Annotated in this window: 55 protein-coding genes and 1 tRNA gene (1 of these 56 running past the window's edge); 13 read left to right on the forward strand and 43 right to left on the reverse strand. The window is 38.0% G+C overall.

The window, feature by feature from the left end:
- Positions 1–62: 62 nt before the first annotated feature.
- From AAOP42_RS04885 to AAOP42_RS04895, 3 genes are all read right to left on the reverse strand, one after another.
- Complete coding sequence (locus tag AAOP42_RS04885; RefSeq protein ID WP_349527341.1) at positions 63–2,243, reverse strand: N-6 DNA methylase; 2,181 nt, start codon at positions 2,241–2,243, stop codon at positions 63–65.
- A 264-nt stretch (positions 2,244–2,507) separates the two neighbouring features.
- Positions 2,508–2,876, reverse strand: a complete 369-nt coding sequence (locus AAOP42_RS04890) for a hypothetical protein (protein ID WP_349527342.1) — start codon at positions 2,874–2,876, stop codon at positions 2,508–2,510.
- On the reverse strand, positions 2,877–3,098 hold the full coding sequence (locus tag AAOP42_RS04895) for a BRO family protein (RefSeq protein WP_349527343.1): 222 nt from the start codon (positions 3,096–3,098) through the stop codon (positions 2,877–2,879).
- A 607-nt stretch (positions 3,099–3,705) separates the two neighbouring features.
- On the opposite strand from AAOP42_RS04895, the gene AAOP42_RS04900 reads away from it, so the two are divergent.
- Positions 3,706–3,858, forward strand: a complete 153-nt coding sequence (locus AAOP42_RS04900) for a hypothetical protein (RefSeq protein ID WP_349527344.1) — start codon at positions 3,706–3,708, stop codon at positions 3,856–3,858.
- Between the two features lie 76 nt (positions 3,859–3,934).
- A complete protein-coding gene (locus tag AAOP42_RS04905) occupies positions 3,935–4,855 on the forward strand; it encodes a sugar phosphate isomerase/epimerase family protein (protein ID WP_349527345.1) in 921 nt (306 codons plus the stop codon).
- A gap of 275 nt (positions 4,856–5,130) precedes the next feature.
- Here AAOP42_RS04905 and AAOP42_RS04910 read toward each other — a convergent pair whose 3' ends face one another.
- Positions 5,131–7,335 carry an outer membrane protein assembly factor BamB family protein gene (locus AAOP42_RS04910; protein WP_349527346.1) on the reverse strand — a complete coding sequence of 735 codons (2,205 nt, stop codon included), beginning with the start codon at positions 7,333–7,335 and terminating at the stop codon, positions 5,131–5,133.
- A 57-nt stretch (positions 7,336–7,392) separates the two neighbouring features.
- Complete coding sequence (locus AAOP42_RS04915) at positions 7,393–8,187, reverse strand: FkbM family methyltransferase (protein WP_349527347.1); 795 nt, start codon at positions 8,185–8,187, stop codon at positions 7,393–7,395.
- 195 nt (positions 8,188–8,382) lie between these two features.
- Here AAOP42_RS04915 and AAOP42_RS04920 point away from each other — a divergent pair, with 195 nt between their 5' ends.
- The 3 genes from AAOP42_RS04920 (at position 8,383) to AAOP42_RS04930 (ending at position 10,685) form a co-directional block, all read left to right on the forward strand.
- Positions 8,383–8,907: a D-glycero-alpha-D-manno-heptose-1,7-bisphosphate 7-phosphatase gene (locus AAOP42_RS04920; protein WP_349527348.1), complete on the forward strand. Its 525-nt coding sequence runs from the start codon at positions 8,383–8,385 to the stop codon at positions 8,905–8,907.
- Positions 8,908–8,995: 88 nt separating this feature from the next.
- A complete protein-coding gene (locus AAOP42_RS04925) occupies positions 8,996–9,892 on the forward strand; it encodes an ABC transporter ATP-binding protein (RefSeq protein WP_349527349.1) in 897 nt (298 codons plus the stop codon).
- Positions 9,885–10,685, forward strand: coding sequence for an ABC transporter permease (locus tag AAOP42_RS04930; protein WP_349527350.1), 801 nt, complete (start codon positions 9,885–9,887; stop codon positions 10,683–10,685). The genes AAOP42_RS04925 and AAOP42_RS04930 overlap by 8 nt, the downstream gene beginning before the upstream one ends.
- A gap of 19 nt (positions 10,686–10,704) precedes the next feature.
- On the opposite strand, the gene dctP is transcribed toward AAOP42_RS04930, so the two are convergent.
- The 14 genes from dctP to AAOP42_RS05000 form a co-directional block, all read right to left on the reverse strand.
- Positions 10,705–11,775 (reverse strand): TRAP transporter substrate-binding protein DctP, encoded by a 1,071-nt coding sequence (gene dctP / locus AAOP42_RS04935; RefSeq protein WP_349527351.1) that lies wholly within the window; start codon positions 11,773–11,775, stop codon positions 10,705–10,707.
- The gene (locus AAOP42_RS04940; RefSeq protein ID WP_349527352.1) at positions 11,747–12,796 is read right to left on the reverse strand and encodes an aldo/keto reductase; all 1,050 of its coding nucleotides are present in this window, start codon (positions 12,794–12,796) and stop codon (positions 11,747–11,749) included. Before AAOP42_RS04940 ends, dctP begins: the two co-directional genes overlap by 29 nt.
- 18 nt (positions 12,797–12,814) lie before the next feature.
- Positions 12,815–14,164 (reverse strand): TRAP transporter large permease, encoded by a 1,350-nt coding sequence (locus AAOP42_RS04945; protein ID WP_349527353.1) that lies wholly within the window; start codon positions 14,162–14,164, stop codon positions 12,815–12,817.
- Between the two features lie 2 nt (positions 14,165–14,166).
- Complete coding sequence (locus tag AAOP42_RS04950; protein WP_349527354.1) at positions 14,167–14,661, reverse strand: TRAP transporter small permease; 495 nt, start codon at positions 14,659–14,661, stop codon at positions 14,167–14,169.
- 44 nt (positions 14,662–14,705) lie between these two features.
- Positions 14,706–15,584, reverse strand: a complete 879-nt coding sequence (locus tag AAOP42_RS04955; protein WP_349527355.1) for a cysteine hydrolase family protein — start codon at positions 15,582–15,584, stop codon at positions 14,706–14,708.
- A gap of 175 nt (positions 15,585–15,759) precedes the next feature.
- On the reverse strand, positions 15,760–17,118 hold the full coding sequence (locus AAOP42_RS04960; RefSeq protein WP_349527356.1) for a Gfo/Idh/MocA family protein: 1,359 nt from the start codon (positions 17,116–17,118) through the stop codon (positions 15,760–15,762).
- Between the two features lies 1 nt (position 17,119).
- Complete coding sequence (locus AAOP42_RS04965; protein WP_349527357.1) at positions 17,120–18,757, reverse strand: ThuA domain-containing protein; 1,638 nt, start codon at positions 18,755–18,757, stop codon at positions 17,120–17,122.
- A gap of 185 nt (positions 18,758–18,942) precedes the next feature.
- A complete protein-coding gene (locus AAOP42_RS04970) occupies positions 18,943–19,944 on the reverse strand; it encodes a Gfo/Idh/MocA family protein (RefSeq protein WP_349527358.1) in 1,002 nt (333 codons plus the stop codon).
- A gap of 22 nt (positions 19,945–19,966) precedes the next feature.
- Complete coding sequence (gene fucU / locus AAOP42_RS04975; RefSeq protein WP_349527359.1) at positions 19,967–20,398, reverse strand: L-fucose mutarotase; 432 nt, start codon at positions 20,396–20,398, stop codon at positions 19,967–19,969.
- Between the two features lie 152 nt (positions 20,399–20,550).
- Positions 20,551–21,285, reverse strand: a complete 735-nt coding sequence (locus tag AAOP42_RS04980) for a FadR/GntR family transcriptional regulator (RefSeq protein WP_349527360.1) — start codon at positions 21,283–21,285, stop codon at positions 20,551–20,553.
- A 103-nt stretch (positions 21,286–21,388) separates the two neighbouring features.
- Positions 21,389–22,897, reverse strand: a complete 1,509-nt coding sequence (locus AAOP42_RS04985) for an NAD(P)-binding protein (protein ID WP_349527361.1) — start codon at positions 22,895–22,897, stop codon at positions 21,389–21,391.
- A 2-nt stretch (positions 22,898–22,899) separates the two neighbouring features.
- Positions 22,900–24,015: a hypothetical protein gene (locus tag AAOP42_RS04990; RefSeq protein ID WP_349527362.1), complete on the reverse strand. Its 1,116-nt coding sequence runs from the start codon at positions 24,013–24,015 to the stop codon at positions 22,900–22,902.
- 17 nt (positions 24,016–24,032) lie between these two features.
- Complete coding sequence (locus AAOP42_RS04995) at positions 24,033–25,349, reverse strand: spermine/spermidine synthase domain-containing protein (RefSeq protein WP_349527363.1); 1,317 nt, start codon at positions 25,347–25,349, stop codon at positions 24,033–24,035.
- Complete coding sequence (locus AAOP42_RS05000; protein WP_349527364.1) at positions 25,346–25,651, reverse strand: S-adenosylmethionine decarboxylase family protein; 306 nt, start codon at positions 25,649–25,651, stop codon at positions 25,346–25,348. The genes AAOP42_RS04995 and AAOP42_RS05000 overlap by 4 nt, the downstream gene beginning before the upstream one ends.
- Positions 25,652–25,952: 301 nt before the next feature.
- On the opposite strand from AAOP42_RS05000, the gene AAOP42_RS05005 reads away from it, so the two are divergent.
- Positions 25,953–27,302: a DNA recombination protein RmuC gene (locus tag AAOP42_RS05005; RefSeq protein WP_349527365.1), complete on the forward strand. Its 1,350-nt coding sequence runs from the start codon at positions 25,953–25,955 to the stop codon at positions 27,300–27,302.
- Between the two features lie 7 nt (positions 27,303–27,309).
- On the opposite strand, the gene AAOP42_RS05010 is transcribed toward AAOP42_RS05005, so the two are convergent.
- The 8 genes from AAOP42_RS05010 to AAOP42_RS05045 all read right to left on the reverse strand — a co-directional run bounded on the left by AAOP42_RS05010 (position 27,310) and on the right by AAOP42_RS05045 (position 33,746).
- Positions 27,310–28,494, reverse strand: coding sequence for an OmpA family protein (locus AAOP42_RS05010; RefSeq protein WP_349527366.1), 1,185 nt, complete (start codon positions 28,492–28,494; stop codon positions 27,310–27,312).
- A 50-nt stretch (positions 28,495–28,544) separates the two neighbouring features.
- Positions 28,545–29,132 (reverse strand): dephospho-CoA kinase, encoded by a 588-nt coding sequence (coaE, locus tag AAOP42_RS05015; protein ID WP_349527367.1) that lies wholly within the window; start codon positions 29,130–29,132, stop codon positions 28,545–28,547.
- A gap of 1 nt (position 29,133) precedes the next feature.
- Positions 29,134–30,084: a YbbR-like domain-containing protein gene (locus tag AAOP42_RS05020; RefSeq protein ID WP_349527368.1), complete on the reverse strand. Its 951-nt coding sequence runs from the start codon at positions 30,082–30,084 to the stop codon at positions 29,134–29,136.
- A gap of 28 nt (positions 30,085–30,112) precedes the next feature.
- Positions 30,113–30,427 (reverse strand): preprotein translocase subunit YajC, encoded by a 315-nt coding sequence (yajC, locus tag AAOP42_RS05025; RefSeq protein WP_349527369.1) that lies wholly within the window; start codon positions 30,425–30,427, stop codon positions 30,113–30,115.
- A gap of 32 nt (positions 30,428–30,459) precedes the next feature.
- Positions 30,460–30,990 (reverse strand): DUF1573 domain-containing protein, encoded by a 531-nt coding sequence (locus AAOP42_RS05030; protein WP_349527370.1) that lies wholly within the window; start codon positions 30,988–30,990, stop codon positions 30,460–30,462.
- Positions 30,991–31,139: 149 nt separating this feature from the next.
- Positions 31,140–31,445 (reverse strand): YtxH domain-containing protein, encoded by a 306-nt coding sequence (locus AAOP42_RS05035; protein ID WP_349527371.1) that lies wholly within the window; start codon positions 31,443–31,445, stop codon positions 31,140–31,142.
- A gap of 1 nt (position 31,446) precedes the next feature.
- Positions 31,447–32,589, reverse strand: a complete 1,143-nt coding sequence (nusB, locus tag AAOP42_RS05040) for a transcription antitermination factor NusB (protein WP_349527372.1) — start codon at positions 32,587–32,589, stop codon at positions 31,447–31,449.
- 50 nt (positions 32,590–32,639) lie between these two features.
- Positions 32,640–33,746 (reverse strand): Glu/Leu/Phe/Val family dehydrogenase, encoded by a 1,107-nt coding sequence (locus AAOP42_RS05045; protein ID WP_349527373.1) that lies wholly within the window; start codon positions 33,744–33,746, stop codon positions 32,640–32,642.
- Between the two features lie 218 nt (positions 33,747–33,964).
- Here AAOP42_RS05045 and AAOP42_RS05050 point away from each other — a divergent pair, with 218 nt between their 5' ends.
- A complete protein-coding gene (locus tag AAOP42_RS05050) occupies positions 33,965–35,755 on the forward strand; it encodes an ABC transporter ATP-binding protein (protein ID WP_349527374.1) in 1,791 nt (596 codons plus the stop codon).
- A 12-nt stretch (positions 35,756–35,767) separates the two neighbouring features.
- Here the strand turns inward: AAOP42_RS05050 and AAOP42_RS05055 are convergent, their stop codons facing one another.
- From AAOP42_RS05055 to AAOP42_RS05075, 5 genes are all read right to left on the reverse strand, one after another.
- On the reverse strand, positions 35,768–36,313 hold the full coding sequence (locus tag AAOP42_RS05055) for a hypothetical protein (protein ID WP_349527375.1): 546 nt from the start codon (positions 36,311–36,313) through the stop codon (positions 35,768–35,770).
- A gap of 84 nt (positions 36,314–36,397) precedes the next feature.
- A complete protein-coding gene (locus AAOP42_RS05060) occupies positions 36,398–38,629 on the reverse strand; it encodes a DUF7133 domain-containing protein (protein ID WP_349527376.1) in 2,232 nt (743 codons plus the stop codon).
- A 73-nt stretch (positions 38,630–38,702) separates the two neighbouring features.
- On the reverse strand, positions 38,703–39,929 hold the full coding sequence (locus tag AAOP42_RS05065) for an efflux RND transporter periplasmic adaptor subunit (RefSeq protein ID WP_349527377.1): 1,227 nt from the start codon (positions 39,927–39,929) through the stop codon (positions 38,703–38,705).
- Positions 39,930–39,939: 10 nt separating this feature from the next.
- Complete coding sequence (locus AAOP42_RS05070; protein WP_349527378.1) at positions 39,940–44,250, reverse strand: CusA/CzcA family heavy metal efflux RND transporter; 4,311 nt, start codon at positions 44,248–44,250, stop codon at positions 39,940–39,942.
- 206 nt (positions 44,251–44,456) lie between these two features.
- Positions 44,457–44,768 carry a DUF6660 family protein gene (locus tag AAOP42_RS05075; RefSeq protein WP_349527379.1) on the reverse strand — a complete coding sequence of 104 codons (312 nt, stop codon included), beginning with the start codon at positions 44,766–44,768 and terminating at the stop codon, positions 44,457–44,459.
- 75 nt (positions 44,769–44,843) lie between these two features.
- Here AAOP42_RS05075 and AAOP42_RS05080 point away from each other — a divergent pair, with 75 nt between their 5' ends.
- Genes AAOP42_RS05080 through AAOP42_RS23755 form a run of 3 tightly spaced genes read left to right on the forward strand, consistent with a single transcriptional unit; the run spans position 44,844 to position 45,959 of the window.
- Positions 44,844–45,341: a toll/interleukin-1 receptor domain-containing protein gene (locus AAOP42_RS05080; RefSeq protein WP_349527380.1), complete on the forward strand. Its 498-nt coding sequence runs from the start codon at positions 44,844–44,846 to the stop codon at positions 45,339–45,341.
- A 7-nt stretch (positions 45,342–45,348) separates the two neighbouring features.
- Entirely contained in the window at positions 45,349–45,672 is a 324-nt protein-coding gene (locus AAOP42_RS05085; RefSeq protein ID WP_349527381.1) for a hypothetical protein, read from the forward strand.
- Positions 45,663–45,959, forward strand: a complete 297-nt coding sequence (locus AAOP42_RS23755; protein ID WP_502947647.1) for a hypothetical protein — start codon at positions 45,663–45,665, stop codon at positions 45,957–45,959. The genes AAOP42_RS05085 and AAOP42_RS23755 overlap by 10 nt, the downstream gene beginning before the upstream one ends.
- 153 nt (positions 45,960–46,112) lie before the next feature.
- On the opposite strand, the gene AAOP42_RS05090 is transcribed toward AAOP42_RS23755, so the two are convergent.
- The 5 genes from AAOP42_RS05090 to AAOP42_RS05110 all read right to left on the reverse strand — a co-directional run bounded on the left by AAOP42_RS05090 (position 46,113) and on the right by AAOP42_RS05110 (position 49,603).
- Positions 46,113–46,370: a GIY-YIG nuclease family protein gene (locus AAOP42_RS05090; protein WP_349527382.1), complete on the reverse strand. Its 258-nt coding sequence runs from the start codon at positions 46,368–46,370 to the stop codon at positions 46,113–46,115.
- A 34-nt stretch (positions 46,371–46,404) separates the two neighbouring features.
- Positions 46,405–46,482: transfer RNA gene (locus AAOP42_RS05095), tRNA-Val, on the reverse strand.
- 62 nt (positions 46,483–46,544) lie between these two features.
- Positions 46,545–47,201 carry a DUF2461 domain-containing protein gene (locus AAOP42_RS05100; RefSeq protein ID WP_349527383.1) on the reverse strand — a complete coding sequence of 219 codons (657 nt, stop codon included), beginning with the start codon at positions 47,199–47,201 and terminating at the stop codon, positions 46,545–46,547.
- Entirely contained in the window at positions 47,192–48,478 is a 1,287-nt protein-coding gene (locus AAOP42_RS05105) for a UDP-N-acetylmuramoyl-tripeptide--D-alanyl-D-alanine ligase (RefSeq protein ID WP_349527384.1), read from the reverse strand. The genes AAOP42_RS05100 and AAOP42_RS05105 overlap by 10 nt, the downstream gene beginning before the upstream one ends.
- Positions 48,479–48,556: 78 nt before the next feature.
- Positions 48,557–49,603, reverse strand: a complete 1,047-nt coding sequence (locus tag AAOP42_RS05110) for a cytochrome-c peroxidase (protein ID WP_349527385.1) — start codon at positions 49,601–49,603, stop codon at positions 48,557–48,559.
- 74 nt (positions 49,604–49,677) lie between these two features.
- On the opposite strand from AAOP42_RS05110, the gene AAOP42_RS05115 reads away from it, so the two are divergent.
- Genes AAOP42_RS05115 through AAOP42_RS05125 form a run of 3 tightly spaced genes read left to right on the forward strand, consistent with a single transcriptional unit; the run spans position 49,678 to position 53,720 of the window.
- Positions 49,678–50,787, forward strand: a complete 1,110-nt coding sequence (locus AAOP42_RS05115) for a cytochrome-c peroxidase (RefSeq protein ID WP_349527386.1) — start codon at positions 49,678–49,680, stop codon at positions 50,785–50,787.
- Positions 50,762–51,520, forward strand: a complete 759-nt coding sequence (locus AAOP42_RS05120; RefSeq protein ID WP_349527387.1) for an MbnP family protein — start codon at positions 50,762–50,764, stop codon at positions 51,518–51,520. The genes AAOP42_RS05115 and AAOP42_RS05120 overlap by 26 nt, the downstream gene beginning before the upstream one ends.
- Before the next feature lie 16 nt (positions 51,521–51,536).
- Positions 51,537–53,720, forward strand: coding sequence for a T9SS type A sorting domain-containing protein (locus AAOP42_RS05125; protein WP_349527388.1), 2,184 nt, complete (start codon positions 51,537–51,539; stop codon positions 53,718–53,720).
- Here the strand turns inward: AAOP42_RS05125 and AAOP42_RS05130 are convergent.
- The 6 genes in view from AAOP42_RS05130 to AAOP42_RS05155 are tightly spaced (at most 13 nt apart) and all read right to left on the reverse strand, a layout consistent with a single transcriptional unit that may run on beyond the window.
- Positions 53,706–54,215 carry a YcxB family protein gene (locus tag AAOP42_RS05130; protein WP_349527389.1) on the reverse strand — a complete coding sequence of 170 codons (510 nt, stop codon included), beginning with the start codon at positions 54,213–54,215 and terminating at the stop codon, positions 53,706–53,708. The two genes, AAOP42_RS05125 and AAOP42_RS05130, sit on opposite strands and share 15 nt — an antisense overlap.
- 13 nt (positions 54,216–54,228) lie before the next feature.
- The gene (locus AAOP42_RS05135; RefSeq protein WP_349527390.1) at positions 54,229–55,023 is read right to left on the reverse strand and encodes an amidohydrolase; all 795 of its coding nucleotides are present in this window, start codon (positions 55,021–55,023) and stop codon (positions 54,229–54,231) included.
- Positions 55,011–56,147, reverse strand: coding sequence for a methionine aminotransferase (locus tag AAOP42_RS05140; RefSeq protein ID WP_349527391.1), 1,137 nt, complete (start codon positions 56,145–56,147; stop codon positions 55,011–55,013). Before AAOP42_RS05140 ends, AAOP42_RS05135 begins: the two co-directional genes overlap by 13 nt.
- Before the next feature lie 4 nt (positions 56,148–56,151).
- Positions 56,152–56,712: a peptide deformylase gene (gene def / locus AAOP42_RS05145; RefSeq protein WP_349527392.1), complete on the reverse strand. Its 561-nt coding sequence runs from the start codon at positions 56,710–56,712 to the stop codon at positions 56,152–56,154.
- Positions 56,709–57,122: a Holliday junction resolvase RuvX gene (gene ruvX / locus AAOP42_RS05150; RefSeq protein WP_349527393.1), complete on the reverse strand. Its 414-nt coding sequence runs from the start codon at positions 57,120–57,122 to the stop codon at positions 56,709–56,711. Before ruvX ends, def begins: the two co-directional genes overlap by 4 nt.
- Positions 57,123–57,124: 2 nt before the next feature.
- Positions 57,125–57,671, reverse strand: partial view of an iron-sulfur cluster repair di-iron protein gene (locus tag AAOP42_RS05155; protein WP_349527394.1) — the 3' portion only. 188 nt of this gene lie beyond the right edge of the window; 547 of the gene's 735 nt are visible here — the last part of the coding sequence; its start codon lies beyond the right edge, outside the window; the stop codon is at positions 57,125–57,127.

Raw genomic sequence — 57,671 nt, forward strand, 5'->3', positions numbered from 1 at the left:
TTGCCAAGTGATCTTCAGGTAGCCAATCGTTAAGGTCATGTGGCATAAAAGAAACTTGTTCTCTATCCGCTCCAATAAATGATATCATGCCCCAAGATATAAATAATTGGGTGGTTTATTAAGTCCGACAGACTCCTAGACCATTTAATAATCTCACCTAATTCTTTGTCTGTTGACTTCCTAACTGATTCGTAACAATGAATAAAAAATTTAACTTTTTTCACCAAGTCTTCTTTTTTCAGATCATATACCCATTCTTGTCTATTTGATTCAAGTCCCCTTGAAAAATTTCTAAATATAGCTTCTGATTTATCTTTTGATATAATTGGGATCATTTCATCAAAATCATTATCAGTTTGGTTTATCCAATTTCCTTTTTTTGGAGCTATGTTTTCAAAATGAATGTTGGAAAATTGCAAATTCTTAATCCATTCCAACTTCACTTCCTTTCGCCAATCATCTTGTAAAGCTCCGTTGTAGTAAATCTGACATCCATTATCGTTTCTTTCTTCTTTTTTGATCAAAAACATAATAGCCACCCCAGTCTGTATACCAAAGACATTGTGTGTTGTTCCAGCTATTTTGGGATTCGCCCTAACATCACTTTTAGTATCAAGAATGTAGCAATAATCAAATTCTTCCTGAATGCATTTTCTGAAACCATCAAAAGTCCGAGTATCAATAAAATTTCGATTTGTTATAAAACTAACTATTCCATTTTCGTCTATTCGATCCATCGCCCATCGATAAAATCTAGTATACATGTCGTAGACTATATTTTGATTTTGGGCATTCCCCATTTTAATGAATGTGTCTTTGATTCGCTTATCAACACCTTGGTAAGCCTTATTGGAATTTTGAAAATTGTAATTTGGCTGTTTTGCGTTATATGGGGGATTGCCAATTACAACTGAAATTTTACGTGTATTTTGATTTTTAATCCTTTGTGCATTTTCTGAACTCACACCAAAAAGTAATTTCTGCATCCCTTTGTAAGCCAATCCGCCGGTATTATCCAGTGTATCTACAAAACAGATATTGGGGAACTCAGCATATACTCCCATCTTTTGTTTGTAGGTAAACTCGATATTGAGGTTGGCCACATAGTAGGGCAAAATGGCTACTTCGTTAGCATGGATTTCATTTTCATACTTGTGCTTTAGGTATTGTGCAGGGATATACTCTATGATGTCTGTAATGAAAGTACCTGTTCCTGTGGCTGGGTCAAGAATGTGGACGTTCTCATCGTGGAGGTTTCGCCCAAAATGCTTCTCTAATAAATAGTCTGTACTTCGAATCATGAAGTCCACAATCTCATTGGGTGTATAGACCACCCCCAGACGATCGGCACCTTTTGGATTATAAACCTTGTAGAAATTCTCATAGACCACCTTTAGGAATTTTTGTTTTTCGTGGTGATCGGCAACAGTAGCCGCCTGAGCGTTCAAAGTCTTGTAATAGTGTCCAAGTTCACCCAGTTGGTTTTGTCTTACTGAGCGGTTCATAAATGTGTTCACGAGCCCTTCCAGTTCTCGAGCTATGTTGTTCTCATGGTGAAAGTCGGATTCATCAAATACGGACTTAAAAAGGTCTTCTGTCAAGATGTGTTGAATGACCATTTCCCGAATATCCTCTGGGGTGATCTGTGGGTTGATCTCTTGCTGGCACATCTCCCAAAACGTGTCCCTTGCTTTGACATAGGTCGGGTTGGTTTCGTTTTGTTCCGCTATAAGATTACGAAGGGTGTCTACAATGGTCGGTATATCCTCTTTGAACTTCTCAAGGGCACTTTCAAAGTCCGCAAGGTATTTGGGCTTGTATTCGATAAAGGTTTTCAAAATGGCTTGCAGCTGGTCAACTTCCTGCATTTTAACCCGCTGTACCTCTTCCCCATTTTGAATCAAAACAGCGGTTTCACTGTCTTGAAAAAGGATGTTGGTTTTAGGGTAGCCGTCCTTGTACAATTTCTTATTGATCTCCTCGTCTATGCTGTCGTCCTTGTCTTTGCTTTCCACATAGCCCTTATGGATTCTAAGTTCATTCATTAGCACTCCATCCGGACGAATGTTTTTGCCATTGTCATTTTTGATCGTGACTTCCAGGGCATAGATGTAGTGCCTGGAGGAAGCCAATTGCTGTACCAAAGTATCGAATGGCTGTTTGATCGCCATTTCGTTACTAATGCCTGATTTCTTTAGGCTATGTAGGTGGTTGTAGTATTGGTTGATTAGTTGTTTAGACATTCCTAAAATAACAAGCTTACATTCAGATGTATGGCTAATGTAATCAATCTAATTGTGCCATAGAGTATTCAATATTGTTTTATAATAATTATTGCATTTTTCTTCTATTTCACCTTTGAAAAAAAATGTAGCATAAAAACATTGCCAAGTGAGGGGTTACATTATTATTTGATTTTCGCTTTAGGCCAGACACCCGTTTGTTATAATACTAAAGTATCACGCAACAAGTCCGCAAACGGTGAAACAGACAGACTCCCGAACAACTTATCCGGATTCTTCCCAAGCTTCTTCTCTTCGCCTTTTACTCTCCGTTCCAGTTTTTTGATGTCTTCCTCCGCAGGCAAATCTTCGGGTCGAATACCCCTTTGGAGCAAGACTCCCCTTACTCCCTGTTTGTTCATAAATCAGTCCACTTAGCTCTTTTTCTGACAAGCTTAGTTTATCTCTGGCCTGTAATCGCTCCCAGTCATTGATGCGTTGTTCGATGAGTTCAGACCTTCTGGTCTGCACAGCAAAATAATTCTGGGCAAAAGCAATGGGTTCTTTTTTTGGATCACCATTTTGAGCAATAAGGTAACAGGCAAAACGAGTAAGCATGATATCATCTATTTCCTTTTCGGCTCCTTTTGGCATTTAGATCGTTTTGTTGACGTCAACAAAATGATCAGAAACGCTATTTTCGCTGGTTTCACAAGTAATCTTGGCTTTTACAATCACCTTTTGGAAGTTTCTCCATTCGGCATAACCAAGCAAATGCTGTAAGTCTCTGGCAAACCAAAACTCCACGCCATTTTCGGTAGTATTAGAGTGGTCTTCAAAAGTATCTGTGAGGGATTTGATCAAGTCATGTTTCATATCAGGCAAGTGTTTTGAGTTGCGTAAGGACAGATCGCAATGATTTTAGTACGGTATTTATTCATCACTGGAATTACTCCTACCTATGCCAATACTCTTGAATCAAGAGGAGTGGTAGCATTATGGTCAAGGTAGATAATTTCTTCGGACATATCTCAAATTTCACTATTATCGAATCCAAATACACAATTCCTGAATACTTTTTTAGAATTGAATGGTTTCCATTTTTTTCCAATCTCCATTATCAAGACAATATTATATATTCTGGCTAAGGCATTTGATATTCAAATACTCTTCCGGTTTTGACGAAGAATAAGCAAATGTAAGTTGTTCCCGGCCTTGTAGCGAGACCCCTATCCTAACCTCCGAGGGATCGCAGAATAAATCTGCGAATAGTGCTTAACTCCAACAGACCCCCGAACGGGTCGGGGGATACAGCCTTGCCGGATTTATTCCGGCATCCCTATCCATACCTCCTAATGGATCGAGCAACAAGTGCGCGAATCGTGAAATGTCTATTAGTGAATTCACTATATTTGACTTGACAGCAAATTCAACTCGCAGCTGTCCACTATAAAAAGTGAGTCACCTATTTATCTAAACAACTATGAAAATACTAGCATTTTTCCTTCTTCTTGCTTTTTCCTCAATGAGTTTAGGTTGTGGTGTGATTTCTCCAATCCGCAAGAGTAAACCTAAAGACAAGGCTCTGCTCTTATCAGAAAATCCAATTTTATTGGCTGATAATATATCTCAGTAATCGTCAAGAACCCACCGATTAGTATTAAATTCCTCTCTGAAAAAAAGAAAATTTTATACCCTCTATTTTAAATTAAATGCCTCTCCACAAAGAAAATAAACCCCGGTTTACATATGCCTTGCTTTTTTTGGTAATCGCAGGTATTGTTATTGCTTGCAGTCAAACAAAAAACACCAAGGACATTTTTGCCAAAGAAAATTTAGTTGCCTGGTGCATTGTGCCTTTTGATACAGAAAACCGATCTCCGGAAGAAAGGGCAAGTATGCTCAACGAACTCGGAATCACATCACTGGCCTGGGACTGGAGAGAAAAGCATTTACCCCTTTTCGAACAGGAAATCGATGTGCTGAAAAAAAGCAACATTGAACTCAAAAGTGTATGGTTTTACGTTACCATAGACAATGGTAAAATCATCAACAATGGCAATGAAACAATTCTTGAAATATTGGAGAAAACTGGTACCAAAACCGATTTGTGGGTAAGTATTCCGGAAGATAATTTTGAGGGAATGACCGATGAAGAAAAGGTGAAAAAAGGGGTTGAACTAGTTAATCATATTTATGACAGAGCCGAAGCGATAGGTTGTTCTGTGTCATTGTACAACCACGGGGGATGGTCTGGCATGCCTGAAAATATGGTTAAAATCATTGAGGCTTCAGGGCATAAATCCATTGGTATCATATATAATTTCCATCATGCACACCTACAGCTTTCCGATTATGAAAAAAACATCAAGATGATGACACCCTATTTGAATACTGTCAATTTGAACGGCATGGAGAAAGGCGGAGAAAAAATCCTTCCCCTTGGCGAAGGAAACCTGGAACTGGATATGATGAATACTTTGCAGAAATCCGGGTTTCAGGGTTCTATTGGCATTTTAGGACATAAAGACGATGAAGATGTGAAAATCTCACTCCAGAGGAATCTAGACGGAATGAAAAAACTGCTGACTCAAATGGGAAATGACGCTGCTTTAAAAACTTACACCCCTTAGTTCTACTTTATAATCTAATAAAAACCGTTTCAGGATCAAGTTCGGGACTGGCTATTCTGAGACTTTTAGCTCACTCATGCAACATAATAAAACCTTTAAGGGCATCACATTTAAAAATAAACTCCTTACCGCATTTATTGCGGTATCTGTTAGGGTCACATTCAACCCCAACAGACCCCAGAACTAGTCTGGGGATAGCAAGAATTTTTAAATGCGATTGCCCCTGATGCACCTCCAGCCGATGATACCATTAACGAAAAATTGATTACAGTTAATCATTCAGGAAGTGCAAATGCCACATAAGCATCCCCTTTTGGCAAATCAAGCTTTCCTCCTCCCGTAGCAGGCACCACAATGTATTGTCTGCCATTAGCTTCATAAATACTCGGTGGAGCTGAGCCTCCAAAAGGCAACTTATAAGACCAGAGTTCTGCTCCGGTATCTACATCAAATGCCCTGATCTTCAGGTCCCGTGTACCGGAACAAAAAACCAAACCTCCGGCAGTGACCGACGGCCCCCCGAAGTTTTCTGTACCTGTAACTGGTATGCCTCGTTTGGTCAATGCTTCATACTCGCCCAAAGGCACACTCCATTTTATCTTTCCTGTATTCAGGTCGATAGCCGTCAGCTTGCCCCACGGAGGTTTGATGCCGGGATAGCCCTCCTGATCCAACAACTTAATCCATCCCCCGTCAAATGCATAATGTGGTCTTGACTGATCAACCTCCTCAGTTTGTTTTTCCGGTTGACCTGCCTCCAACAGGTAATCTTTAAGGTCTTCCAATTCCTGTCCTTTGATATGAGACATTGCCGGCATGTTTTTTCGGCCATATTGCAAAAGCGAATCAATACCACCGGAATCCATTCTATCATTCAAGCTCAGTAACGATGGATATTCACCACTACCCTCCCTGTTGACACCATGACAAACCACACAATTATTGAGGTAAATTTTTCGCCCTGCCGTAACAGGCAATTTGCTTTCGTCAACTACCTGCTCTTTCTCTTCGTTCATGGTGATGTACCAAGGCAATTCATTAGAACTCACAAACAGCGTAGCAGTTGCTACATCTACACTTGCTCCGGTCCACTCCGCTCCACCATGGATATTGTTGATAATATTTGGCTTGCCTATTTCATTGGGCAGCATCCAACCATAAGTAGCACTATCTTTTTGTATTTTGTTCAATATAAAATCATGATTTTCCTGTGCTATATCCGTGATATCGTCCAGTGTAAATTCGTTTCTGCTAAACCGTTCCGGCAGTTCTACATCAGGCTGATAAGGCCATGTCTTCACCCCTGGTACAGAAGATGTAGGTGCTCTTTTTAGCCGAAATGGGAAAATGAGTTTACCAGTTACCCTATCCAGCAACAAAGTATTCCCTGACTTGGTTACCTGAGCCACCACATCTATAGGTTTTCCATCTCTCTTTATAGAAGTTAATATGGGAGGTGCAGGTATATCCAAATCCCAAATGTCATGTCTCACTTCCTGAAAATGCCAGATATACTTCCCTGTTTCGGCATCAATTGCAACAAGGCAATTTGAAAAAAGATTATTACCAGAGTTCAAATGCCCCATAAAGTTTGGTTTTGGCGAACCTGTAGGAACATATAGTATTCCACGTACTTCATCCAAAGCAATCCCACCCCAGGAATTGGCACTTGCACCCGGCTCTGATTCCTTCCATGTATCAAAACCAAACTCGCCTTCTTCAGGGACGGTATGAAAAACCCACAATTGCTCTCCAGTATTCATGTCATATCCGTAAACATGACGGCTCAACCCAGGGAACATGACTATATTTTTAAAAATACAAACAGGCACGGCATTTTGGTCCGCAATAGGAATGACACCATTGACACCAAATTTTGGATCAGGTTTCCCTGTTGCTGCAAGCAGTCCTATCAGTTGTTGTCCGACTGTGAAAATAATCCTATCCCCCTGCTTACCATCAGGGCTGTTCCAATACATAATTCCCCTTTGTGCAGGCCTACCCTTTGGATCAAACCTCCATAACGCTTTTCCATTCGTTGCATCAACAGCGACAATCTGCTGTCCCGAAGTAGGCGCATACATCACACCATCAACTATTATAGGATTGGTTTGCACATTGGCAGGATTGTCACCACTGTTGTAGATCCAAGCCACTTTCAGTTGTTGCACATTGGATCGGTTGATTTCAGTCAACCCTGAATAGCGGCTACAGTTATGATCCCCATGAGAACGGTACCAATTGCGGTAATCTTCCCTTGGAACAAGACCATTGCCCGGAGTAAGTTCTTCTTTTTTGGCAGCTGGAAGTATTTTATACTCTGGTAATTGCAATCGTTCTACAGAGTCTTCAACAGCCCAATATTCATTTGTAGGCGAAATAGGTAGTTCGTGCTGCTTGTGAGACTGACACCCTAAAATTAAAGTTAAGATCAGGATTACTGCAGTTGATTTGATTAGTTGACTTTTTGTTGATTCCATTAGAATAAAAACATAACAGATCTTTTACTTAAGATTTACTTTTGCTACCAATACTGATTACATCTTTGTGCCTGGTTTAATATAAAATTTACTCTTTAACATTGCCAAATCCTTTTCAGTTAACCTGTTTTCAGACTTTCTAATGCAGAGGTAATTTACCTTGATTTGAAAAATGTGGTAGTATTTTGACAAAAAATGAACAGACTCTTCTTGGTCAGAAAAAGTTAAATGCTTGAACTCAAACAAAATAATAGAAGGATGGTACCTTTCTAAATTCAATTGTGACAGAATTTTCCAGTCATATCCTTCGGCATCAATATGCAATATATCCAGTTTCTCAATTTTATGTTTCAGAAATAATTCTTTCAGGCTAAGACTTTCAATTTCCAATTCTGCAATATAAGGTTCAAGAATTCCATCCAAATGTTTAATAATATGATTTTTATTAAACGAGCTGATGCCGTTAACCCAAAGAGGGAGATTTGGTAAATACCTGCCAACCTCAGGGTCAACTGTATAAAATGTCTGCTTTACCCCGTCATTAATAGCAGCATTTTCAAAAACAAACCTGAGATCAGAAGGGTAGGTAAATTTTAGTTTGTTAAACAAATAAGGAACAGGTTCAACAAACAAAACTTTCCAATTTTTATTTTTCATAATAGCCTGATGCAGCGGGTCTCCTGTTTTACCATCATTCGATCCAATCTGCACAACACTCAAATCATCATCTCTCATTAGTCTATTGATCCAATAAGCCGAAGACCCCTGAGGCAAAATGAACCTCGAATAACACCACATAGCTACATCATTTAAAACCGGAATTTGTTTGATTACTCTTTTAAGTCCATTCATATTGAAATAGTGATTAACTACCTTGAAATTAGTACAAATAAGACCAAATGACGGTGAAACGGTTAATAAAGTGACCCTTCGCTTTGAACCTAATTCACTGTCTCGTTTTTTTGAAGTATCATCAAATAGCTCAGATCACTCAGCATTTTAATTCTGATCATTGTAGTTTTACGCTGAATTTATAAATGAGAATTGGTGAGTAAGAACAAGTGTATTTTTTTAGATCGAGATGGTGTCCTCAATAAAGATTTTGTTGATTATGCCTATAGTTTAGACAAGTTTTTCATTATTGATGGTGTTGCTGAGGCTTTGGATCTGCTCAAAAAACATGGCTATTTACTCATAGTAATTACCAATCAGTCCGGACTAGCCAGAGGAATTTACACACGAGAAGACATGCAGTTGTGTCACAACTATTTACAAGAAAATACCGGGCATTTAATCGACCATATATATTACAGCCCTTGTCATCCAAATTTTTCCGAGTCATTGACACGGAAGCCCGGCACATTGATGTTCGAAAAGGCGATTGCAAAATTTGATGTGGATGTGACACAATCCTGGATGGTTGGGGATAAGCTGAGAGACATGCAGCCTGCCATTAAGATGGGCATTAAAACGATTCAGGTAGATGGACATGATGATAAAATTGCTGATCATGTTGCAGAAAATTTACTGGGTGCGGCACAATTCATTCTTTCATCAGATAAAAGGGTTTAAAAACCAGTCCAATAATCAATTCATACTTATGGATTTTCTAGCTTTCACAAAATTGTTTCTATCTTGGTAACTTATAAATTGACTTACCTTGAGTACGGTACTACAAACAAATAATCTCACGAAACAATACGGAAGCTTAACTGCTGTCCACTCTCTTGACTTATCAATAGAAGAAGGCCAGATTTTTGGTTTACTTGGGCCAAATGGTAGTGGAAAAACAACCACTCTGGGCATGATCCTAGGCGTAACCAACGCCACATCAGGTTCTTTCAACTGGTATGGCCAAATTCCCAGCCCTGAAGCACGAAAGAAAGTCGGGGCTATATTGGAAAAACCCTGCTTTTATCCTTATTTGTCTGCAAAAAAGAACCTACAAATCGTAGCAAAAATCAAAGGAGTAACGGAGGACAGAATAGCCGAAGTACTTCAGGAAGTAGGTCTCTTTGACCGAATGGATGACACTTTCGAAACCTATTCATTGGGCATGAAACAGCGACTGGCGATTGCTTCTGCTCTTTTGGCCAATCCTCCGGTACTCATACTCGACGAACCAACCAATGGACTGGATCCTCAGGGTATTGTAGAGATCAGAGAAATAATACAAAAAATAGCTGCTTCAGGAAAAACCATCATTCTGGCGAGTCATCTACTAGATGAAGTGCAAAAAGTATGTACTCATTTTGCTGTACTTAATAAAGGCAAAAAGCTATTTCAAGGCAGTGTGAAAGATGCTATTTCCGGACAAACGATCATAGAAGTAGGTTCCTCAAATATGAATATGCTAAAAGCTGCATTAGAAAACCTTAGTGGACTGAAAAGTATGGTATTGAATGGATCACATTACCGTCTGGAAGTAGAGCCGGAGGTGACCATGGAATACATCAGTAAAACTTTAATGGCACAGGGAATAACACCGACTCATTTGAACAAAAATGAAGGTTCTCTGGAACAAGAATTCATGAAAATACTCAACCAGCATGCTTAGGTTATTTCAAATAGAATGGATCAAGGTTAAATCCAACAGGTCTTTTTGGGCGTTGCTTCTTTTATATATCCTGGGGGTTTATGTATTGTGCTCCATAGGCACAGGTCTTATGAATATGACAAGTAGCGTGAATGGACAACAGACAATGGATTTGTCAACCATGAATATGTATAATTTTCCCAATACATGGCACAATCTTACTTATATAGCGTCATACCTGAAAATATTTCTGAGTATCACCATGATTGTAGGTATATCAAATGAAGTGCAACATAAAACATTACGGCAAAACATCATTGACGGAATGAGTAAAGTTGAATTCATTATCTCAAAGGTCATTAATGCATTTTTCCTTGCCACAATCGCTACACTTTTCATTGTTGCTATAGGAGTTTATTTTGGGAACACCTATGCCGACAACATGGCGTGGGAAGTCGTGAGTCAAAGACTTGATTTTGTTGGCGCTTTTTTCCTGCAAACTTTCACTTTTCTGGTTTTTTCCCTCTTCATAGGATTACTGGTTAAATCCTCAGGACTTGCTATCGTATTTACTATCGCCTATAGCTTTTTTATAGAAACTTTTTTTACGTGGATATTTTTAGATTCTGACGGTATATTAGCGGCCGCTTTACCAATGAATGCACTAGACAACCTGATTCAATTTCCTGTGAGCCTTTCACCTACTACCGAAGTACAAAATACAGTCGGGCTGAAGGAAATATTGATTTGCTTTATCTGGTTGGTTGTGGATATTGGGTTGTCATATCTTGCACTGTGTAAAAAGGATTTGTAATACTTTTATTACTATTGACCTACAACCCTGCCTCTTTTCTAATTCTTTTGACCAGTTCGGGAGGGACAGTAGATTTCTTTGATTCATAAACTGGCTGTACTCTATCTACAAACTTCAATATATTTTCCTGACTAAGGTCAGTGATCACTCCATCCTGTTCTTTAATGATGCGAAATGCTTCCTGAACGGCTTCATCCCACAATCGGTTGTATTCCGCTTTAATTTCATTTGGAACGGTGACTATTAATTCATGCAAATCAGGGTATTCTACCTTCACCCGATCCAACCATTTTTTATTGGCTACCAGTACGTGCTGATTGGCAAAGTGTCGGGTAAGTGAATAATACTTTACTGCCTCATTATGGGCAGTTGAAACATATACATTTGGGTTGTTTTCAGCACCGTCCACTACTCCCGTTTTCAAAGAAGTAAATACCTCTGAGGCGGACAATGGCGTAGCACTTGCTCCCATGGCATTCAACGCCTCTATCATTACGGGACTTTCCATCACTCTAATCTTCATGCCTTGCAGGTCTTCAGGAGAATTGATCACCTTATTCGCATAAATATTCCTGAATCCACATGAATAAAAGCCAAGACCTTGCAGTTTGTTTTTAGAAAGACCATCCAAAAGTTCTTTCCCAATAGCACCATTCAACACCTTTTGATGATGCCCTTCATCGATAAATATATAAGGCATGTCAAAAGTATCAAAAGTGGGATCAAGTGTAGTTACAACCGATGAAGTCACCTGCACCATTTCAATAATACCCAGATAACATGTTTCTAGTAACTGCCTTTCATTTCCCAACACTCCAGCTCCATAAAACATTACCTTGATTCGTCCATTCGAACGCCTTTCCAGTTCATTCCTGACCAAGTTGGACACCTCCCAAACCCTGCTTGCTTCATTTGGCTGAAGCGCCATCCGAAAGACTAAATCTGGTTTTTTAAGCCCACTCTTTGAGTCATTCTCAGAGCAAGCTGCGAAGAGTATAATCAAAAAACCTAAACACAGTATCTTTAGAATACTTCCCATTCGAGGTATATTTTGATTTCTATCACGTTCGGTCATTTTTTGCTCCCTCATAGTAGTCAAGTTTTCCTCCCATCTTGTCCTTTAGTGTGTTTGTTGCCAAATTAAGATCAGTAATGATTTGCTGATCCAATGGTTCATTGATTGCTTTGATATTGGCTTCCAGCCTTTTCACACTTCGAACTCCTACCAGGGAAGTGGAAATCGCTTCATTCACTACTGCCCATTTCAACGCCAGGTCAGGCATGCTAATTCCAACTTCCTTTGATATTTTTCTGATAGCATCTAATGCTGCCTGTGTTTCCCTTTCAAACCCATTTTCGCCATGACGGCTTAATTTATTTTTTCTATCGTCAAAATGCCGTGTTCTTCTCATCAGCATGGGAATGTCGTCAATGGTTGGATATAAGTCTGCCAGAATTCCTTGCAACAAACTCATGTAACCAATCACGCCAATTCCTTTTTCCTTGCAGTAAGGCAGTATTTCATATTCTGGAGCTCTACACAGTAAATTATAAGGCAATTCATTGATCACAATGGAATCATTTTCTGGAAAAGCCTCCAAACGATCGGCACTGTGGTTGCTTACCCCTATATACCTTATTTTCCCTTCTTTTTGTAAAGTCAATAATCCTTCCATAGCCTCCTCTAAAGAAGGGGGATTGTTAATGATTGCTTCGTCATTGGTATAGTGCCGAATAGAATGCGGATGAATCGGCCAATGCACCATGTAAATATCAATGTAGTCTGTGTTCAACCTTTTGAGTGAAGCTTCACAGTGTTGTGCTATTTTGCCGGGGAAACAATTGGACGGAGATATTTTCGTGCCCACAATCAATTTATCCCTGGATAAATCTTTAATTGCCAATCCTAAAGAGGTTTCACTTCTTCCTTCGTTATATACTTCGGCCGAATCAAAATAATTGACCCCAAGATCGGCAGCAGCATGAACTACTTTGTTTACTTCCTTTTGGTCATGATTGCCTCCCCAGTAGTCTCCTCCTCCAAAAGCCCAACAGCCCAACCCAAAAAGTGACAACTCTATATCCGTCTTATCTATTTTTCTATACTTCATGTTAACTTATAACAATACTTATTTTATAAAACTTGGTAACCAGGTGGTGAGAACCGGAACGAAAATAATCAATACCTGCACCAGAATCATTACCCAAAGAAATTTCAAAATATAGGGAATTAATGATGCCATTTTTACATTTCCCACACCACTTGCTACAAACAAAGTGGTGCCTACTGGTGGTGTTACCAAACCTATTACCAGATTAGTAACAACCATTACCCCAAAGTGGTAGTTGTCCATGCCCAACTGCTGACCGATAGGAAATACTATTGGAGCCAAAATGATAATAGCCGGACCAGCGTCTAGGAACATACCTATTATGAGCAGTGCAATATTCAATGCAATCAAGACTGCATACTTCTTAACTTCAAATGCCTGAACATCCGTAAGCAGATGTTGGAAAGGAGCAACCAGATCTTTTGAGCCATTAAGCAGCCCACTGGTAATTGCTTCAGGTAAAAAAGCCACAGAAAGTACCCAACCAAAAAGTCCTGATGCGCTGATCAAAAAAGTAAGTGAAGCCGTAGTTTTAGCCGCTCCGACAAATATTTTTGGCAGGTCTCTGACCTTCAATTGTCTATACACAAAGAAGCCAATAAATAATGCATAGACAACCGCCACAGCCGAAGCTTCTGTTGCTGTAAAAATCCCCTTGGTTACTCCCGGAATGCCTAGTATTCCAAAGAAAATAATACAAACCAGAATGACCGCCCAAACTGATTCCTTCAAACTGGAAAATAAGTGCCCCAAAAATTCGCCAGTTTGCTTCAGCTTCAAATTTCTTTTTCTTGCATATAAAAAGCTTACGGCTATTAATCCCGTTCCTATTAGTAAACCGGGAATTACACCAGCCATAAAGATTTTTTCAACCGACATACCCGTAATGGCAGCATAAAAGAGCAACACCATACTAGGAGGTATTAAAGCACCTGTGGTGCCAGAACATGCCGCCAATGCCGTAGCAAAAGACCGTTCATACCCTTCCTTTTCCATGGCGGGAATCATTACGCCTCCAATGGCTGCACATGTGGCACTTGATGAACCTGAAATTGCTCCAAAAAACATAGAGGCGTTCGTAGTAACCATTGCCAATCCTCCTGGCATTTGTCCCATCATGGCCTGACAAAGATTGATTACCTTCTGAGAAAGACCTCCTTTATTCATTAGATCGCCTGCCAATATGAAAAATGGGACTGCAACCATTGGGTACAATGAATTCATATTCCTTGACAATTCCAGAGCCATCATCAATGGATTTACATCTGCATAAAGCAATGCGGCTAAAGAAGATACCAGCATGCAAAAAACAACGGGAACGTCTAACACCAGCAATACAAAAAAGGTAATCAATAAGATATAGGTCATGTTCAGATTTTATCGGCTATATCCATATAAAGTACAGGATTTTTCAGATTGGCTATGAAGTTTCTAATCGCATAAAGAAGAAGAAAAATCATACTAACTGGAGTAACTCCATATACAAAAGCTCTGTTTATTCCGGTAGAAGGCATAATCCAGTCTGTTATTTCCAATGTCACTTCCACAGACCAATACAATAAAAGAGATGAAATAAGAATGATGACAAGCCACCGAAAACCCAAAAAATAAGGCAACCATCGATGTGGCATTTTTTGAATCAAAAAATCAAACGTGTAGTGTGAGTTATCTTTCATGACATAAGCAGCTCCAAAAAAGGTAAGGTAAGTGAGTAAAATTTTAGCGACCTCCTCACCCCATGATATAGAACTGCCCAGAATAAAACGACCAAATACGTTGGATGCAACAATGAGTACCATAGAGAATAACACCACAAAAAGAATTCCCTCTAATGAGCGATCCAGTATTCTGAAAAGTTGTTTCATATATCAGTCAGGTTCTATCTACTTTAGAAGTATCCCTTTATAATTTATTTCCAATTTTTCATCAAATCATCAGACAAAACCGAAGAAGCCCAGTATTTCTCGATGTGCTCTATTACTTTTTGAGTTCCTTCTTTATGGCTGACAAAAGGCGACATTTCATGATTGTACATCGCATCTGTAAGGTCACGTGCAAGAGTAACATTCAATCCGGCAGTTACTTGTGAGCGAACACCAAATGATCTGCCCAATACACACATATTGGCATGGACACCACATAAGATTACATTCTTGATGCCTTTTTGTTCAAAGTAGCTCAGTATCTCTTGCCCATTATCAGATATTCCATCTTGCTCGTCTATGTTGATGGTACTGATTTGTTTAGACCAAGCCTTTCTATTTTGACACTTTGGAAAATCATCACATCCTCCATCGCTATCATCGATTGGTAGTGGTGCCTCTTTGAGTGAATCCAGATGATACCAACCCGGAATTTCCTTTGCCCAGGTGGCAATGGAGACATTTTTCAACCTTTCTCTTTGCGGTGTGCCTTCATAATACTCTATTACGTCGCTAGGGGCATGAATAATAGTAACCCCATTCTGACGCGCTAATGTGATCATTTTATTGATCTTTGGAGCCATCTGACCAACTCGCTGTGTCGCACCTTTGCACCAGTGCTCATCCCACATGTCACATATCACTATTGCGGTCTCGGTGGCTTTCCATTCCTCTTTAGTTTCTACGGCTTTCCAATCATCACCCGATTCTACTCTAGTCAAACCAGTAAATTGGATCAGTGGATTTGTTTTAGTTTCAGTATCTTTTTTAGAACTACAACTAGCTATAAGAGCGAATACCGATAACATGGTTCCGTACAATAAATATTGAATGGAATCCTTGACATTTTCGTTGATTGATTTCATTTTAATATGGATTAAGATCTATAATATTTAATTCAATGATAACACCACTTCCAAAATACATTTTAATTGAACGGATTTCAAATTTCCCGAACAACAGACACCTTGATGTTTTCAAAAACATTCTTTGCAGTCGTAACACAAGTACCGATCAATTCCACTTTGCTATTAAAATGAATTATACCTGCTCTGGTATCTTATAATTTTCTCGGTATTCTGTTTTTAGTAGTTGGTTTGCATCCTCATTTCCCACAAACCTTTCCTTTTCTCCATCGAAATACAACTGCTTATTTCCCACTCTGTAGGCAATATTTCCAAGGTGTATCAAGGTGGCGCTTTTATGCCCTTCCTCCACACTTCCATTTGGTTGCTTTCTAGATCTTAAGGATGATATGAAATCTTGTTGATGATATGTATCTGGTACTATTCCATACTCTTGTGCGAGTACTTGTCCATCTTCACCAAAGACTTGCCAGCCTCCACCATGACGACCTAAATACATCATGCCTTCTGTGCCATAAATCTCTGTCCTGGTAGCATTTTGTCTCCAATCCGGAAATTGCGAATCACTTTCACGAATAGCTATAGGAGTCTTTTTAATGTAATTGGTTGCATTTCCACTTTCGCAGGTCATGGCATAGTCTCCAAAATCGAAAGTCATGGTTTGAAATTCAGGAGTTTCTCTCTCTGAACCCCATGCATTATTTCCTCCCCAACCACAAACTGATTTGGGATGTCCCGGATCACCCAGAACCATACGAGCCAAATCCAATACATGGCTGGCATCATCGGCCAAAGTACCTCCGCTGTAAGCCCAAAAACTACCCCATCCTCCCCGTTCTTCCATGTCGTGAATGCCAGGATTGTAAGGACGATATGGCGCATGACCCAACCAACCATCCCAATCCAGACCTTTTGGAATCTCTGCGTCGGGCTGTGCAGTCCATTTTCCTCCACCCAACATATTGTATGATTTCACATGCACTATTTTACCGAGCTTGCCACTTTGGATATATTCTCTGGCCGAAAAGCCATAAGGAGCACTTCTGTTTTGAAAACCAATCTGTACGATCTTATCGTATTTGGCTGCCGCCTCTACCATTTTTCTCCCTTCCCAAATATTGATGGTAGGATTCTTTTCTACATAGACATCTTTGCCTGCCTGACAAGCCCAAACGGTAGCCAATGCATGCCAATGCTCAGGAGTTGATATCCAAACAGCATCTATATCCTTGTCATCAAAGACCTCTTTCATATTGCGGACATGAGCTGGCTTGTAGCCCAGTTCTTTTTCTACACTGTCAATCGTTTTTGCTGCTTTAAGGTCGTTTACATCACAAACAGTTTTTATCGTTACATTTTCGTTGACTTTGCAAGTATTGATAATGGTTCCTCTGCCTCTGCCTCCAGATCCAATTATTGCCAAAACAATTTTGTCATTTGCTCCTAGACAAGAAGGAGAAATTAGACCTGAAGCACCCAATGTCAATACTCCAGCTCCCGTGAATGATTTTTTTATAAAATTTCTTCTTTCCATTTTATTTGGTTTTTTCAAGGTTTAACAGATAGTCAACTGAGTTGAGCATTGCATTCTTAAAGCTTTCTATTTCCCAATCGTCCCAATGGCCAAGTGAAGTATAAATTGCATTGCCATATTTATTGGTATTCGTCCAAAGAACGGGTTCTGAAGGCTGTCCGGGAATTGTTCCTATCAGTAGCACCTGTGCGGTAGCAGATCTCAGAGGACTATTTTGATACAACCAGTTGGGACTTGTAAAACCATCAACTGATACTCCTTTCAACAACGGATGATTGGACATGCCGGGCACAATAGACACTACAGTTCCTTCCTTTAAATGTCCATGATGACCCTGATAATTACCTCCTAAAATCTCTTCATCAAATTCAGTCCAATTAGACAAGAAATCATCTACTTTTCCAGTAGCGGCCACTATTCCTCCACCTTCACGAGGCACATTTCCTTTAGGATCAAATGCATGACTGGCAGTACGAATACCAATTACCGGTTTGCCGCTAGTCACATAGTCTTTGATCAGCTTCATTTTTTCCGGATCCAGTGCCCTGCGCCGGATAAAGAAAACAGCCAGGTCAGCATCGTTCATTATTTGCAGGTTTTCTATATTGTGTCGTCCTTCACCTTTCATGATGGGTTTTCCCAAAGCAAATTCACAGTTTACATTTTTGGTCAACAACAGCTCATGTGCAAATTCCGGTAGTCTTTGGTTGGCTCTGTATTCACTTTCAGCAGTAATGAACGCTACAACAGGCCGCTTATCATTCTTGAATCTAAATTGCTTTTCATCGGTAAAGTCCGTAGAAACCATGGTTGGACATACATTTTTTTCTATGTACTCATGCATCAGGCTATTTCCTGTAAAATGAGAAACATAAGGAGATGATGTAGAATCGTACATAGTATCGGTCATGTCACGCATAAGTGCTACATTCATTCCAAGTCTGACCATGTTGCGCAAACCGAAGGTGCGACCAATCACACACATATTAGTATGCACTCCGACAAGTATTACATTCTTGATACCCTTTTTGACAAATAAGCTTCCTACTTCTACACCTGAATCTGAAATCGCATCACCATCCAGTATGTCTATGGTATCAATTTGTTTTGTCCAAACTGTCTTGTTCACATCTTTACATTTAGGCGTGTCACTACACCCTCCATTAGAAATTTCAAATGGCCATTCCTGATCAATTTCACATTCCAATTGCGCTCCATCAGGATTAATTTTTTCTTCAACACTCTTGTATTTGTATTTTTTTGCCAGCTTTCTTCCAGAATGGTCTTTGTAATAATCCATAGTGCTGCTTGGTGCATGTACAATTAAAGCTCCTTTTGCTCTGGCTATAGATATTACCTTATTTAGATGAGGAGCCATTTCCGTCACTCTTTTAGTAGCTCCTTCGCACCAGTGCTTGTCCCACATGTCGCATATAATAATAGCTGTCTCATTGCTATTCCATTGCTGGATATCATTTACAACCATAAATGATCCTTCATCCAAATCAGAAGGAACTCGCTTTTGCAAGGATATTTTTATTTTTTCTCCTTCATCTTTTGGTTTGGCTTTCAGAATACTTAGAAAAACAGCATTCAGTAAAACCAAAACTGTAAAACAATTCAATGTCTTAATCATCATATTTTAATAGTTATAGTTCATAATATATCACTCAGCAGGTGATACAGTGGCAGAAAATAATTTGTATTACAAATATATGATTATGATTGAAAAAACCTCCTATAAACTAATAAATTTTTCTAAATTCTATATTTTTGTATTACAAATAATACTGTTTGACTATTTAAAAGCTCTCAAAGCAATTTTCACTTTGATTGAGTGACACCAATAAGGCTTTGCGCCAATATTTTCTCACAGACTTCCATGGTTTTTAATGTCTCCCTAAAAGGGGATGAAGTTTTTTCTGTTCCGAACTGTATGGATTCTACAAACTCTATGCTCTTGGTTCTAAAACCTCCAAAGACAAAAAGCTCTTCACTGCCTGCAACCTGGCATGTATCGTATTTCTCGCCATGCACATCTCCTTCTTCGTAGAGAATAGCTTCTTTTTCCAGCTCCACATCGGCACAAATACCGGGAGCATGCATTTGTACCCTGAATATTCTTCTTCCAGATGCCCAGTTGCCTACTACATAACATGTAGTACCATTGTCAAAATGCAAAGTGGCTCCAATCCAATTGATGTCAGCCACGCCGATACTTTTGCAGCTTGATTCGATTTTGACAACTTCACCATCTCCTATCCACCTGGCCGTATCTATAGAATGCGTAAAATCATCCAACATTCGGTCTCTCGCTGAAAGCATCGGGCGAATGTCAAATTTACTAAACTCTACAATAGCATGTGTAATAGCTCCTTTTTCCAAACACTTACTCTTCATCAACTCCATAATAGGAGCAGATCTGCGTTGATGAGACACCTGTGTGATACAGCCATTTTGTTCTGCCAAATGTGCCAATATTCTGGATTGGTGCAAGGTAATGCCCATAGGCTTTTCTATGAAAATGTTGAATTTTTGCTGCAAGCACCAAACCCAAATATCAAACATGGCTTCTGGTTGCCCAACGATATAGACTCCATCTGGATGCAGGTCGGAAAGCATCTTTTGATAATCGTTCTTAGAAGAAGAGATGTAAATTTTGTCCGTTGAAATATTATATTTCAATGCCGTTTGTTTCAGCCTGTCAGCATTGAACGCACAGATGCCAACAATTTCAACATCATCTAATGAGGCAAGGGACTGATAATGCACTTTATTTGCAAACTCGCCATTGCCTATAAAACATACTCTTGCTTTGTTCTTCATTTGAAAAATGGTAATTACCTGCTTATAAAAAAATTGTGCCTTTCTTAAGAATGACGTTACCAAATCGTTTTGTCGTGCCGGACATTACCACTACAAAAGCTTCAGAAGCTCGTTGGTAAAAATCAAACCGTTCTATTTTTTCCGCTTGATTGATATCACTTTCAAACTCTTTCAATATATGATGATAGGAGCTTTCCAATTGATCATCATAATTTTTAGAATCGGTTGGCTTCATCATAAACCATGGCGTATTCACGGACTGATCCAAAGGAAAAAGAGGAAGAATGGCCTTTAGCAAATCGGTTATTTCCAAACCCTCGCATCTGATTACATTCCCATTTAGGCTTTCCCCAGGGAAATTGGCATCTGCCAATACTATTTCATCTCCATGACCCATACATGCCAAAACATACAACAAATCAGGACTTATAATTTTTGGAATTCCTTTCAACATAGTGCTAACCTATAAAACTTTTAAAAAAAATATTTGTATCACAACAGAAGCACTCATATTTTGTAATACTGGATTACTCCTCAAATTATTCTTTCACTCTAAAATTGAATGTATAAATAGTCCTCATTTAATCGTGAAGAACCTTATTTAGCCTATTGAGTATTTAAACTTTTCAAATAATTGACCTCTGTCAGTTTGATATGCTCACGCATTCGGAAAAATGCTTCCCTGCCATCTTTCTCTTTTATAGCATCAAATATTGATTGATGCAAGTGCATCATAAGGTCTCTGGCCTCTTGAGTTACCAACTGCTCACTTTTTGCGAAAACAGGCAATTTATATTTCGTAATCAGCTTATATATGGGTTCCATCAGTAGGTTTACCACGGGATTTCCCGCTGCATCAGATACCGTAGAATGGAATTCTCTGTCAATTTCTGCTTCTTTATCTAAATCAAAAAGAGGACAGTTGTTCATCAATTGCAGATTCAATTCCAATTTGTTTAAATGCTCTGTTGTACGTTTCAACGCAGCAACACTCGCCACTTCCGGTTCTACCAATTGACGCATGTGGATCGTATGCAATATCAGGTCACTGGTATTAGACATTTCAAAAAACAGATCAATAGGTTCGGTTACACTTCTGGGATCAATTTCATTTACATACACACCACTACCTTTCACAATTTTGACCAGGCCTCTCGCACTCAAACTTTTCAAAGCCGGTCTGATTGCATTTCTACTTACAGAAAACTGCTCACAAAATTGCTGTTCGGTAGGAAGTTTACCCCCAACAGGAATTTCCCCACTTCTAATAAGTTTTTCAATTTGTTTTTCAATGCGTTGGCTTAGAAGTTCTTTGTTGTCTTTCTGCAACTCTTTTTCCATGTACTAGTGATTAGATAATTTGTGATACAAATATATAATAATTTGTTATAGCTACTTTTCTACAAAAACCTTAGTTATACAGTATTGTAAAAATTAAATGAACTTAAATCAATAACTTTACCGCCTCCAGACCACTATCAACAGCTTCGTAAAACAAAGGCAATCTGCTGTTATCCACTCCTGTATATACCATGTTCTTATTGGATCGGTATTGATTTTTGTCATTGAATAAATAGCCGGGTGTCGGGATGGGCATGGCATGTCCCATTACTTTGATAAATACTTTTACCACTTTGTGGTTAATCTCTTCTTTGAAGTAATTGCTGATGTGTTGGATTGTCGATTCCGCTATTGCATTTTTATCTGCATCCACATTGAGAAGGTCTTTTCTGGAATCAGCAGGAAGACAATAGTATGCGCTAAAAGTTCTATATTTTGATTGATCCGAATGCTGAGCACCAGAATCTACAAACCCCATAAAAGAAGGGTCATTCGTTAGCATTTCATTTTGCCAAAATGCAGGAATCGCAAGTGTGTTTTCTATCACAATATTGACAACCATCCAAGGGGAAGAGTTGTTTTCAGAGAATAATTTATATCCCTCAGGATAGATGTATTTCAACGCATGTTTTTGTCCTGCGTAAATGACTTTTTTAGTCTTAATCGTCTTGCAAACTTTGGCTTCAACATCAATTATCTCGACACTAAATCCCTCCTTTTTCTCTTCTATTTTCTTTACTAAATGACTGGTCATCAATCTGTCCTTATCAACATGTGCTGCCATTTTATCAATAAAATATTGATTCCCCTCTGGTGGGGAAAACAGCTCCACAATCTCATTGTAATAGGGACGGCACTTGAAATAATGAATGCCTGCCAAAGCAGAAACTTCAGCACATCCTGCACCATAATCATCTTTCATGTGATAATCCAATCCCTTCATAAAAGCTTCATCCAATTGAATTTCCTTTTGTAGAAAATCTAAAAAAGTTAAGTTGTTGAGGTGTTGATACTTATCTTGGATGATCCTAGTAGGAAGATGCATTACACCTGAGTAATTTTCCAAAAGCTTCAAAAAGCTATCTTTCACAGCCCCTTCTTCCAGCACATCTTTTCTAAGTTCACCATGATCGAAGCATTGGTTTTTCCTTCGATGTAAGATGATGTGTTGCTCATCTTTGAAACTCCAGGAGTCACTCCATTTGTGGTATTCCACTACATCCAATTGACTCAAAAATGCAAGTACCTCATCGCCATATCCTTTTGGATAAGAAAGGTCGTAATGCGCTCCCTGAGATATACCCATTCCATTAAACTCTACAGCGGATGATGAACCTCCTAATTTTCCAGAAAGTTCACAAAGCAAAAAGTCCTTTCCAGACAATTGGCTTGCAGCGGTCATTCCAGCAATGCCACCGCCCACTATCAGGTATTCCGTTTCTAATGTACTCCCCTTTTGGAATGACGCACTCTTATAAATCAGGTGGCCAGTACCAGCATCGGAATCAACCACTATGTCATAAGATACCTTCTCGGTCTGCCAATTACATGATTTCAGAATCATCGGCAGTGTCAATAATGCGGAGGTTTTTACAAAATTTCTTCGATCCATAGTCAATTGAGCAATACCGATTTTATATAAGGATTTTTATGATTGGACTTCCAAATAAAGCCATCCAAAACATAGTGTGTAGCCTGAGGTACCGAGAGCAATGCCAAAACCAAGGCTTGCACCATAGGATCCTGAACCATCTTCATGGGGTATTTAAGTAAAGTCTGAAAAAATGCTGTGTTATCCTGATACAGCCACATATCCCAAAAATATTCTTCGCCAAAAGCCAATACCAACACTGCTATTACCATAAATCCAACCCTATAGAAATTTTCAAAATAAGGTGCTTTGGAAAATTTCATTTCTCTTTTTTTCTCTACATAAAAGAAAACCAAAGCCATATAAGGAAGCCCATGAGCAACTACATTGGTCAGCGTAAAAACCAGATCTGAATTGAAGTAAACAATCCCCAGATACCAATTGCCCCAGGTCGTAATAATCCAAAGCCACTTACCAATGGGAAATTTATGTTTCCCTTTTTGGTGCAGGTAAACCTCCTCAAGCAACCAGAAACTTAGGAATGCAAAATATGCCAGATTGCAACTCAGATTAACAACACTCAAGTATCCATCCTGCCAAAACGGAAGTATCTCCAACATTGATTTGAGACTAAAAAAATCGCCATCCACAAACCATGAGAATTTACGGTCGCTATTGAGGTGCCAATACCAAACCGGATACAACATCCCTAAGTAAATGATGAGTTTGTCCGACAAGCGTTTCTTAAGATTTAAGAAACCAAATTTGGCTCTATACAACTGCATAAAACCATATTGCTGCTTGATAAAATGGTACAGTGCCACATACGCCAATATTGTCCAAAACCAGTTGACAGATACATTGGCCACCAAAAAGAATACAACAAAGCAAAGGATTGGAGATAGAATGAGCAGCTTCTTATGGTTGGTAAATTCCTCTTTGTCCAGATAAGTTCTGAAAATAGTACTCCAGACATGGCTCACATCGATTCCCAACACAAATACTACCCAAACCCACAATGGCAATTCCATTTGCAAAAGTCCATCCGAAAGTAAAAAGCAAACAGCCCATACAACCCAAACAGGAAGCAAAAGCACCAGAAGGTCTATTGATTTATTAAAAAGCCAGATTTTTCTCACAATTTTTTATGCTTTTGTCAATCAAAATTCCAGGTTCCAACACTATAATATTGGTGGATAACCGGGTTTTTGAGACTATTGATTTCAATTGAATCAGTGATCGGATAGGGCTTACCAAAAGACATCATCATGCGCATGGCTTCAGTATTAATCCATCGTGTCTGCATCTTATCAAATTCCAATTTCTTGCACTTTTCTTTCAATTGATCTGTGCTTAAAATCTTCGATGCAATCACCCAGCCCCATTCACCCAAGGTCATTACCTGATTGTGTAAAGGTAATATATTGAAATTGGCTGATTCAATGGTTTTGGAAATGGCATAAAATGCCTTAGTGGCATAGTAAGGACTACCTGCCTGAGTAATCATGATACCTTCACTTTTCAATGCCTGACGACACAGTTGGTAAAATTCTCTTGTATAATATTGGTTGAGCTCCAAATCAACAGGATCGGGTACATCAATAAAAATAGCATCATAATGGTTCTTTGATTTATTCAAATACCTGAACGCATCGCCCTCTATCCGTTCAATTTTTTCATCATTTAAAGCCTCTTTGTTAATTGCAGTAAATACTGGATGCTTTTCCCCCAAACTATAAAATGCCGTATCTATCGGTAAAATATTTATTTTATGGACTCCTTTATGTTTCCCCAACTCCCTCGCAATAAGTCCATTTTCACCACCTATTACCAGAATATTTTCACCACCTTCCGACAACAACATCACAGGATGAACCATTGGTTCATAATACATCCACTCATCCAGTGTACTGAATTGATTGATTTCATTGAAATAAAACCATTGGTTTCCTTTCCATGATGTAACATCAATTTTCTGAAAAGGTGTTTCATCAGAAAAAATCAACTTGTCATGATACTTTTTTTGTCTTGGCAAACCTTCCGGAGTAAAAGAGCCTATACCAGCTCCTGCGCATATACACAAAATGACAATACCTAGTGCAAGCACATTTTTTGGAGCTGTGCTTCTTTTGGTCAACACAGCCAAAGTTGAGCCGGACAAAATGAAACACGCATAAATCAAAATACTTAGAAAATCCGGAAACAGAAGCACTGCTTCTTTCACCTGATTGGTCATCACCAAGCTTATCAGAAAAAATACCTGAACAATGAAGGCAATATTTTTTCCCACCTGTAGGTATTTATAGGAAATGATAGCGGAGGCTAAAAAAAGGAATACTAAGACTGCTACATCAAACGTATTGGCATCAAAAAAAAGCTGTAAAAATTGAATGTAATCTAATAAGGCAAAACCCGTCAACAAGGAGAGTGCTGACAAGTATCCCCAATATAAATATCGAAACCTGGCTTTCACTGGAATACCTCTTGTCTGGTTTTTCTGTAAACTTGCAAATTGCGTAAGAAAGACTCATACATCTCGGTATTGCAACTGCTGAGTTCGATATATGTTTTATTTTCTTCAGGGAAAGTATGTATCGCAAAATGGCTTTCTGAAATTAGCCATAGCCCTGTGTATCCTTGTGGCTCAAAATGATGCTCGATAAAATTGATAATCCCAAAACCTGATTTGATCAACATTTTTTCAAAATCAACTTTTAACGTCTCAGGGTCACAATCACTCACCCATCCCGAATAATTATCTATTTTGGCTTCCAATACGGCTATTTCGTTTCTAATGATTAAAGAACGTAAAGATCATAAACTAATTTTAATTATCTGTTTGCACTGAATTTAAATACTGTCTTTCTTTAGCACAATAGAATCAGAGCAGACACATTTAAAAATTCATACTGTCCCCAGACTCCTGCCTCGGCAGGCAAGTGTTCTGGAGTCTGTTAGAGTTGACCGTAATTTCAAGGGATACCGTAACTGGTACGGTAAGGAGGTTTTTGTTTTTAAATGCGTTTGCCCTGACAATAAAACGAATGAATTTTTACCTTTGCTAAAACCCTCATTTATGGAAATATTTCAGTTTGTCTATTTTGTCACAGGAATACTAATCGGAGGATTGGTAGCATGGTTTATTGCGAAATCCAAATTTCAATCTTCAGGAGCAAACACTGAAGAATTGCTTCAGGCCAAAGAACTGGAGCTGAAACTGGAAGCTGAAAAAGACAATGTGATTCGGTTAAAGGGGGATTTGACCAAACTGGATGATGAATTGAGGCAAGAAAGGGAAGAAGTATTGAAGCTTAACAACCTGAATACAAGACTGGATGCAGACTTCAAAAACATGCAAGAAACCCTCAAAAACCAAAAGGAAGAAGTCAATCAGTTACAAGAAAAGTTCTCCGCAGAGTTTAAAAATCTGGCGAATGAAATATTTGAAGACAAGAGCAAAAAATTCACTGATCAGAATAAGTCTAATATCGGAGATTTGCTAAAGCCTCTGGGGGAAAAAATAATAGAATTTGAACGCAAAGTAGAGCAAACTAACAAGGAAAGTATTGAGAGAAACTCGGCACTGAAAGAACAAATAACAGGGCTTAGGGAACTGAATCAAAAAATAACCAAAGAAGCAGAAAATCTCACCAAGGCACTAAAAGGGGATTCCAAAGCTCAGGGAAGTTGGGGAGAGTTTATTCTGGAAAGTATCCTTGAAAAATCAGGATTAGAAAAAAGCAGAGAGTACTTTGTACAGGAGTCCAAAACCAACGACGAAGGAAGAAGGTTTCAGCCTGATGTGGTGGTGAAGCTTCCCGATAGTAAAAGCATAATTATTGACTCTAAGGTGTCATTGGTGGCCTATGAAAGGGCTGTAAATGCCGACAATGAAGATGAAAAAGCAGCAAACCTAAAGGCTCACCTGCTCTCACTCAGAACACATATTAAAGGCCTAAGTGAAAAAAATTACCAAAGTTTGTACGGTGTGGAGAGCCTTGATTTTGTCTTAATGTTTATTCCGATTGAGTCGGCTTTTTCTCTGGCGGTACAAAATGATGGCGAACTGTTCAATGATGCCTATTCGAAAAACATAGTGATTGTAAGTCCGGCTACACTTATAGCTACCCTGCGAACCATTGCCAGTATTTGGAAGCAAGAATACCAGAATCGAAATGCTATCGAAATTGCCAAAGAAGGAGGAAACCTCTACGATAAATTCGTGGCTTTTACTGAGGATCTAAAAAATGTGGGAAGACACCTGGACACCACTCAAAAAGTCTATGTAGAAGCAGCCAAAAAACTATATGAAGGAAAAGGAAACCTGATCAACAGGGCGGAAAAAATGAAAAAACTGGGAGCGAAAACCTCCAAAAGTGTAGATCAAAAGCTGATCGATCGTGCTGACGATTCTGAAGACATTTAATATTCCTTTAATCCTCTGTGGACAAAGGTATAAAATGAATTTCTACTCTTCTGTTTCTTTTTCTTCCTGCCTCTGTTTCATTAGAGTCTAAAGGCATACTTTCCCCCATACTTTCAACAGCTATAGATTCTTTTTGAAAATCATTTGAGATAAAATAATTAGCAACACTTTGTGCTCGCTTACGCCCAAGATTTTTATTGTACCTTTCAGTTCCAGCATTGTCGGTATGACCAACAATTTTCAATTGGTATTCTTTCATATCATTTTTTAGCGTGGCAAGCAATGAATCCATAAAATTGTATCCAGTGAGAGTTAAAAAATAGCTGTTGAATGCAAAATTCACATCGGACAAGACTACAACAGGCTCCTCAAATTCCTGTTCTGGATTTTCTCCTTTTTCATTTACTGGTATTACAGAGACGTCATCGATTAAAACATAGGCACTTCGGTTCAACATCGGTTCTTCATACAACCTAAATTCAGCCTTTTTTAATATCGTTTCATTCTGAGAAAGAAAGTTCCCAATAATAATATATTGCTCACCTCCAGAAGCAGTATAGGTCCATTCAACAAGCTCCCATTCCTTCATTTCAGATATGTTTACGGATAATTTAGCTTCCAGATAATTACCCATTTCAGGATTTATAAAATGATCATATTTTTGAGTTGAAATAGGTTTTTTGGAAATAATATTAGGGTGTAATCGATCTATCCTTGTGGACTCAACTGAAATTTCTTTTTTATAAATATTCCTCTGGGATTTGATCGGCTTACTAGTCAATACAAGCCCTATATTTTGAATAAAATATTCAGCATTTAGGGACTGACTCACATAAAACTGAATTTTATACGTTTCCCCTTTCTCTAGGGAAGTAGTCAATTTTCCTTGTAGATACTCTCGAAAACCACCAACCTTCCACAAATAGATACCGACGTATCCATCCCCGGATTTCGGGCTACAGTCCCCTGCCCAGTTTTTTGGAACACCAGCTAATCCTTCAGAACAGCTATTGTAATAATCGGGCGTTCCTCCAGTTGGGGATTCCCAGTGTGGTATGATTATCTTGGTAAAGTTTACAGTGAATTTATCCGGACAATTTTCATACACCTCAAAGTCGGGGTTGAAAACCAAATTTTGTGCGAAGGAAAAAAATGTGGCTATTGAAAACAGTAAAACCCAAATGAATTTCATGCAAATAGGATTGGTTATACTTCCAACGAAAAGTAACCTCTCTTATTGAATCAAGATTGCCTGAATTGCTTATCCAATCTCAATACTTGCGCAATCAGCAATTCAGATTCATCATTTTTAATGATGAAATCAGCCTTTGATTCTCTTTCTTCATCAGAAAGTTGATTGGCTATAATCGCTTCTATTTCCTGCTGTGAGCGAAAAGAATCGCGTGATTTTATCCTGGCAATTCTGAGTTGTGTTGGGGCGGTCACTGCTATTAGTTTGTCCAGTTGAAGGTATGATCCGGATTCAATAAGTAATGCTGCTTCTTTGACAACATAATTTGCTGTTTGATCCGAAACCCATTTGGAGTAGTCATCAGCTACTACAGGATGTACCAATGCATTTAATTTTTTTACTTTTTCAGGGTCGGCAAAAGCAACTTTAGCCAGGTAATCCCGGTTAATTTCACCAGAAGCCAAATAGGAATCATTTCCAAATTCATTTTTGATTAAATGAACTAATTGCCCGTTTTCCTGCATTAATTTTTTCGCCCGGCTATCAGCATCATAAACTGGTATCCCAAGAGATTGAAATATTTTACAAACTGTAGATTTGCCCGACCCTATCCCTCCGGTAACCCCAACTTGCAGCATATTACTTTCTCTTTAATTTTACTTTTAGTTTTTCAGGATTAAGCTGCACATTGTCAATACCATCAGGATAGTACATCAATGTTGGTATAATGGTAGAGTCGGTCTTGTTGAGCAACGTGTAGTCCACAGTAACTCCAAAATCTGAAGGGTTAATATTGGACAAATGGTTTTCATTGACAATGAAACTTACTCCTACAACAGTATCGGACAAATCCGCTACAGCGAGTGATGGAAATCGTAGCTTCTCTATTTCCACAACAATGCTGTGCATCACAAATTTACCAACGTCAAACTTTACATTTACCTTATTATAATTAGGTATGATCAAACCATTTGCTGGCAAATCAATCACCACTTCTCCATCAAAATTTGCATTAATAGGATCATTACCAAATTTCCCATAAATATATGGCTTTTGTTTAGCCAACAGACTTTTAGGGCCAGTAAGAATAAGTGAATCCTGTAAAATATCAATGGGTGATGTCAGACGCAAACCACTTTCCAAAGGAATGTTTAGGCTGTCAATAACAACAGTTACCTTTTTAGTCACTTTTTCTTCAATATCAATAAAAAGCGTATCGGTGATCACATAGTTTAACCTAAATCCTCTCAATTGGTCAGAGATGATTGGAACCAAACTGGATTGGGTGTAATAATTGATTTCCGTAGGATTGTCAAGTTCAATAGTGATTGGTGAAGAATTCAGTTGAAAGGATTTTCTCAACAAATTCCACCCTCCTCCATTGACATCTACATCTACTTTTTTGGCAAGTGGAGAAACTACTACAACACTGTCTTTGTTGAAAACAAATTCAAGAGGCAGACTTATCCTCGTGTCATAATCTTTGTTGAGGGCATTAAACAACCAAAAGGTAGCCGCACCTGCTATAGCAAGTACAACTACCTTCCAGTTATCATTCATTCCTGGCCTTGAATGATTATTTTTTTGCATGATCAATTACTTTTATCATGCCCAACAATTATTTACCTTCTGCCAATCTCTTTGAAGCTTCCATAGAAATGGAAGCTCTTTCCACCACCATCTTACTTCCTCTATCAATCTCCAAAGTGACGGTTGAGTCGTCAATTGACAAGATTTTTCCATGGATTCCACCAAGAGTCACAATTTGATCTCCCTTTTTCACTTCTTCAGTGAATTTCTTTTGATCCTTTTGTTTCTTTTGTTGAGGCCTTATGAAAAAGATGTAAAATATCACACCCATTAATCCTAACATCACAAAGTTCATGGTTGAACCACTTCCTCCTGACAACTGCAATAAAATAGATTTTAGCATTGGTAAAATATTGGTAAATTAAAAATAAGAAATTAAGATGGCTCTTTAGGAGCAGCCTCTACGTTAGCTTTGATTTGCAATTTCGTTTGTTTTGGGAATGTATTGGCAGTCAGTGTCACAGTTTTGTTTTGGATACCTGCTTTTTTCTTGCTGTCAAATTTCACTTTAATGGATGCCTTTTCTCCAATACCTATTGGTTCGTGAGGCCAATCGGGCACGGTACATCCGCAAGATCCCTGGGCACTGGCAATGATCAATGGGGCATCACCTGTGTTGGTAAAACTAAATTCGTATTCTACTACATCACCTTCTTTGATCTTACCAAAATCGTGTATTTCTTTATTGAAACTAAAACTTGGTAGTGGCCCTTCAGGTTTCACTTCAGGCTCTGCCGGTGTAGTAGATGACACTGAAGTAGGTGCAGGCTTAGAAGCATTTTTACTTTCCAATTCAGCAAGCTTCCCTTCCAGTCTTGCGATCCTATCCTTATCTGCACTGTTACATGCTGATATTAGCAGTGCAAAGACTGCAATTGACAATAATTTAAAACTTATGTTTTTCATCTTTGAAAATAATTTATGATTTAAAAAAAACAGCTTATTAAGAATAAGTAAAGTTAGTAAAGTCAAATAATAATAAAGGTAGGGTATAGGTGATTAACAAGTATTTAACAACATGGATGATTTATCATCATACTTTTTCCCCATTCGGATTAATTTTCTTCTCCGCTTTTTATTTTGTCAATCAGGCCATTCACGTCATCCAAAAGCCTTTCTGCCTTTACTTTGGCATCTGAGACTATTTTTTCACCTTCTATTTTTGCTTCACTGTCAGCCATCTCTTCTCCATCCATTATGTCTTTCAATAGTTCTTCAAGCTTTTTCTTGTATTTATCCAGTTGATAAGAAAGTTTGTCTCTCGTATTTTCACCTTTGTCCGGTGCATATAGCAACCCCAAAATTGCACCGGTAGCAGCACCGGTCAAAAATGCTAAAAACGTATTTGATTTTTTACTCATGTTACTTATTGTCTAGTAGGCCTCTGCCACTTTTTTTGATTCGTCCTTCTTTTTTCAGTTCTTCAGACAGCACATCTAAAATACCATTAATAAACTGTTTACTCTTCGGTGTACTGTACAGCTTAGAAAGCTCAATATATTCATTTATTGTCACTTTGACGGGAATTGACGGGAAATTCATCATTTCGGCTAAGGCCATTTCAAGAATAATTTTATCTGTCAATGCGACCCTGTCAATCTCCCAGTTTTTAGATTTTTCTGCCACTATAGTATGGTACTCATCCTCATTCTTTACTGTAAAATCAAAAATGTTTTCCAAAAATAGTAAATCCTCTTCCCAATTTTTAGAAAGTTCCATCATTACCGGTTCACTTTCTTCGGACTCCACTGATTTTATCGTTTTCAGTACCATACTTTTTAAGACTGCTCCGTTTTCTGACCAACCTAAATCCAAAGACTCAAAATGTGCTGCGATGGTTTCATTTTTAAATATCAATGACTTGTATATATACAATACTATATCAACGTCATCCTGAAAGGCTGGATTAGTCATACCTTCATATTGCAGAAACCTCTCATCTTTTTTTATGATTTCCTTTACCCAGGCACGCAGAACGCTTAACTCATTTTGCCAGGATATTCCTTTTTTAATAATAAGCTCATCCAATTCTTTGGAATCTTGAAAAATCCGAATCAATTTGTTGGAAATAAAATTGGATGTCTGGTTTTTTCTCAATCCCACTTTGACCACATGTTGCAATTCCGTCATCAACAAGAGCAACTCCAGGTATTGGTCAAAGATTCTTTTCACATCAATAATCAGCCTTTTCCTATATGTAAGTTTGGTGTTTTTCACCTTACTCTCATATTCGTTCAGACCATTTGATACTGCTATGGAGATTTCATTGGTTACATCAGGGTCATGGTTTTCGCCCCCATTTCGAAATGTATTGATAAAACAGGTTTCGGCGGTTTTTCTATCCTTAGCCAATTGTACTTTGTCTTGCTCCTCCATACTATTGAGGTCAGGAAGAAACTTATCCTTGACATGATTTAAAGCAATATTATATTCAGCCTCCCGGGCTGTATGCAAACTAAAAATGGTTTGCATTGCTTTTATGCGTAAAGTTCGGCGGTTGAGCATTTCAAAGAACGTTTAAGAACAGAAATAAAATCCGTCCACAATATTATTTATTATAAAGAAATCTTAATTTTTCCTATTTTCTCAATTCTTTCCAAAGCAATGTCTATAGCGGATTGCTGTGGTGTAGAATTGTTTTCTTCAGCATGATTCAAAACCTTCAGCGTGGTGTCATAAATCCTTTCGGTCTGCGTCATCACTGATGAACGGTTGTAATCCCCGGTATATTCAAAATAACAATTGGTAATTCCTCCTCCATTGATCAAAAAGTCCGGAGCATACACTATATCCCTTTCTACCAACATTTCACCATGCCTTTTTTCATCCAACAACTGATTGTTAGCTCCTCCGGCTACCACTCTGCACTTCAAAGATGCAATATTCTGATCATTCAATGTAGCACCTAAAGCACATGGCGCATAAATGTCACAATTCACATTATATACCTCTTCCATTGGTACTACAGTAGCACCATATTTTTCGGACACGTGTTTTAGCTTATTTTCTGAGAAATCAGATATAAAAATTTTAGCATTTTCTTTTTTCAAATAGTCCACTAAATATGTTCCTACATTTCCTACTCCTTGCACCATCACATTTTTTCCTTCTAAACTTTCAGAACCAAACGTCTTTTTGGAAGCAGCTTTCATTCCCATATATACACCATAAGCTGTCACGGGTGATGGGTCTCCCCCTCCTCCACGTGATTCCGGCATACCCGTCACATAGGGGGTTTCCATTCGGATATACTCCATATCTCTGGTGGACATGTTTACGTCTTCTGCCGTCCAATACTTGCCACCAAGACTATTCACGAACTTTCCGAACCGCCTCATCAAAGCTTCATTCTTAAGCTTGGCAGCATCTCCAATGATGACTGCTTTACCTCCACCCAGGTTTAGGCCAGCTATTGAATTTTTAAGGGTCATTCCTCTGGATAATCGCAAGGCATCTGTCCAGGCTTCCTCATCAGTAGCATAACTCCACATTCGGGTACCTCCCATTGCAGGCCCCAACACTGTATTGTGTATGGCTATTATTGCCTTGAGTCCGGTCTCATTGTCATTGCAAATTACTACCTGTTCATGACCCATTTTTTCTACTTCTGAAAAAAGGGAAACTTTCTCTCCTACTACTGCACGACCGATTATTTCAATCATTTCTGGAAATTCATTACAGCGAAAATATATAACGCCTGATATCAAGTTAATGGGCGCAAATTTAGAGGAATTTTATACTCTTAATCGGATACCTCTAAGATTTTTCTTTTTAGTCCAAAGTATTTATACAAACATTTAAAATCTCCCCCCGTTGTTATACTCTGATTTTGTAACAAAAAAGTAAAATCTCCTACCGAATAGATTATTTTTGACCTTCAATGAAAGACCTCTTCTATTTAAATAAATACCTGTACAAGTATAAATTCCACCTCATTCTGGGAACGGTATTTATCATCATTGCCAACCTGTTTGGAATAGTACCTGCTGTTATCGTGCGTCATGCTTTTGATACGTTGGAAAAAAGCATTGACATCTATAAAATCTTTTCAGGGTTTGGTTTACAATCTGAATCCTATTCTCTTTTTGCTGCCAGTATCGTGATTCTTGCAGCTATTATTCTTATTTCTGCCTTACTTAGGGGAGTATTTATGTTTTTCATGCGACAAACAATTATTGTGATGTCTCGCCTTATCGAATTTGATCTCAAAAACGAGATTTATGCCCATTATCAAACATTGCCTCTGAGTTTTTACAGAAAAAACAACACGGGAGATTTGATGAACAGGATTTCAGAAGATGTAAGCAAAGTGAGAATGTATCTGGGACCAGCTATCATGTATGGGGTAAACCTGGCTACCATGTTTTTAATTGTGATTCCTTTTATGTTGTCTATCAATGTAAAACTCACATTATATTCTCTCATTCCGCTTCCAATTCTTTCGTTTAGCATCTATTATGTAAACAATATCATAAACCACAGATCTGAAGAAATTCAAAAGAGCTTGTCCGGACTTACTACCTTCGTACAAGAAGCTTTTTCTGGTATCCGGGTCATTAAGGCCTTTGTACGGGAAAATGACTATGTGGCTTCATTTACTACAGAGAGCAATGACTACAAAGACAAATCTTTGAAGCTGGCATTTGTACAGGCATTGTTTTTTCCATTAATTATGGGATTGATAGGTATGAGTGTAATCCTGACAGTTTACGTTGGGGCTATAGGTGTATTTGCAGGAGAAATTACAACTGGAAATATTGCTGAATTTATTATTTATGTAAACATGCTCACCTGGCCCGTGACTGCTCTCGGATGGGTGACAAGTATCATCCAACATGCTGCTGCTTCACAAAAAAGGGTAAATGAATTTTTAGACACAAAAACCGATATTGTATCGGCGAAAAATCTTAAAAAAGAAATTAACGGATCGCTGATGTTTGATGATGTGAGCTTTGTCTATCCCGATTCGGGCATCAAAGCGTTAAAAAACATTTCCTTTGAAGTTTCACCCGGTGAATCTCTTGCCGTTATTGGAACTACCGGATCCGGCAAATCAACTATTGCCAATCTGATCTGTAGAATGTACGATGCTTCATCAGGAAATATAAATATTGACGGACACAAAATAGAAGATTATGATCTTTCTTCATTAAGATCCAGTATCGGATATGTGCCTCAGGATGTTTTTCTTTTTTCAGATACTATCTTTGAAAATATAGCTTTCGGCAACATTGATATGAATAAGGATAAAATCCGAAAAGCCGCAGAAGATGCAGATTTGCTTGACAACATCAACGATTTCCCAAAAGGTTTTGAAACCGAATTGGGAGAGCGGGGCATCACCCTTTCAGGAGGTCAAAAGCAAAGAGTGTCCATCGCAAGGGCTATCGTAAGAGAGCCTAAAATACTTATTTTGGATGATTGTCTGTCTGCCGTTGACACTAAAACGGAAAATACCATCCTCAACAGCATGAAAAAGATAATGGTGGGAAGAACTACAGTTATTATTTCTCATAGGGTTTCATCAGCGAAGCTGGCGGATAAAATAATTGTACTTGATGGTGGAAAAATAATTGAAAAAGGCTCTCATGAACAGTTAATTGCCAAAAATGGCTCGTACAAAGAATTGTATGACAAGCAACTTCAAAATGAAGAAACAATAGAAGCTTAAAGAATAATAATATTATTTGGCAAACATTTCTACCATCACAGAATTATCCTGAAAAAGGATCTCCAAAGTATAATCTTCCAATTCAAAGCCATTTTGTGTGGCATAATCTTGGATAGTGGCTTCAATTTTTTTGGTATTTGACATCACTAAAGGATGCATCCCTAATCCTACTTTAAATGTAGTTGCTGCTTTAATCTCCCGCACAGTAAGTCCGGAGGGTATTTCGGAAATTTCATCCCCTAATAGTATTCCAATAAACTGATGAATTTCATTGTTGTTAAGTCCCTCATCGTGATAGTTGACTACACACATCTCTCCATTTATTTTCCCATCAACTACCAGTGATCTGATTTCATTGAAAACAATATTAACAGAATCATTTTTAATTCTTCCCTTGTACTCTTTGCCTGCAACATTGTATATATTATTACCAGATTTTACTACTTTAATTTCTTCAAACCCTCCAAGTGAATAATACACTGAAATAGTAATAGTGACTATTGAGACTATTGAAACAAGCCAGTATAAATATTTTTTTTGTCGGGTAGTCAACTTCATTTTTTGAAATACAAAATTTGAGACGAAACTAAAGAATGAGCTTGAAATAACCTATTGGTATGGACTAGTTCTTTTTTATGAAAATTATTCCATCTCCACCAACTCCTCTTCGGTATATCCTGCGGCTTTTAGCGGTTTTTTCATACGCAACTTGCCCACCTGATCGGGATTAATTCCCCTTGGATTTCGAGAAAATGAATTTGTGACAAAGGAAATGATATCTGCTATATCGCTATCTGTCAAAGTTTTATTGTTAATCAACCCAGGCATGACACCATTGAGTTCATACAACTCACCATTGACATGCACAGGGCCATAAAGCCCATGCAAAACAATGAGTCCCAACCTCTCGACTGATCCGGTAACATATTCGGACTCCATCAGAGGAGGTGCGAGTCCATCAATACCAAGTCCGTCAATACCATGACATGCCGAGCAAATGGCTTTATAAAACCTCATCCCTTTGGTTCTTGCATCATCATGATGAGTGAAGGGAGAAAATATAGAATTTACTTTTTTATTCTTTTTATTCTCAATCGTTTGAGCCAATTGTTCGGAAAAATAATCTCCTTGTGAAATGTTCCTGCTCTTCACAAATTCCAAATAAGCTTCCTCATTTTCACCCAATCCACTAATGATTGCCTCCTGGAAAAGTGGTTCATCTGCATATTTGGTTGATAAGTCGCTCAACAATCTAAAAGTCTCATTCCGAGATACATTAGCCCAGGAACCAAGTGTAAAACTCAAATAAAGATCTATTGTAGGGTTCTTTTTGGCAAGTAGTTCTTTAGTCAACTGATTCATTTTTTCAACCCTATCATTTTCGGCATACCCTTCCAATAATACAAGAACGTGTGCACATACTTCTTGATTACTATTTTTCGCTGCATCTATCAGGTTTTCGAAAGTCAACTTTTCTATTCCTTTTAGTGCATACATGGCATGAATCTGACTTAGCGGCTTGGAGTTGTCCAACAACATTTTTTCTAATTCAGAAACGGCTTCCTGTTGATTTTTGTAAATTAAATAATGCTGAGCCCTATCTCTTACCCAACCATTTTTGTGTTGTAATAATTTCACCAACTCCTGCGCCGATAAATTATCAAAATCAGGAATCGGGTTGAGTTCCTGATTTTGATGTTGAACTTTTAGGATTCTACCCATACCCAGAATAGTATCCGATTGCATTCTTTTGATATGTTCTTTTAAGTAAGGACTAAGAAAAGCATTGTGTTGAATTACTCCCCTGTGCATATCAACTATATACATAGCTCCATCCGGACCATTAAATAAGTTTACAGGTCGAAAAGCATCATCTGAAGCAACCAAAAATTCTTTGTCATCCCAGGCCTGTTTTGCACTCACGTAGTAGTCCGATATAGAAAGAATATTTCTTTTGACCAAATTGGCTTCCGGAGCACATACAAATGCATTTTGATCATACGCCTGAGGGAACTGACCTCCCCTATATACCAAAGGACCACAAGCAGAAGTAAATCTGGCCAGCAAACTATCTTCATCCAATACCCCCGGTATGTACCCCCTGTTTACCGGATTTACAATTAAGGGATATACCTTTTGGTTGGTAGTCAATGTTTTATTGATCCCGTTCTTAGGTTTGAAATAACGATTTCTTATCAAAAGGTTTGGTAGCACATAATCGCCTTTGAGTTGGGTAGAGTTATCGTTGTAATACAACCGACCAAAATCATCTTTTGTTATTCCCCACTGTCCCTTCATAGCAGCAACCTCTTTCATCCATTTTCCATTTTTTTTCTGATATCTGGAATTGGATTTAGCATTGTAAATCCAATTGTCAATGCCAAGCATAAGGCCATTGGGTTGATGTTCAGGGTTGCCACCAACCGCATATACCGAATCCACCAAAACTTTCTTTCCCGGTTTGTCATTTTCTATTTCTACAAACCAAAGATTAGGAGACTCGACATACAACAATCCACCATATACTAAAGCCAGGGCTCTGGGCATAACCAGATGATCCATAAATATTTTGGAATGATCCATCACTCCGTCTTTATCCTGATCTTCAAGAATACTAATTACTCCGGTTGGCTGATCTTCAGTACTGCCATCTACATCCCTCATATAGCCACGCATCTCCACCGTCCAAATTCTACCCTTACTGTCAAAATCAATGACTACCGGAGCTTCCAAAAATGGTTCGGAAGCGATCACCTTAAGTTCAAACCCATCTTCGATTTGATACTGATCCAAAGAAATGACGGGTTCATCAAAAGTTGGTTGGCAAGCAATAATAAAAAGTAATGGTAATAAGTGGATTATTCGGTAACTCATAGATGGAATTTCAAAAAGGAATCGCAATTTTATCGAAAAAAAGGAAAAAAAAGAGAAAAGACTTACACTAAGTTTAGTGAGAATGGCCTCTCTCGTTTTTTCCCATCTCAGCCAGCAAATAATATGCCCCTTTTACAACAATAACAGGATCAGCAGGAATCTCTTGTGCCGGTACTATTTCCGTAAAACCTATATCAGCCGCTCCGGTATTAATCTCTATTTTTTTAAAAATCAATTTCTCTTCTTCATGAGTGTGGTGATCTTCAGAATCGTGCTGATGTGTGCCTTTATGATCACTTCTTTCAGATAGTACGAAAATGTAACTCAACCCGGATTCAGTCACTATAGCATCATCCGGTACCGCCATTACTTTTTTATCATTTGTAACAATCCTCGCATCTACATACATCCCTGGCAGTAGCTCTGCATTTTTATCTGTGATCTCAGCATGTACTTTTAGTGCTCTCGGATCATTCTCAAATGATTTTCCAACAGCAAAAACTTTAGCATTGAACACTTTTTCAGGTATGGATGATAAAGAAAAAATCACCTTTTGGCCATCCTTCACTTTATGGATATCCTTTTCGTAAACCATCAAATCAATGTGTATGTGTTCATTGTCAACTATTTCAAACATCTCGTCTCTGGGTTCCACATACTTCCCTATGTTGACTTCCACCAATCGGACAAACCCTTCTAAAGGAGAGGTGATTGGTATGGCAGAAACAACACCTTTTTCTACTGATGACGTATTTAAGCCAATCAATTCCATCTGTGCTTTTGCTGCTTGCAACAACCCCTTTGATTGGAAGTAATCGGTTTCTGCTTTTTGAAAGCTTTTCACAGAAGTAATATTCTCCTTTATTAAATCTTTTTTTCGTAAGTATTCTTTCTGAAAAAAATCTGTCTGATTTTTAGCATTGATATATTCCTTTTGTATTTCTATAAATTTAGGATTTTCCAATAGTGCTAATACCTGTCCTTTCCTAACTGCTTGTCCCTGAATTACCAAAACATTTTTCACCCTTCCTCCAAACAATGCGCTCAAGCTGGCTTTATTTTGTGGAGGTAGTTCCAACTGTCCGTTTGACTTGACTGTAGTGGATAGATTCAATTCCTGAAATTTCCCCAACTGAATATCCATCACTTCCATTTGTTTAGGCAACAACGCTACCAGTTCTTCATTGGATTCTTCTTCGTGTGCATGTTCATGTTCATCGGTTTCTGAGCTGATGCCAGTCTTACATCCTATCAAAAATAGAATGGACAAAGAGAAAATTATATTTTTATATGTCTTCATGTTCGTTTTTTTAGTTGTAAGCTCCAAGTAAATTTTTAATGTCAATGACCAGTAAATTGTAGTCACTCAGGCTGGCTATATATTCTTGTTTGAGCGCAACGGCCTGATCAAGGCCAGAGATGTATTCTACATAACCAATCTCACCGTTTTTATAGGATTTTTTAGAAAAGTCCATCATTCGGCTTGACAGTTCAGAGCCAGTTGTTTCATAGTAGTCCACTAACAATCGCTTTTTGTGGTAGGCGAGCATTTTTTGATTCAGTTCAGATTCTAGTTCGAGTTGTGTTTGCTCAAGTCTTGATTGTGAAATCTGAACTTCCAGTTTAGCTGCATTAATTTTTCCTTTATTCGAACGATCAAAAACAGGTATTTTAATCCCTGCCTTAATAGCCTGATGTCCTCCCTGATGAAAAATTTCCTGATTGAGATAGCCTATCGAAAAATCTGGCATACGATCTGCTTTTTTCAACCTATAATTGTTTTCAGCTACTGTAATAGCCTGTCTGTAATATTGAACCATAGGGTTAGCAACAGTGGAATTGTTGCCTTCAAATTCCAACCCCAGTTTTATTGTTTCTGTAGTATCTACCATCAGGGGCACATCGGAGTTTAGCAAAATCTTCAGGTCATTTTGCAACGCATTGATAGTAGCCTCTGATTGTTGCTGCTCTAGCGTTACTTTTTGAACCTTTGATTCGGCAACAGTCAGTTCCAATAAATTTGTTTCACCTACATCATATCTTCTTTTGGCAATAGCAGCGAATTCTGAATATCCTGTCTGTAGCTCATTGAGTAGCCTCAAACCCTCGAAAGCATATAACAATTCAACATATTTTGTTCTGACCTGTCGCTCCAATTCATTTTTAGAAATATTCAAAAACTCTTCACTCAAATTGGTCTTGCTCTTCTCCAATTTCTTTTGTGATGAATAAACTGATGGAAACCTGATATCCTGGCTTACCTGCCACTGAGAGTCTCCTGTTTTAGCATTAAACTCTCCTCTACCATAGGAAATACTGGTTTTGCCCGGATTGAAAGTTGCCTTTTCCAATTGTTGCTGTTTTTCTATTTCCAGTGCAGCTATTTTCATTGATGGATGATTTTGAAATGCCAACTCCACTGCTTCATCCATTCCAATTGTTTTTGTTTGAGCAAAACCCTGTTGTCCTAAGGCAGCAGTAAAAATCAATGCCAAAGTCAAGGCTTTTTTGCTTTGTTTCAATTTGAAATTTTCTAAAAAACTGTACAAAATTGGAAGAATAACTAAGGTAAGAATAGTAGCAGTAATCAACCCGCCAATCACCACAGTAGCTAGCGGTTTCTGCACTTCACCACCTGCGGTGCTTGACAGAGCCATTGGCAGAAACCCAAGTGCCGCAACAGAAGCAGTCATTAGTACTGGCCTCAACCTTACCTTAGTACCCTCCATTATACGATCATAAAGATTAGTCATACCTTCTTGTTTTAATTGGTTGAAATAGCCTATGAGTACAATACCATTGAGTACTGCTACACCAAAAAGCGCAATAAAACCTATACCAGCCGAAATGCTGAAAGGCATGTCTCTAAGCCACAAAGCATAAATACCTCCAATAGCAGAAAGAGGAATAGCAGTAAAAATAAGGAGAGCCTGTTTGAACGAACCGAAAGTAAAAAACAACAATAAAAGAATCAGCATGAGGGCAGCCGGAACAGCAACTAAAAGCCTGCTTTTGGCTTCCACAAGATTTTCAAATTGTCCTCCATATTCTATAAAATACCCCGCCGGGAGATTTAACTGCGTATCCAGCTTTTCTCTTATTTCACCTACCAGACTTTCAATATCCCTGTTACGGGCATTTACTCCTATAGTGATCCTTCGTTTGGTGTCTTCTCTGGAAATCTGCATCGGTGCTTCTTCATATCCGATATATGCTACTTCATCCAATGGAATTTGTGATCCACTTGGCAAGGAAAGATACAGGTTTCTGACGCTTGCAATATCATGCCGAAATTTATCCTGCAAACGAACCACCAAATCAAACCTCTTTTCTGCTTCGATGACTATTCCTGCTTTCTTTCCCGCAAATGCTGATCGCAGTAAGTCATTCACCTTTTTTATGTTCAGCCCATGTTTGGCAATCTTATTCCTGTCATAACGAACAACTATTTGAGGTAATCCCACGATTTGTTCTACTTTGACATCCCCCGACCCTTCAATATTTGCAATTATCTTCTCTGCTTCTTTTCCTTTTTGGAAAAGAACATCAAGGTTTTCGCCATAAATTTTCACAGCAATATCTTCCCTCACCCCGGAAATCAACTCATTAAATCGCATTTGAATCGGCTGGGTAAATTCGAAATTTACACCAGCTATTACCGAAAGAGAAGCTTCCATTGCCTCAAACATATCTTCTCTGTTTTGATAACGCCATTCGGATCTTGGTTTCATCTTCACCATAATATCTCCCACTTCCAATGGCATTGGATCTGTAGGAATTTCTGCAGTTCCCATTTTAGTCACTACTTTGTCGATTTCTGGGAAGTTATCCAAAAGAACTTTTTGTATTTGTCCGGAAACTTCAACACTCTGACTCAATGAGCTACCAGGAGGTAAAATCTGATGCAATGCAAAATCTCCTTCATCCAATGTAGGTATAAACTCTCCTCCAAGACGTGAGAAAGTAAACAACCCTGCTCCAAATAAAATCAGCACCACTATCAATACTACCATTCTGTTTTTCAAAGAAAATTGAAGGACAGGTGAATAAACCTTTTGTAGTTTATCTATAATTTTATCTGCAATACTTATGCTTTTTCTTACTTCCTTTTTTAGGAACAAAGCACACATCATCGGCACGTAGGTAAGTGACAAAATCAATGCCCCAAGAATGGCAAAACTCACAGTCTGTGCCATAGGTCCAAACATTTTTCCTTCAATACCCACAAGAGCCAAAATAGGAAGATACACTATCAAAATAATAATCTCCCCAAAAGCTGCTGATGACCTGATTTTCACAGATGATTCATGGACATGTGCATCCATTTGCTTTACGGTCAACGTTTTGTTGTTATGCAAAACAAACAAACGGTGCACAATACTTTCCACTATAATCACAGCTCCATCTACGATCAACCCAAAGTCGATAGCTCCTAATGACATCAGGTTGGCAGAAATACCAAACATATTCATCATGCAAAGCGCAAACAACATCGACAAAGGAATAACAGAAGCGACAATAAGTCCCCCTCTGAAGTTCCCCAGCAACAGCACCAGAATAAATATCACAATCAACCCACCCTCAATAAGGTTTTTAGAAACAGTACCTATAGCCCTGCCAATAAGCTCCGATCGGTCTATATATGGTTCTATCATTACTCCTTCCGGGAGTGACTTTTTGATCTGTTCTATTCGTTCCTTTACAGCTTCTACTACACTGTACGAATTTTCGCCTTTGAGCATCAACGCCTGACCAGCAACCGCCTCACCCTTACCATTCCAGGTTACCGCACCAAACCTTGTGGCACTTCCAAATTGTACTACGGCAACATCCCTTATTAAAACAGGAATATTATTGGCTGTTTTCACAACGATCTTTTCAATGTCAGAAACAGACTTTACTAATCCTTCTCCCCGAATGAAATAGGCATTGTGCTGTTTCTCAATATAACTCCCACCAGTATTTTCATTGTTGCTTTCCAGTGCTGCAAATACTTCAGCAATCGTCAGGTTGAGGCTGTTCAACTTTTCAGGATTTACAGCCACTTCATATTGCTTCAGGTGGCCACCCCAACTACTTACTTCTATCACTCCCTTTGTACCAGCCAACTGCCTTTTCACAAGCCAGTCATTTATAGATCGTAAATCCATGTCGGAATAGACAGAATCATATTCCGGCGTTGTATGCAAGATGTACTGATATACTTCTCCCAATCCTGTCGTAATTGGAGCTAACTCTGGTTTTCCAAAGCCTTCAGGGATGTCATTCTCAGCAGTTTTGAGTTGTTCAGAGATCAATTGCCTAGCCAGGTATATATTTACCTCTTCTTCAAACACGACTGTGATTACCGACAACCCAAATCGAGAAATCGATCGAATCTCCACCACATCAGGTAAATTAGACATTGCAATTTCTAATGGAAACGTAATGAACTGCTCTACTTCCTGAGCTGCCAATGTTGGTGACTGAGTGAGTATTTGTACCTGATTGTTGGTAATATCAGGTACAGCATCAATGGGGATTTTTTTCATAGAATAGCTTCCCCAAGCTATGAGTGCTAATACAAACAGCACTATTATCAGCTTATTCTTTATAGAAAAAGCCATTAATTTATCTATCATGATACTTGTGATTTATCAAAAATTGAATGAACAAATTAATATCGAATGATCATAGAAGGTTTGTCATTATGATCATGACTGGAATGGATTAGAAAAAACCTTCTATACCTTTTATTCTGGTACAGAAATCATAATTTTTTCCTAATGTGTTTTTTAGAAAACACCAAAAACAGTAAAATCAATTTCTAAATCTATCCAGTTTGAGCTTAGCCTCTCGGGGGTTGAAAGACATTGTAAATATGCTCTTGATAAAACAGGCTGGCATACTGTGTATTACTCAATTGGAAAGAAGTGAATTCAGTATTAGCAAATAACTTGGTCTTGGCAATGAAAGTACTGCCACAACATGCGCAACTACAAAATGGAGAACATAAGTCCAATTCATTGTGGGCATCCTGATCTCCCTGATTATGTAAATGCATTTCCTGACCACACTCATCTTTTTTCAAAGTATCAGAACATGGCATCAAAGTCAACACCAAAAGAAAAATGGCTAGTATGGCTGCTATTTTTTTCACTTCGTAAAAATAAGGAAAGTGAATAGAAATGTTAATGAATTGAAATAAAAACAAAATGACTAAATTTACATTACTATGGATAAAACACCAACCATATTTATTTCATACAATCCTAAATCCGAGGAAGAACAAACTTTAGCGGTAAGGTTGCACAGTATTGGAGCTGTAAGTGGATTCAAAGTTTTCTTGCCTGATCGTTATAATTCAGACAAATCATTAGATTTTGAAACAAAAAATAGAATTGACGAATCTGATTTTTTTATAATTTTTCCTACAATGAGCCTAAGTAAGATTGTTCAAGAGGAAATAGATTATGCGTTCAAAAGATTTAAAGATAAATCTAAAATATTGGTGATTGACGATCAATTAAGAGGAATTAAAATAAAAAAATCTCACCTATTCACAAAAATCAGTTTTAACTCTGAAACAGAATCCATAGACGAGGCAACTCGTAAAGTTTTAGAAATCATCAAAAGCATTGAAAGTTCAAAAAGCACAGTAAATGGTTTTTTGGCTTTATTAGGAATTGGGTTAGGGCTATTTATTCTTTCAGAAATTTTCAAGGAAAAATAATAGTATTTTGAAAAGAAAAGCAATAGTTGATACTACTGTTCTTGCTTATTCAATGGATTTGAAACAGATTAATCTTTTAAGTAATCTAAAAAACCTTTTTTCTGAAATACTAATCCCAGAATGTGTTAGAGATGAATTTGATCCAAAATATGGGACTGCTCAATTTTCTAAGAGAAAAGAGTTTATCAATAATTTGAAAATTGATTATGGGTTCTACAAACTTTGCACGACAAAAGACCCTATAGTGTTTGATTCCGTTTCAGCCAAGAGGGGATACATAAAGGAGAAGCTGAAGCAATTGCCCAGGCAAGAAAAAGAGAAATACGCCTAATACTAACGGATGACAAAAATTACATTCAATTGATAGAAGACAGGTTCTCCGATATTAAAGTTTTCAATACAATATCTCTTTTGGCATTATTAGAAACACAAAAACTAATTGACAATTACACTGATTGCATTTTAGAATTGCACCAGCTTCAAAATTTTAAAAGTAAATACTTAAGAGTCTCTTACCTAAAAGCTCTTGAGTTCTTAGGTATTTCACTAAACAAAAAAACATTGTCAAATAAGACTAGCATAAACAAGTTGAAAAAATCTAAAAACCTTGCAAAGTAGGAATTTAGCAGTTTTATAAAATTTGTTCTGGTATCAAGACATAAACAAAAAAGGTCACCGTTTCTGATGACCTTTTGGTGGGCGCTGAGGGATTCGAACCCCCGACTCTCCCGATGAAAATCGGGATGCTCTGAACCAAAATCAGTTAACCAGTTAATTATTACCCTCTCCAATAAGTCCATTTATCTTTTTCCTGCTTTTCCAACTCTTTACCTGTCTTTCTCGTGCATAAGCTTCTGATTTTGACAAATACTCCTCGTTGTAAACAATGACCCAATCATTTACCTTTCCAGTAAATCCTTTATGATGTGCATTATGTTTCGATAACCTACTTTCCATATTATTAGTATGCCCGATATAAAACCGATCTAAGGACTTTGAATAAATTATATAGAAATAATAGTAGGTCATAAACAAAAAAAGGTCACCGTTTCTGATGACCTTTTGGTGGGCGCTGAGGGATTCGAACCCCCGACCCTCTGGGTGTAAACCAGATGCTCTGAACCAACTGAGCTAAGCGCCCTTGAATTGGGAGTGCAAATGTAGTTTTGTTATTTATAATTGCAAATCAATTTTCAAATATTTTTAACTTAAAGCATGATTTAAATAATCATTAAATTTTTTGGCCTTTTTGTAGGTCTCTATCGCATCTTTATAAAATCCTCCGGATACTAATTCCTTGTCGCTATAGTTCTTTATTACATAAAAACTTTTGAACCTGAGAAGTTCAATATTCGGATGGTCTTTCGGATATCCTTTGGGAGCAGTTTTTAATGTATCTCCTTTAATATCCACAAAAGTAGATTTGAAGTCTTCACTTTCTATCAATTGTTTTAATCCTTCAGGATTGTAGTCAATTTCCTGTCGGATTGCAGCCAGTTTTTCCGCAGCAGGCATATAAATGCCCCCACCGACAAAAGAATTTTGCGGTTTGATATGAATGTAATATCCTGTCCCTTCAGATTTTTTGCCCATGTTGCCCATCAATGCACCAAAATTAGTTTTATACGGTGTTTTGTCATTGCTGAAGCGTATGTCACGATTGATACGAAAAGCACAGTTTTTCGACTCTACTCCTGCCAGGCTTTCATCAAATTGTGCGATATCATTGATGATATTATCGACCAATTCCAAAAAATCGGATCGTCTTGCCTGATACGTTTTTCTATTGGCATCAAACCACTCTTTGGTGTTGTTACTATTTAACTCACTTAAGAATTTCAGGGTGTCATTTAGTTCCATATCTCTTTTGTTTCAATCAATTTTTCCATTGTCATACTCCGCGAACCTTTGATAAGTACGGTTGAGTCAGAAATTGGATTTTCTTTAAGAAAAGAAATTAACTCGCTAACAATAGAAAAAACCCCAGGTGTCTTACCAGTTGCTGCTTTTTGGTATTCTTCCCCCACAAAAAAAGCTTCGGAAATGCCTATAGATTTCACACTATCAACAATTTCACAATGACTCTTTTGACTGTATGCACCAAGTTCTTTCATGTCGCCAAGCAATGCGATCTTCTTAGTATTTTCAAAAGAAGACAAGTAGTCTAATGCAGCTTTAGTAGAATCCGGATTGGCATTGTAGGCATCTAAAATGATTGTATTACTGCCTATCTTCATCACCTGAGAACGGTTATTATCCGGGGCATAGCTGTCGATGGCTTCATAGGCTTTGCTCATGTCCGCATTGAAATACCCGGCAATAGCCAAGGCTGCACTGGCATTCATGAAATTGTGTTTTCCTACCAAATGTGTTTGATGTTTTGTTCCATCCTTATCCTGATATTCAACGAATGGAGAAGTATTTTTTAAGGTACAATTACCTGCCGGAAAAAATATCGGAGATTCAAAGCGTTTAGACATGTTGTACAACACTTCATCTTCCTTATTTACAAATCCCACTCCGTTATTCTTCAACAAATAATCAAAAAGTTCACTTTTTGCCCTGATCAGGTTATCCCTGCCACCAAACTCACCAATATGAGCAGTGCCAATATTCGTAATAACGCCATGTGTGGGTTTGGCAATCTCACAATATAAAGCGATCTCTCCAAGGTGGTTAGCACCCATTTCCACAATAGCAATATCCAACTTACTATCCATTGCCAGCAAAGTCAATGGCACACCGATATGGTTGTTTAAATTCCCGACGGTGCTTTGCACTCTAAAGGATGTGTCAAGTACTCTTGTAATTAATTCTTTTGTCGTTGTTTTTCCATTTGATCCTGTAATAGCCAATACATGCCCAGTGAAATGGTTTCTGTGGAATGTTGCCAACTGCTGAAGTGTTTCCAGTACATTATCTACCTGAATAAAGTTGGTGTTGACACCAGCTTTCGGATCGTCAACTACTGCATACTTTGCCCCATTGTCAAGTGCTTGTTTGGCATATTGATTGCCATCAAAGTTTGACCCTTTTAAGGCAAAAAAGAGGTCTCCTTTATTAATTTTTCTTGTATCAATACAAACCCCTGAACACTCAAGGTATTTTGTATATAAAATATTAATTGAATCTGTCAAAAGAGTATTGTTCGCATGATTTGAGTCACAAATATATTATTTTTTCGTGCTTAGACTCAAAAAAGATCAATTCGTAATTTAGGGTGCAAATTGTAAGTTTTCAGTAAAAGCTTCATCATTGAGTGTAGCGAGAAAGACAAGTATCAAATTTGCTTCCTGATCTTCTAAATGAAAATCAATTAGAGTATTTGAAAGGGTTTTACTTTCTTTCATACCATTTTGATAATGATTTATTACATTTCTAAGAGACTCAAATCGGCCGTCGTGCATATAGGGAGCAGTATATTTAAGATTGCGCAATGTTGGCGTTTTGAATTTTCCAAGATCCATAGAATCCAGAGTAATTCTGTATCTCCCCGCCCTAACGTCTTCATTGGCTATTGGAAAATCATCATCAATGCCATTGTTGTGAAATAAATTATCTGTAAACAATGGTGGGATATGGCAAGAGCTGCATTTTTGGATAAAAATTTTCTGTCCTTTTAATTCGTCCTCCAAAAATTGATTCTCACCTCTTTGGACTTGGTCATATTTGGAATTGGCTGAAACCAGGGTTCGCTGGAATTGTGCCAAAGCCCTGGCAATGTAGGCAGACGAAACCTGATTTATTCCAAATGTTTTTTGAAATCGTTTTTTGTATTTGGCGTTTTCATTTAGGTATTTCACAATCTCTTTTAAGTCTCCACCCATTTCATCGGAGCTGGTAAGAGCAGCAAATGGAAGTGATTCAAGGTTTTTGACCCCACCATCCCAGAATAAATTATCCATCCATGCCAGATTGATCAGGGCGGGGGAGTTCCTTTTAAGCATGTTACCTGAAATCCCGGAGGAGCTCAGCTTTTGTCCATCTGAAAAAGACAACTGCTGTAAATGACAAGTCGCACAAGATATTTTGCCGGAAGCAGATAGAGCAGGATCATAAAACAACATCCTGCCCAGCTCTACCCCCTCCACGGTAAGTGGGTTTCTGACAGGAAAATCTTTTGGTTTTGGAAAAAAGCTCGGGTAATTTAACTCCAACTTTGTTGGTTCATCAACTTTCGAGCATCCTGCCAAAACCAAAACAATGAGTATATAATACGGTTTTTTCAAATTACGCTGACCCATAAAACAGTATCGAAACATTTGAAGTTAAATTTACCCCAATAAGTATAAAGGGGCAGACAATAGGCGTTGTTATATTGAATCAAAAGGAACAAGTGAATAGATTAATTCTACAAATACTGACAATAGGCTTATGGCTGGTAAGTTGCGGCGGAGACAATAGCAACCAAATAACAGCACCAACCCCATACAATTTAGATGTCCCCTTCTATTTTGGTGAAAATTACGAATTACCAAAAGAGAATCCTTTGACAATAGAAGGTGTGGAATTGGGTAGGATGCTTTTTTATGAAAAAAAACTATCCAGAGACAACACGATTTCATGTAGCTCCTGCCATCAGCAAGACAAGGCATTCACCGACGGCCTTCCGGTAAGCATAGGAATTGATGGCCAGCATTTGACGAAAAGTGCCATGTCGCTGGTGAATATGCCCTGGTCGTCTCATTTTTTTTGGAACGGGAGGGCTGAAAGTTTGGAAGTACAGGCATTAGAACCTATTGAAAACCCTTTGGAAATGGATCAATCTTTAGACGAAACTGTCTCCAAACTGCAAAATACTGAGATTTATCCGGATCGATTTTTTAAGGCTTTTGGAAACAAAACAATCACCACAGAAAATATTGGGAAAGCTCTGGCTCAATTCCAGCGAACGTTGATTTCCGCCAATTCTAAATATGACAAATATATAGTTGGCGATGCAGAGTTAACCGAACAAGAAAGCCTTGGCATGGAATTATTTTTTACACACCCTGAGCCTTCCAGTTCGATCAGAGGAGGCAATTGCGGCGATTGTCATGTGAATTTTCTGACATCTGGGGTAAACGATAATTTTGATGGGTTTAAAAATAATGGTTTAGATAATGATAGTGGTTTGGAAGATGGATTGGCTGCTGTCACTGGATTTCCTTCAGACAAAGGGAAGTTTAAAGTGCCAAGTTTGAGGAATATTGCGTTGACAGCACCATATATGCATGATGGCAGATTTTCTACTTTAGAAGAAGTTCTGGATCATTACAATGAAGGAATAATAAGGAGTGAAACATTAGATCCGTTGATCCTTGCAGCAAGCAATGAAAATATTGTACCGAATGAAGATATTAAGTTACATTTAACCGATGAAGAAAAGGAAGCTATAATAGCTTTTTTAAAAACCCTCACAGATTATAATTTTATCACTGATGAAAAATTTTCAGACCCTTTTTAGTGTTGCTTTTTTGATGACCATACTACTTATAGCAAGTGGCTGTGGGTCAGAAAATGATGTAGATTTCAATGATTCCCTTACCTTGGAATTTAAAGCAATAGCCAACGGACAACCATTAGCTTTCAATACAGCAAATTATACTACTGCCTCCGGAAATGTAATTTCTATAGACAGGATGAAATTTTATCTGAGTAACCTCCAACTTATTAATTCGGAAACGGGAGAAGCTTTTGTAGAACAGGATGGCTATCATCTGGTAAGCTTAAATGACGAACAAGAAGAATATTCCTTCACCATTGAAAATTTGCGAAGTGATTTTAAGTTTGACAAGATTAAATTCGCTATTGGAGTAGATGCAGATAAAAATGCTTCCATTGATAATGTGGGGGATTTAGACCCCACCAATGATATGGCCTGGAACTGGAATACAGGCTATAAGTTTTTCTTAATGGAAGGCCTTTTCTACCCCGGAGTAGATCAGGAAAACCAAGGGTTGGTTTTGCATATTGGCCTGGACAGAAATTTTAAAACCCTGGAGTTTTTAGCAGATAACCATATAGATATTGCAGGTTCAAATACACTTCATTTTACTTTGGATGGCCTTGCTCCATTTAATTCGCCAAATGTGATTGACCTCACAAGCAAATCATCATACATGGTGGATGAAGACTCAAATAAAATTGCCGAAAACTATGCTACAGGATTGATCAGACTTTCCTCAACAGAGCGATAATTTTTTAAATTTGAATATGGGTCATCGTATTTCGTTGTTTTTATTCCTCTTCTTCTGCACGACAATACCTGCACTTTCCCAAATTGAGTTTAGCTACAATTCCGAAATCAAGTTTATAGAAAATGGCAAAGAACTTAAGTTTCCTTTTGCGGGAGGACTTAATTCAGCTCAATATGGTTCTATAGACCTCAACCTTGACAATATCCCGGATTTAGTCGTTTTCGACCGCTCTTCAGACAAATTGATCACTTTTATATCCACTGGTTCAGAATATGAATATGCACCTCAATTCGAACACCATTTTCCACCAAATATCCAAAATTGGATGGTACTCGCTGACTACAATTGTGATGGGAAAATGGATATATTCACCTATACCAACCTGGGAATTCGGGTTTTTAAAAATATAAGCACATCACAGCTTGAATGGGAATTAGCTGAAAACCCAATTTTCACTCAAGGCTCTTCCTCAATGATCAATCTGAGTGTCAACTCCACAGACATTCCGGCAGTCGTCGATCTGGATGGAGATTCAGATTTAGACATTCTGGTATATAATTTTGCATCCGGTGGTTTAATTGAACATCATAAAAATATGGCAATTGAAAACAATGGTAATTGCAATACATTAGAGTATGTAAGGGTATCTCAGCGATATGGTGACTTTGAAGAGTGTACATGCGATGAATTTGTGTTTTCCGGGGAGTCATGTAACTCCGGTGGCAGAACATTACACGTAGGAGGAAAGGCTATCCTGGCATTTGACAATGACAATGATGGGGATTTGGAATTGGTGATCGGACAGGAAACTTGTACAGATCTGAGTATAATTGAAAACAAAGGGACTTCTTCAACAGCAGTTTTCGATTCTTTTTCCAATTTCTTTCCGGAAAAAAATACAGTAGTCAGTTTTGAACAATTCCCTGCACCTTTTCTGGTTGATGTCAATTTTGATGGATTGAAGGATATTATTTTATCTCCCTGCATCCGGTCAAATCCGGGAGGATTAATTGACAACACCAATTCTAACTGGTTATATATCAACCATGGAAGTGAAGAAGTTCCGGATTTTAAATTTGACAGTAAAAATTTCCTGCAGGCAAATATGATTGATGTTGGGGATTTTTCTTATCCTACATTCTTAGATGTAGATGGGGATTTGGATGAAGATCTTCTTGTAGGAAATCAAGGAACAAACAAAAATGGAAATTATAGTGCTTCAATTCGCTTATATTCAAAAACTGTTGAGGGATTTGTGCTAACTGAGGATGATTATGCTTCCTTATCTCATCTAAATTTCACCTATTTAAATTCGTCATTTGTAGATATCAATGAGGATGGAAAACTCGATATGGTCATTACAGCACTGGACGAAAATGATGATCCGGGACTATTTTACATATTAAATACCTCAACGAACAATATTTCCAAATTTGAGGCATCTCAGATCAAGACCATACCAACCTCTGTAGGAGCTTTTGATAATGCCAAAATGTTTGACATAAACTCAGATGGAGTATTGGATTTACTCTTAGGCAAATCCAATGGAAAACTTGAATACTACGTTAATACAGGGTCAAATCTCTCACCAAACTTTACGCTAGAAAATGATGCTTTTCTGGGACTAGAATTCAGAGGAACAAACAGTAATCTGAACATTACAGTAGCGGATGTTGATGGTGATAATCTGGCAGATTTAATCACCACCGATAGATCTGGTGTGATGAAAGTATATTTAGATTTCGTAAACTCAACAGATGAACCTCAAATCAATCTGCTGAAAACAGAAAGTAGCATTGAAAATACCCCCACTATACTGGGAAGAATTACGCATCCTTCTATAGGGAAGATAGATGGTAAAACCATGATAGCCATAGGAAATATCAGAGGAGGAATTACCCTATTGGAATCTAATAACGGTAACAATACTGAACCTGACGCATTACAACTTACTGTATTTCCAAATCCGAGTAAAGTGGATAAGGTAGTGAAATTTCATACAACCAACGATCAGGCTCAACTTGAGATTTTCGGTATTTCCGGAAACAGGCTTCTGGAATCAGTAACAATTACCGCAAATGAAGTTTTAGACCTTAATTTATCCGGTTATAGAAATGGATTGTACTTTGCCAGAATCAGAAAAAATAAATCAACCAAAACGGTAAAGTTTATTTTGGGGAATGGATCAAATGCTCTCTAGCATGTTTTTTTGAACCAACATTTTTCTGAGCTCTGTCCACTCCATAGTGTCCACTTTCTCTTTAGGAATAATAATAGGGTTTGCAGGTGAAGAAAATAAAAACATACTGGTTTCTGTCTCTGCGGCATTTTTGATTGAAGACCAATCATAAGTTGTTTCTGCTTTGGGATGTTTGTGACTAATTTTTTCTGCACTAATGTCTATTTCATTCATTCCCAAATCTTCACTATTCTCTACACTGGATTTTGCTCTTCCGAGTGCTTTTGCTATCAGCCTTTTGGGATAAAACAGTACCCACAAAGCGGACATAAGCACCACCATCAAAGCATTTTGCATTATCAGTTCCCCACTCTGAAACTTGTAATACATAAAAACTCCAAACACAACTGGAACTACCAGAGTCATCATCAGTTTGGTTTTTTGAAATTGCTTATTTGTCAACAGATGGTATTTATGAAACTCCATCCAATCATCCACATCGATGTTAAATTTCAACTGCATAGTTTTCTCAATCAATTTTAAACGTATCGGAATCCTTCAAAAAAGGATATCTGATTCTAAACTCATTAATGCTTTCTTTATTCAAAGAAATAGAAATCACAGCTTCTTTATTCTCTTGCATCTCCAGAGTATTTCCCAGAAAATCATACACTCCCGAATGTCCAACATACTCATGCCCTGCATCATCGCTTCCAATTCTGTTCACTCCGGCTACATAGCATTGATTTTCTATCGCACGGGCTTTGAGCAATGTGTCCCATGCTCCTATTCTTGGCTTTGGCCAATTTGCAACATAAACCAAAAGATCATAGTCATATTGATCAGATTTTCCATCAATATGATTTCTCGCCCAGACAGGAAATCGCAGGTCATAACATATCATCGGGCAGATTTTCCATCCTTTCCATTCAAAAATCAATCGCTTATTCCCGCTGATATATGGCTTGTCTTCTCCTCCCAATCCAAATAGGTGTCTTTTATCGTAATACTCAGTTTTTCCATCAGGAAAGACAGCATAAAGTCGATTGTAGTTAGACCCGTTTTCTTTCACCATGTAACTCCCCATCACCAAAGCCGACTTTTCTTTTGCCATTTGATGCATCCATTTATAGGTATTTGTAGATGGAGGTTCAGCCAATTTATTGGCATTCATAGAAAATCCAGTAGTAAACATTTCAGGCAATATGATCACATCGGTTTCTCCAACTTCAGACCATATTTTTTCTTCAAACATAGCCATGTTAGCAGAGGGGCTCTCCCAATGTAATTCGGATTGAATTAATGATATTTTTAAATCTTGCATAATATTTCGGCGGCTTCTATCAGTGAGTCTTCATCTTTTGCAAAACAAAACCTCAGTAATCTATTGTCTGTCCTGTCTTGGTAAAAAACAGAAAAAGGAATGGATGCTACCCCATATTCTTTGGTAAATTTTTCAGCGACAAGCACATCAGGTTCATTTGATATTGCTCTATATGAAAACGTCTGGAAATATGTTCCGGATGATTTTAGTGGTTTAAATCTGGATTTTTTCATTAACGCTAAAAATAAATCTCGTTTGCTCTGGAAAAAAGAAGGAAGACTATAATAATGATCCGGATTTTGCAAATAATCTGTCATCGCAAATTGTATCGGTGTATTAACGCTAAAAACCAGAAACTGATGAATCTTTTTTATCTCATTCGTTATCTTCTTTGACGCCACACTATACCCCATCTTCCAACCGGTAGCATGAAATGTTTTTCCAAATGAAAATACGGCTATGCTTTTTTCTCTCAGGATTTCATTGGATAATACCGAATGATGCCTGGAATTATCAAAAATAATGTGTTCATAGACTTCATCACTCAACACAAAAATGTCTTTGTTTTTAATCAATTCAGCCAATCTGTCAACATCATTTTTGCTCAAAATGGCTCCTGAAGGATTCTGAGGAGTATTGATAATGACCATTTTTGTTTTATTGGTAATTTTCTTTTCTACCTCCTCCCAGGGAATAGAGAAATCAGGGAAGCTGAGCTGTATAGGAATAGGAATTCCCTTATTCAACAAAATAGCCGGATGATAACTATCGTAAGCCGGCTCAAAATAAATGACCTCATCATTAGAATGAACCAATGCTGTAATGGTCGCAAAAATAGCTTCAGTAGCTCCTGATGTCACCGTAATATGATCATCGGCATTCGTATGCCAGCCATGTGTTCGGCTGACTTTATCACTGATTCTTTGTCTCAGTTGGGGCAGCCCGGGCATAGGAGCATATTGATTGTACCCTTTTTTCATATAGAAATGAACCAGCTCGACGAGCTCAGGAGAAATGTCAAAACCAGGGTAGCCTTGTGAGAGGTTGATGGCATTGTAATCAGCCGCCATTTTAGACATAATCGTAAAAATTGATGTCTCTGTATCAGCTAACTTCGATCGCATCAAATTATCTTTTCCCAGGGATTTTTATTTTATAATCGGCATCACATTTCCCCTTGCTGATGTTCTGAAGTTTTCCTTTCAAAAGGCGTTTTTTAAAAGGCGTTAAATAATCCGTGAAAAGTATGCCTTCTATGTGATCATATTCATGCTGAATTATTCGTGCCTTCATTCCATCAAATTCTTCCTCATGCTCTACCCAGTTTTCGTCCAGATAATTGATAATCAACTTTGGGGGGCGGCTTACCTCTTCCCTGATTCCCGGGATACTCAGGCAACCCTCTTCAAACTTCCAGGGCTCACCCTTTTCTTCAACAATCTCAGGATTAATAAAAACCTTTTTAAAATCTGACATATCCTCTTCCTCATCATTAAGCGGACTACCATCTACTACAAACATACGGATCGACATACCTATTTGAGGAGCCGCCAGACCAATACCTCCTGCCTGGTACATCGTCTCAAACATATCTGCGGTTAATTTCTTGACATCTGTACTTTCTCTATCAATTTCATCCGCCATTCTTTTTAAGACCGGATCCCCATATACAACTATCGGATAAATCATATTCGTGATTCTAAAAACGACTGCAATATTATTGTTGCACTCAGTTTATCAACATTTTCTTTTTTTCTTCTTTCGGATTTTCGCATTCCTCCATCTATCATAGATTGAAATGCCATCTTGCTCGTGAACCGCTCGTCCACTTGTCGAATAGGCATGCCAGGAAACTCTTTTTCAAGCAAAGTTATAAAAGCACGGACATAAGAAGTGCTATCAGTATCATTATTCTGAAGGTTTTTGGGCATTCCTATAACTATCTCTTCGATATTCTCACTAATGTGGTATTGTTTCAAAAAAGACATTACTTGTTTGGTAGGGTAGGTATCTAAAGGTGTAGCAATGATTTTAGAAGGGTCTGTTACAGCTATTCCTGTTCTTTTCCGGCCATAGTCTATTGCCAGTATTCTACCCATAATTAATTCAAAGATGAATTGGAGCTAAGAAGATTGTGTACCCTTTTCTCCAAAGTAAGTGCCTTTGGAAATAATATTTGATTTTCAATCGATGCGTGATGGATGAGATCATGATCAAACTGTTGCAACTCCTGCAAAATGACTTTTAATCGAATGTCTTTAATGTCTTCCAGCCTGTACTGATGTGTTATTCCACGAATACCATTCATCTCATCGTCAGAATCACCATGATGAAGTGCAAATTCCTGGATTGAAAAATTATTTCCTCCAAAAAAGAAATCCGAAGGGGCTTTCACACCTTTCAAAATCGTTTCTAAAACAACTACATAATGAAAAAACCTGTCTTCTTCTTCGTGAATGTGTTTGATGAAGTCCTCTACAAATAATGGCATGACAAATTTCAAATCATTGATCATGTCGGAAGGTTCCTGATGGTCAATATCATTGATCAACCGAAGTATATATGGTAACCGATCTTTGATAAACAACTGGTGTGAATGCTTCAGGTATTCAATAATCAATCTGGCAGGATATTTTCTAAGCTCTTCT

The organism is Reichenbachiella sp. MALMAid0571 (genome assembly GCF_040151475.1).
GTDB lineage: Bacteria > Bacteroidota > Bacteroidia > Cytophagales > Cyclobacteriaceae > CAXBNB01.

Coding starts and splice junctions, on each gene's coding strand:
- AAOP42_RS04885 (WP_349527341.1), bottom strand. CDS start 2,243: ATGTCTAAACAACTAATCAACCAATACTACAACCACCTACATAGCCTA.
- AAOP42_RS04890 (WP_349527342.1), bottom strand. CDS start 2,876: ATGCCAAAAGGAGCCGAAAAGGAAATAGATGATATCATGCTTACTCGT.
- AAOP42_RS04895 (WP_349527343.1), bottom strand. CDS start 3,098: ATGAAACATGACTTGATCAAATCCCTCACAGATACTTTTGAAGACCAC.
- AAOP42_RS04900 (WP_349527344.1), top strand. CDS start 3,706: ATGAAAATACTAGCATTTTTCCTTCTTCTTGCTTTTTCCTCAATGAGT.
- AAOP42_RS04905 (WP_349527345.1), top strand. CDS start 3,935: ATGCCTCTCCACAAAGAAAATAAACCCCGGTTTACATATGCCTTGCTT.
- AAOP42_RS04910 (WP_349527346.1), bottom strand. CDS start 7,335: ATGGAATCAACAAAAAGTCAACTAATCAAATCAACTGCAGTAATCCTG.
- AAOP42_RS04915 (WP_349527347.1), bottom strand. CDS start 8,187: ATGAATGGACTTAAAAGAGTAATCAAACAAATTCCGGTTTTAAATGAT.
- AAOP42_RS04930 (WP_349527350.1), top strand. CDS start 9,885: ATGCTTAGGTTATTTCAAATAGAATGGATCAAGGTTAAATCCAACAGG.
- dctP (WP_349527351.1), bottom strand. CDS start 11,775: ATGAGGGAGCAAAAAATGACCGAACGTGATAGAAATCAAAATATACCT.
- AAOP42_RS04940 (WP_349527352.1), bottom strand. CDS start 12,796: ATGAAGTATAGAAAAATAGATAAGACGGATATAGAGTTGTCACTTTTT.
- AAOP42_RS04945 (WP_349527353.1), bottom strand. CDS start 14,164: ATGACCTATATCTTATTGATTACCTTTTTTGTATTGCTGGTGTTAGAC.
- AAOP42_RS04950 (WP_349527354.1), bottom strand. CDS start 14,661: ATGAAACAACTTTTCAGAATACTGGATCGCTCATTAGAGGGAATTCTT.
- AAOP42_RS04955 (WP_349527355.1), bottom strand. CDS start 15,584: ATGAAATCAATCAACGAAAATGTCAAGGATTCCATTCAATATTTATTG.
- AAOP42_RS04960 (WP_349527356.1), bottom strand. CDS start 17,118: ATGGAAAGAAGAAATTTTATAAAAAAATCATTCACGGGAGCTGGAGTA.
- AAOP42_RS04965 (WP_349527357.1), bottom strand. CDS start 18,757: ATGATGATTAAGACATTGAATTGTTTTACAGTTTTGGTTTTACTGAAT.
- AAOP42_RS04970 (WP_349527358.1), bottom strand. CDS start 19,944: ATGAAGAACAAAGCAAGAGTATGTTTTATAGGCAATGGCGAGTTTGCA.
- fucU (WP_349527359.1), bottom strand. CDS start 20,398: ATGTTGAAAGGAATTCCAAAAATTATAAGTCCTGATTTGTTGTATGTT.
- AAOP42_RS04980 (WP_349527360.1), bottom strand. CDS start 21,285: ATGGAAAAAGAGTTGCAGAAAGACAACAAAGAACTTCTAAGCCAACGC.
- AAOP42_RS04985 (WP_349527361.1), bottom strand. CDS start 22,897: ATGGATCGAAGAAATTTTGTAAAAACCTCCGCATTATTGACACTGCCG.
- AAOP42_RS05005 (WP_349527365.1), top strand. CDS start 25,953: ATGGAAATATTTCAGTTTGTCTATTTTGTCACAGGAATACTAATCGGA.
- AAOP42_RS05010 (WP_349527366.1), bottom strand. CDS start 28,494: ATGAAATTCATTTGGGTTTTACTGTTTTCAATAGCCACATTTTTTTCC.
- coaE (WP_349527367.1), bottom strand. CDS start 29,132: ATGCTGCAAGTTGGGGTTACCGGAGGGATAGGGTCGGGCAAATCTACA.
- AAOP42_RS05020 (WP_349527368.1), bottom strand. CDS start 30,084: ATGCAAAAAAATAATCATTCAAGGCCAGGAATGAATGATAACTGGAAG.
- yajC (WP_349527369.1), bottom strand. CDS start 30,427: ATGCTAAAATCTATTTTATTGCAGTTGTCAGGAGGAAGTGGTTCAACC.
- AAOP42_RS05030 (WP_349527370.1), bottom strand. CDS start 30,990: ATGAAAAACATAAGTTTTAAATTATTGTCAATTGCAGTCTTTGCACTG.
- AAOP42_RS05035 (WP_349527371.1), bottom strand. CDS start 31,445: ATGAGTAAAAAATCAAATACGTTTTTAGCATTTTTGACCGGTGCTGCT.
- nusB (WP_349527372.1), bottom strand. CDS start 32,589: ATGCTCAACCGCCGAACTTTACGCATAAAAGCAATGCAAACCATTTTT.
- AAOP42_RS05045 (WP_349527373.1), bottom strand. CDS start 33,746: ATGATTGAAATAATCGGTCGTGCAGTAGTAGGAGAGAAAGTTTCCCTT.
- AAOP42_RS05050 (WP_349527374.1), top strand. CDS start 33,965: ATGAAAGACCTCTTCTATTTAAATAAATACCTGTACAAGTATAAATTC.
- AAOP42_RS05055 (WP_349527375.1), bottom strand. CDS start 36,313: ATGAAGTTGACTACCCGACAAAAAAAATATTTATACTGGCTTGTTTCA.
- AAOP42_RS05060 (WP_349527376.1), bottom strand. CDS start 38,629: ATGAGTTACCGAATAATCCACTTATTACCATTACTTTTTATTATTGCT.
- AAOP42_RS05065 (WP_349527377.1), bottom strand. CDS start 39,929: ATGAAGACATATAAAAATATAATTTTCTCTTTGTCCATTCTATTTTTG.
- AAOP42_RS05070 (WP_349527378.1), bottom strand. CDS start 44,250: ATGATAGATAAATTAATGGCTTTTTCTATAAAGAATAAGCTGATAATA.
- AAOP42_RS05080 (WP_349527380.1), top strand. CDS start 44,844: ATGGATAAAACACCAACCATATTTATTTCATACAATCCTAAATCCGAG.
- AAOP42_RS05090 (WP_349527382.1), bottom strand. CDS start 46,370: ATGACCTACTATTATTTCTATATAATTTATTCAAAGTCCTTAGATCGG.
- AAOP42_RS05100 (WP_349527383.1), bottom strand. CDS start 47,201: ATGGAACTAAATGACACCCTGAAATTCTTAAGTGAGTTAAATAGTAAC.
- AAOP42_RS05110 (WP_349527385.1), bottom strand. CDS start 49,603: ATGTTTCGATACTGTTTTATGGGTCAGCGTAATTTGAAAAAACCGTAT.
- AAOP42_RS05120 (WP_349527387.1), top strand. CDS start 50,762: ATGAAAAATTTTCAGACCCTTTTTAGTGTTGCTTTTTTGATGACCATA.
- AAOP42_RS05125 (WP_349527388.1), top strand. CDS start 51,537: ATGGGTCATCGTATTTCGTTGTTTTTATTCCTCTTCTTCTGCACGACA.
- AAOP42_RS05135 (WP_349527390.1), bottom strand. CDS start 55,023: ATGCAAGATTTAAAAATATCATTAATTCAATCCGAATTACATTGGGAG.
- AAOP42_RS05140 (WP_349527391.1), bottom strand. CDS start 56,147: ATGCGATCGAAGTTAGCTGATACAGAGACATCAATTTTTACGATTATG.
- def (WP_349527392.1), bottom strand. CDS start 56,712: ATGATTTATCCGATAGTTGTATATGGGGATCCGGTCTTAAAAAGAATG.
- ruvX (WP_349527393.1), bottom strand. CDS start 57,122: ATGGGTAGAATACTGGCAATAGACTATGGCCGGAAAAGAACAGGAATA.